Below are 41,896 nucleotides of genomic sequence, written 5' to 3'. Positions count from 1 at the left end.
CCCATGTGAGAGTAGGTCATCGTCAAGATTAAATTCCGAAACCCCTATCTGCTGATGCAGGTAGGGGTTTTGTTTTGTCCGCAGGAAAAACCTGCGAAAGCTCGAAATAAATTTGCACAGTTATTTTTGAGCTGGAGCACTAGAATAGCCCCACCTCAGTTGAGTCAGAGTTGTTTATGCCCGACCCGTTGGACACCCATCGGCTGTCAGAACTGCCTTTAGGCGAACTGGTAGCGTGCCATGAGTGCGACCTGTTGATGCGCAAGCCTCGACTGTCCCATGGCGAGAAAGCCGAATGCCCCCGTTGTGGATATGAGCTCTACGCCCACCGGCCCAATGTCGTCGAGCGTAGCCTTGCCTTGGTCATCGCTGCCCTGCTGTTGTATGTACCCGCGAACTTTCTACCCATCATGCAGCTCAACCTGCTCGGTCAATCTTCCCAGGACACCGTGTGGAGTGGCGTGGTCGGCCTGTTCGATAGCGGCATGCAAGGCATCGCGGTGGTGGTGTTCCTGTGCAGCATGGGTGTGCCGCTGCTCAAGCTCCTTTGTCAGTTGGCTGTATTGTTGACCATTCGCTGGAACGTCGGCCGCAGCTACGGCTTGTTGCTGTATCGCATTTATCACCACCTGCGAGATTGGGGAATGCTTGAGGTCTATCTCATGGGCGTGTTGGTGGCCATCGTCAAGTTGGCAGACATGGCCGCCATCACCGTGGGTCTGGGGTTGGTGTGTTTCATCAGTTTGCTGCTGGTTCAGGTCTGGTTGGAGGTGGTGATGTCGCCGCATCAGATCTGGCAAGCGTTATCAGGAGAGGATGCCCATGCGGGCGATTGATGCGGGCATTCTGATCTGTACCGAATGCCATGAATTGAATCGGCTGGATGCTGACGCCGACGCGCAAGCCTGTACCCGCTGCGGAGCGCGGATTCATCCCCGTCGCCCGAACAGCTTGATGCGTACCTGGGCGTTGTTGGTCACCGCCGCAATTCTTTACATCCCGGCCAACATGCTACCGATCATGACGATCAATTCCCTGGGCCATGGTGCCCCCAGCACCATCATGGCCGGTGTCATCGAGTTGGTGCAGCACGGCATGTTACCGATTGCCGCCGTGGTGTTCATCGCCAGTATCCTGGTGCCGACCTTCAAACTGGTGGGTATTGCCTTGCTGTTGTTTTCCGTGCAGCGGCATCAGCCCATGTCTGCAAGGCAACGCATCCTTATGTACCGTTTCATCGAATTCATTGGTCGCTGGTCGATGCTGGATATTTTCGTGATCGCGATTCTGGTGGCGGTGGTGAATTTTGGACGACTCGCCAGTGTCGAAGCCGGTCTCGGCGCGATTGCCTTTGCCAGCGTAGTGATTTTGACAATGATTGCCGCAGTAACCTTCGATCCCCGACTGATTTGGGATAACACGGAGTCGGATAACGACCATGACTGATTTGCCTACCGCTAAAACCCGACCGGCCTCTAACTGGTCGGCCATCTGGGTCCTGCCGTTGATTGCCTTGATCATCGGGGGATGGCTCGGCTGGCGGGCTTATAACGAGACCGGGATCGAGATCAGCGTGCGCTTCGAGAGCGGCGAGGGTATCCAGATCAACAAGACCGAGGTGGTCTACAAGGGTATGCCGGTCGGTAAAGTGAAAGCCCTTACTCTGGACGACGAAGGCAGCTCGAAGGGGGTGGTCGCGACCGTTGAGATGAACAAGGACGTGGAACAATACCTCAAGACCGGAACGCGTTTCTGGCTGGTCAAGCCAAGCGTGAGCCTGGCCGGGATCACGGGTCTGGAAACCCTGGTATCGGGCAACTACGTGGCAATCAGCCCGGGTGACGGAGAGTCCAGTCGCAAGTTCAAGGCCTTGTCCCAAGAGCCGCCACTGTCGGACGCCAAGCCGGGTTTACACCTGACCATCAAGGCTGACCGGTTGGGTTCGCTGGATCGGGGCAGCCCGGTATTCTACAAGCAGATCCAGGTCGGGCAGGTGAAGAGCTACCAGCTCTCTGAAGATCAGAACACGGTGGAGATCAAGGTTTTCATCGAACCGACCTACGCCAGCCTGGTGCGTAAACACACGCGTTTCTGGAATGCCAGCGGCATCAGCATCGATGCCAATCTCTCAGGAGTCAAAGTCCGCAGCGAGTCCCTGGCGAGCATCGTGGCCGGTGGTATTGCATTCGCCACGCCGGAAAGCCGCAAGGACAGTCCGCCGACGGACCCCAGCTTGCCGTTTCGTCTTTACGAAGACTTTGACGCCGCGGCTGCCGGTATTCGCGTGAAGGTCAAACTCAGCGACTTTGAAGGTTTGCAGGCCGGCCGTACACCGGTGATGTACAAGGGCATCCAGGTCGGCAGCCTGAAGAACCTCAAGATTGACTCTGACCTGTCCAGCGCTACGGCTGAACTGACCATGGACCCACTGGCCGAAGATTACCTGGTAACCGGCACTCAGTTCTGGGTCGTCAAGCCGTCGATTTCCCTGGCGGGGATCACCGGCCTGGAAGCGCTGGTCAAGGGCAACTACATTGCCGTGCGACCCGGCGACAAGGGCGCGGCCCCCCAGCGTGAGTTCGAAGCCAGGGCGAAGGCGCCGCCGCTGGACTTGCGTTCGCCCGGCCTGCATCTGGTGCTGTTGACTGAAAACCTCGGATCGCTGGAGGTCGGCAGCCCGATCCTCTACAAGCAGGTCAAGGTCGGCTCGGTGCAGAGCTACCAATTCTCCCGCAAGAAAAAGCAGTTGATCGTCGGTGTGCACATCGAGAAGGAATACGAAGGGCTGGTCAACGGTTCGACGCGGTTCTGGAACGCCAGCGGCATTACCCTCACGGGAGGTCTGACGGGGGGAATCCAGGTCAAGAGTGAATCGCTGCAAAGCCTGATGGCTGGCGGTATCGCCTTCGAAACGCCGGTGCCCAATGTACCGTTGAAGAGACGTGTCCCCCGCTTCCGCCTGTTCGAGAACCGCGAAGCCGCGCAACAGAACGGCACCGTGGTGACGATCAAGGTCGATCGTGCCGACGGTTTGCGCAGCGGGACACCGATTCGCTACAAAGGGTTGGATGTGGGCAAGGTCGAGGACGTTGATCTCAGCGCCGATCTACAGTCGGTGCTGCTCACTGCTCGCATCACTGAAGTACCGGAGCGTATCGCCCGGGTTGGCAGTCAGTTCTGGGTCGTCAAACCCGAACTGGGGCTGATCAAGACCTCGAACCTGGAAACACTGGTGACCGGTCAGTACCTCGAAGTGCAGCCCTCGGTGAAAAACCTCGGACCACAGAAGAACTTCGTGGCCCTTGCCAGTCCACCGGAAAGTGCCGTGCCCGAAGCCGGTTTGAGCCTGGTGTTGAGCGCTGCCCGCCGTGGTTCGTTGAAGACGGGCGTTCCGGTGACGTACCGAGAGATCACCGTGGGCAAGGTCACCGGTTATGAACTGGGCCAGACTGCGGACCGGGTGCTGATCCACATCCTGATCGAACCCAAATACGCGCCGCTGGTACGCAGTGGTACGCGATTCTGGAACACCAGCGGTTTCGACATGGACTTCGGCCTGTTCAAAGGCGCCACAGTGCGGACCGAGTCGTTGGAGACGTTGATCCAAGGGGGCGTCGCTTTCGCGACACCGGATGGCGAGAGCATGGGCAGCCCGGCGCGGCCGGAGCAGACCTTCCCGTTGTTCGATAAATTCGAGGATGAGTGGCTGACCTGGGCGCCGAAGATCAAGCTCGGTAAATAACGGGTCAAGTGATGGCCTGTTCCGACGTCATCGCGAGCAGGCTCGCTCCCACAATGATCCGTTGCAAACACAGCTCCTGTGCCTGACACGAATCCCCTGTGGGAGCGAGCCTGCTCGCGATGACGGCGGGACAGTCGATACAAGTGCTTCAAAAAAAAGGCCGCGATCCAATGGATCGCGGCCTTTTTCATTTTCCGAGAATTACCTCACACCGGATCCAGCTCCGGCTCATCGGTCTCTACATTCACCGTGGCTTTCACCACATCATGGCGGCGGATGTACTTCCAGTCCGCTTCGTCGATGTAGATACCGTTCGGGCCGCTGCCGCCTTCCAGGTCGATGGCGACACTGGCACAGACCTGCGGCTTCACACTCGCCAGGATCGGCACGAAGCCCAGTTGCAGACTGGTTTCCAGCAACGCTGCCTGGTTCTTTTCATCGATGTCCGCCGCCTCATCCAAGTAGTACGGCAGGCGCACGCGACCGGCCTGCTCGCGGTCCATCAAATGCAGCAACAGGTACATGTTGGTCAGCGCCTTGATGGTCATGGTGGTGCCGTTGGAGGCCGCGCCATCGATGTCAGTATGGATCACGGGCTGGCCGTTGACCTTGGTGATCTCGAAGGCCAGTTCGAACAGGTCCTTGAGGCCGAGCTGGTTGTGGTTCGCCGCCACCAGGCGCGCCAGGTATTCCTTGGCTTCTTCGTTCTTGTTGTCCTGCTCGGCGCTCTGGCTGAGGTCAAACACCGAGAGGGTCTCGCCTTCCTCGTATTGACCGGCGCTGTGGATGATCTGGTCGATGTGCTTGAGCGCTTCCTTGTTCGGCGCCAGGACGATGCGGAAGCTCTGCAGGTTGGACACCTGGCGCTTGTTGATCTCGCGGTTGAACAACGCCAGTTGGTGCTCGAGGCTGTCGTAGTCGCTGCGGATGTTGCGCAGGGTTCGGGCGATGTCAGTCACTGCCGCACGGCGAGCCTTGCCCAACGTCAGGGCTTCGTCGGTACGGTGGGCATAGGCGTTGATCAGCAGTTGCAGGCGGCGCTCCATGTCGTCTTCGCTGTCGAACTTGGCGACGCCCTTGAGGCGCACCTGGGCGTACAGTGCCTCGATCTGGCCGTCCACCCGCAGCAAGCCTTGCCAGCTGTCCTGATAGTCATTGAGCAGCGGCAGCAGGTTGTCCATGGAGTCGTCGACCGGGTCCATGAACGGCGTGCCGAACGGCAAGTCCGCCGGTAGCAGTTGACGGCGGCGCAAGGCGTCGTCGAGGGTGCGCTGCTTGGCTTCCATATCGGCAATCTGCCGGCCCACCAGTTGCAGTTTGGCGGAAAGCTGCTGGACACGCTCGGTGAAGGCGTCGCTGGAGCGCTTGAGTTCGTCCTGGGCGGCTTCCATCTGTGCCAGTTGCTCGAGCTTTTCGCCTTCTTCGGCGCTCAGGGTCTGGCTGCGACGGAAGTCTTCCAGGGCCTTTTGCGCGTCCAGTACCTGCTGGTACAGCGCTTCGGTCTGGGTCTTGCTCGCCGCACGGTCGGCGGCCACGGCCTGTTGGGTCTTGAGTTGCTTGAGTTCTTTCTCCAGGCGCTCTTTCTGGTCCCGCAACGCGGCGCGGTCGGCCAGGGCTTGCAGGGCCGGTGGCTCGATGTGGGACAGGTCGATGGACAGGCCCGGCACTTCGAAACGCTCGCCCTTGAAGCCGTCGAGGATCAACTCCATGGATTTGACCCATTCGCCGTTCTCGTCCAGCGCGATGCCATGCTCGCCCAGCGGTAGGCTGAACAGGGCGCTGTTGAACAGGCGCATCAGGCGCTCGACGTCCTGCTGCGAAAACTCCTCTCGCAGGCGGGCGTAGCTGTTGTTGTCGGCGTGATCGAGTTGCTGCTTGACCGACTTCAGGCGTTTTTCCAGATCCCGCAGACGCTCTTCCAGGTCTTCGGCGCTGAACTGCCGGGACTGGGCCAGGGCGCCGGCCAGTTCATCGTGGGCATCCTTGGCGGCGAGCAGTTGCTGCTCCAGGACCTTGACGTCATCCACCAGGGCGAAGCGATGCTTGAGCACCGACAGCTCACCGAGCCAGCGCTGGATCCCCGTGATTTCCCGCTCCAGGCGCATCAGCTCCTGGGTGCTGCCGCGCTGGTCGTTCTGCAGCGAATCCTGTTCGTTGCGGTAGTGCTCGGCCTGGATGGTCAGCTCTTCCTTGCGTGCACCGGCGTAGTCCGACCAGGTACCCAGCAACGAGTCGAGCAAGGGCGACAGGCGATGCAGTTTGCCGCGCAGGATATCGCGCTGCTTCACGCCATTGGCCAGGGCTTCCACCAACGGACCCGCGGCCACCAGGGAGTTGTAGTCCTGCTCCATGCGTCGCACGTCGCGGAAGGCTTCTTCGCACGCGGCGATGTAGTCCACGCTCCCGGAACGCAGGCTGTGCTCGAAGGCATCGAGAAACAGCTGCTTGAGCTTGGCCGCGGTGATTTCGCGCATGTGCAGCAGGTTGATGAACAGCGCCCGGAAAGTCTTGAGGCTTTGCTCGCTGGTGGAACGCAGCGGGATCAGCGTCAGGTCCAGGGGAATCGAGGTGTGACCACCCACCAGCAGGCGCCGCAGTTCATCGGGCTTGAGTTCGTAAGCCTTGAGGCCTTCGCGCTCCAGGTTGGTGAACAGCTCTTTCTGACGCAGGCAGGTGTCGTTTTTCTGATAGTGGGCCAGGTCCAGTTTGCCTGCGTAGGCAAAGAACTGGTGACCGAAACCGCCGCCGGGGCCGCGACCGACCACGCCGATCACATGAGGACCGTGGGGCAGGGCGACTTCCACCAGGATGTAGCTGGTGTCCGAGGCGAAGTAGAAACGCCGGGATTGCTCCAGGCTGTACTTGCCGAAGCTCATGTCCGACATACGCGCCAGGATCGGGAACTGCAAGGCGTTGATCGAGGCGGATTTACCGAGGTTGTTCGCGCCATACACCGACAGCGGTTCTTCCAGCGGGAACAGGCCGAGGCTGTAGCCGGCGGTGTTCAAAAGGGCAAAGCGGCGGATGCCGTAGCGTTCCTGGCTCATGCGTCGGTCTCCTGTCCTTCGGCAATGGCGCGGGCCAGTGCGTCTTCTTCGCTTTCGTCTTCAAACGGTGCCAGGTCGAGCGGATCGTCGGTTTGCAGCAGCTTCTCATCACTGTCTTCGTCGATCAGTACCGGCGCCGGCAACGGCAGCACGCTGTGCACGCTGGCCGCCAGGTCGCGGTCCTGCTGGACCGACAGGCAGACATCGAGGAAACGGTGCATCGGCGGCAGGAAGCGGTACACGCCGTTGTCTTCACTGGCGAAGCCCAGTTGGGTCATGCGGCGCATGATTTTTTCTTCCAGCTCTTCCTGGGTCTGCACCTCGGCCTGGATGAACAGGTCGCGGTACTTTTCCAGCAGCGAAGGCAGCTCATCGCGGCCCAGGCTGCCACCGTCGAGCACGGCAATCGGGTCGCGGCCCTGGTCGGCCAGGTGCTCGACGAGGATGAAGGTGAACAGCGCCAGGCGCTGGGCGGTCTTGTTCACCGCCGCAGCGGCCAGGTCCGGCACGAAGTAGTAGAAACCACGGGTATCGCACACCAGTTCAAAACCCAGGGCCTTGAACAGCGTGCGGTACTGGTCCTGGAAATTCGACAGTTGCGCGTACAGCTCCGGGTCGCGGCGGCTGACGTGGTAACCCTTGAACAGCTCGCGAAAGATCGGCGCCAGCTGGGACAGTTCGGATAGATCAAGATGCATGGGGGATGCTCGCAGAATCCTCGGCAGCGTCGCGGGCCGAGAGCAGGGCGAAGGAGCGCAGGCTGACCTGATGCTCGTGAGTGTGGTATTCGCGGCGTTCCAGGCGCTCGCGCTTGAAGCGTTTTTCCCGCGACAGGCGCGAGAACCAGTACAGCAATTCGTCGGTGGCGCCGTCCGGCTCCTGCTCCAGCAGCCAGACCATCAGATCCGGCAGCGGCAGGGCATCTTCGCAACGCTCGACCATCTCGCGCACGGTGCGCGGCGCCCGCGGGGCATCGCCGCCCTTGTGGGTTTTGTGAGACTTGGGGAAGCGCGCCGGTTTCGGCTCGAAACGGGCCAGGGCGTAGACATAGGCTTCAACCTGGCTGGCGCTGCCGAGGAAGGTGCTTTGCGGCCGGGTGAACAACGGCATGGCCGCCTGCGGCACGGCATCGATGCCTTTGCGACGGATGGCAGCCAGGGCCAGGGCTGCGCCACGGGTCACGGCGTTGTGACGACGGGCCTCTTCGCGCAGCGGCAGGAGCAATTCGCGGGCATGGCGCAGGGTCAGCTGGGCGCTGGTCTGCATCTCGAGAATGCGTGCGTGGGTACGCAGCAGCATGTCATCGTCCACCAGGTGGCCGAGGCGCTGTTGTTCGGTGAGCATGCGCAACAACACATTCTCGACCTTGCGCACGCCTTGCTCGAACGCTCCGTCGGCGTTAACCAACTGGATCATCGGTTCGACGTACTCGTCCCAGGTCGCCAGCACTTCAGCGTAACGTTGGCGCAGCGGGATCTGCCGGTCGCTGGTCTTGGCCCGTTCGGCCACGGCCACCAGGGCCTGCTCATCGTTGGCAAGTTTCTTCAGGACGTCCCGCACGCGCATGTCGAGCAGGCGCAACTGGCGGGCCAGGTCGTTGCCGTCGCGCACGTCGAAGGCGTCCTGGATATAGCCGGCCAGACGTTCGAGGTGGCGCAGGTAGGCTTCGATCTCCAGGCACAGGCCCAGGCGGTGTTCGCGGCGCAGGTAGGCGAGGAAGTCATGGATCTGGGCATTCAGCTCGAAACGGTTCGGGCTTTTTGCCACCGGCACGAGGATGTCCAGGCGGATCCACACGTCCAGCAGGTTGGTAATGTCCTGGGGCGTGCTGTCCAGCTGTTGGGCGGCCAGTTGTGAACGCAATTCGTTGAGGCTCAGGGTGCCCTGGTCGAAGTGCTCGCACAAAGGTTCCAGCAATGCCCAGTGTTCAGCGAGGGCGCGCAAGACGCGCTTGGGTTCGATCATCGCAATGGCCGTCGGGTTGGCAATTAAAAGGGGCGATTGTACTGCATCGGGCCGGTTGCGATTCACCCCCGAGACGGACTGTCGTCTGTATTGCCCAACTATTGACTCAACAAGGAAGCGATCCGCGTCGAAGGGCGGTAGAATCCCTTCCACTTTCAGTTATCCACAAGTGGCCGACCCTTGCTTATCGAGTCCCGTCGCCGCGCCTATCTGACCGCCATGCAGGTGGTCAATTGGCTGCCGCGCACCGAATTGCCGTTCGCCGCCCCGTCGCGGCCTGAGCTGTTGGAAATGCCCGAGCCGGCAGAGGTCGCGCCGGTGGTTGCGGCCCCCGTGGCCCGGACCGTGGCCGAGCCGGCAGCGCCTGTGGCCGAACGGCCGAAAATCGAAGTGCCACGGCCTAGCCTGGCCTCGACCCGCACCGGCGCCAAACCGGTGGAGGACGCGCCGGAGGTGCCGGCCCCTGCCAGGGTCGCCCCGGTCCCGCCACCGCGCTTCGCCCTGCAATTGCTGCGTGCCGGACGCTGCCTGCTGCTGGTGGAACTGCCCACCGGCGAGCCATTCCAGAGCCGCGATCCCGCGTACCTGCTACTCAAGGACATGTTGCGTGCCGCCGGTCTGCCAGACAGTCCACAGATCGTGGGTGAACCGGTGCGCTGGCCGCTGTTGTCTCGCGGGACGATGGACCAGGGGCCGGAAGCTGCACGGGAGTTCGTCCAGGGTTTTGTAGCGGCGCGGCTCGAAGACGCGCCCTGCGCGTGTTTGTGGTTGGTCGGCCTGCCGGCGGTGAAGTTTGCTGGCGAAGCGGACGCGCAAGCGTTCAATCGCGAGCTGCAGATCGAAGGGCTGGGGGTGGCCTGGGCATTACCGGGCCTGGAACTGTTAATGGAAACGCCACAGCACAAGGCTGAAGTCTGGCAAGCCATGCGCCGGCTGATGGCGCGCTGGAAAGAATCGAATGAGTGATGCTGTTTCGTTTCGCCCGATGACCGAGGCGGACCTCGACGCTGTACTGAAAATCGAATACGCGGCCTACAGCCACCCTTGGACCCGGGGGATATTTCTCGACGGTCTGGGCAAGTACCAGATCTGGCTGATGTTCGAAGGCCAGCAGCAAGTGGGGCACGGTGTGGTGCAGATCATTCTTGACGAGGCGCACCTGCTCAACATTACCGTCAAGCCGGAAAACCAGGGCCGGGGGCTGGGCTTGCGCCTGCTGGAACACCTCATGTCGATTGCCTACAAGGCCGAGGCCCGGGAGTGCTTCCTGGAGGTGCGCGACAGTAACCGCACGGCGTTCCGGTTGTACGAGCGCTATGGCTTCAATGAAATCGGCCGGCGGCGGGATTACTATCCGGCCGTGGGTGGACGTGAAGACGCAGTGGTCATGGCTTGTACGCTGGTGGATTGAAGCCAGCATAGAAGGCTCCTGTGGGAGCAAGGCTTGCCCGCGATAGCGATGGGTCAGTTGTCGAGCTATCGACTGTCCTGGCCTCATAACGGGCAAGCCATGCTCCCACAGGCGTATAGGCAGCCTGGAGGGCTGCGTTTCACTCAGCGCTTGCCATCCAGTGGGTCGATATCCGCCATCTCGGCCTCGTCCAATCCATCGCCCCCGCCAATGTCATTTTCATCCACCACGCTCAGGTCCCAATCGGCCTGCTCGTCGTCGCCGGCTTCGTGGGCATCCCGGGCACCGTCTTCCCGGATCAGTGTCTCGGGGCTCATGTCATCGTCGGTCGGTTGATGATCATCCGTCGAGGCGCCGGTCATGCCGGCCTCGCGGACGCGCTCACGGGGCATCAAATGTTCGCGTTCGTTTTCCGGCAACTCGTCACCAATCTTCGCGCTGGGCTCGTCTTCATCGAATTCCAGTTCATGCATCGAACCCATGCGGTCTTCGTTGTCATCGATGGGCTCCGGTTGCGCCGCATCGAAAGGACGTCGTGAATCATTCATGGCAACTCTCCTACTTTGGGCCTTACTGGATGGACCGGTAGCCGTGTCGAGAATTCCAACGGCATTGACGAAGTGACCTCGACAGCCGCTCCGTTGTCAAAGATGCGCACTGTTCTCGAGGGCAAGACAGCATGAACGAACTACAAGATCTGATTGATAACAACGCGCGCTGGGCCGATGCGATCAAGCAGGAGGATCCTGACTTCTTCGCCAAGCTGGCTCGTCAGCAAACCCCTGAATACCTGTGGATCGGCTGTTCCGATGCGCGGGTGCCGGCCAACGAGATCGTCGGCATGCTGCCGGGCGATCTGTTCGTGCACCGCAACGTGGCCAACGTGGTGCTGCACACCGACCTCAATTGCCTGTCGGTGATCCAGTATGCAGTGGACGTGCTCAAGGTCAAACACATCCTGGTCACCGGCCATTATGGCTGTGGTGGCGTGCGGGCCTCGATGCAGGATCGCCAGCTGGGTCTGATCGATGGCTGGCTGCGCTCCATTCGCGACCTGTATTACGAGCATCGCGAAGCGTTGGCGCAACTGCCGACCGAAGAGGAACGTGTGGATCGCCTGTGCGAACTCAACGTGATTCAACAGGTGGCCAACGTCGGCCACACCAGCATCGTGCAGAACGCCTGGCATCGCGGACAGAAGTTGTCGATCCATGGTTGCATCTATGGCATCAAGGACGGGCGTTGGAAAAGCCTGGACACCACGATCAGCGGTTTCGAGCAATTGCCGCCGCAGTATCGCTTGCGTCCGGTGGGCGCCCCCTGATCTGACTGGCGTCAGTCGCGGTGACAGCGGCGGCGCCAGTGCTTCAGGAACTTCATGCCCTGTTCGTTGGGCGGTTCGTCATAGCCAGTGATCCAACCATGGCAATTGGACGAACCGCACCGACAGGCAAACTGCCGGTAGAGCTTCTGTTCCGTGCTGGCGTGATCCATCGTCAGGCAGTCGCCTGCGTGGATGGGCGTCAGCGCCCATAACCACAGTTCGCTCATGTCGAGAAAGACATTCGGGTTGCAGGAATGCAGCAGCAATCCGGCGAAGTGCGGGTCATACATATGGATGTCCGGCAGGACCTGTACGGTATGCGGGCGGCGCCGCCCCACCAGCAGCCCCGATACCCTGCACATCCGCTCCATGGGGGCGAACCTTTTCCGGGCGATAACGGCATTGCCGCGGCCGTTGGGGGTGCGTAGCACTTCGAAATCGCGGGCAGACGGATAACCCAGGCGGAGGCTGAGTGCTTTTTCCGGGTAAATGCAGCCCCGGTCCTGTGAAAAGGCTTTATCTGCAACGAAGATGGTCATGACAGTCCTTGTCGGTACAGGCCGACTTGCTGCCGTTGGCGTCCTGCCAACGGTCGTGAGTGACCTGGGTAGCTTCCTCCAAGTCCGGTGGGACATCTACTGTCAACTCTGACAGGCGCCAAAGGCGCTTTCCTGTGTGAGCGAAGGCTTACAAAGGAAAGTGGACCCGTGGCGAGGGCATATGTCCCCTCACCACAAGGCCTTCAGGGGTTATACCGGCTCGGATGGCAGCGGCATGGGCACCTTCAACTGCGGAAGTTGCGACTTGATCGCCGGCGTTTCGCATTTTTTCGCCGCGTCTTCTGGCGACAGCTTGCGAATCGAGGTGTAGAACAACTCGCAGGTTTTTTCCTTTTGCGTGACCTGCCAGGTCTGCGTGCACTGGTTCAATTGAGTCGTCGGGTCGCTGCTCGGCTTGCTGCCCATGCCGGCTTGCCAGCAGGCAGCGCTCAGGTCCTGGCCCATGACTTTCAGGCCTGCCGCGTCCGCCTTGGCTTCGTCGCCGCCATAGCTTTCCGGGTCGGCGGCGTACCAGATGTAGCTTGGGTGGTTGGAGCCCAGGACTGGAACCTTGACGCCAGCGGCGGGAGAGATGGTCGCCAGGCCGAGCACCGCCACGGTCTGGCCGTATTGGGTCTTGATCCAGTTCCGCACGGGGGCACCAAAGGCCACCATTGGCAGCGCGGTTCCGCTGGCGCTCTGGCTGACTTGCTTGACCATGGTGGTCTGGTAGTCGTTGAAGTAATCGTAGACACCCTCCAGCGTCGCGCCGGCAGTGGACGGAGCCGCGATGGGGGCGATGTCGATGATGGTCTGGTAAGCCGGCGTCTGGTCGGCGGCAATGCCGTTGGCCGTCAGCAGGGTGGCCCAGCGATCGGTGGTGGCTGATTCCAGGTAGTCCTGGGCCTGGGTCAGGGAATAATCAGGCGGGAAGTGCAGCAGTTCGACACTCTTGCGGTTTTCCAGGGCCATGCCCAGCGGCAGGAACAGGTACCAGTTGTAGGCCCATTTCTTGTCGTCGTTAAGCTTCGTGGCTCCCTTGTACGCCAGGTCACCGGCATCGAGCAGTTTGCTCAAGGGTTGGCCGTAGGCTTTCGGCACGCCGCTGATGTGGGCGTAGACCTTGCCGTTGTCGCGTTTGACGCTGACCTTGGCCGCGCCGTAGCCGTCACGTTGAACGCTCTGGGTCAGGTAGTGCTCGACGGTCTGTTCCAGCGTCCAGTTGCGGAAGCAGATGACGTTGCAGTTGTTGGGGTAAGCGAAGAGGCGAGTGACGCGTTCGGTACTGCCAAGCTGTACATCGATGTCGGCCCCGTGAACGGTGGCACTCAGGGCCAGGGCGGCAAGGGGAAATACTGCGAGTTTAGACATGCTCAGATCCTTTTCAGCGTTTGAGCCCTTCGAACAGGGCGCCCCCATACTGAAACAGACCGAGCCGAAGAAGAAGTGGGCCGACGTAAATATCGGCCCTTTTTTATGGCTTTATGGCATCACTGGCGGCAAATAGGCCAATGTTGTCCCGAGCGCCCATAGCAGCACCAACACCAAGGGGGTGTGCACCAACAGTTGCACGAAGGAAAAGCCGATCAAGTCCCTGGCTTTCAGCCCCAATACACCCAGCAGCGGCAGCATGTAGAAGGGGTTGATGAGGTTCGGCAACGCTTCGGCGGCGTTGTAGATCTGCACCGCCCAACCGAGGTGGTAATTCAGGTCATTGGCCACCTGCATCACGTAAGGGGCTTCAATGATCCACTTGCCTCCACCGGAAGGAATGAAGAACCCCAGGATCGCCGAGTAGACCCCCATCAACAAGGCGTAGGTGTCGTGGGAAGCGATCTGTACGAAAAAGGTCGAGATATGGTGGGCGAGTGTCTGGGCATCGCTGCCCTTGACCGTGGTCAGCAGCGCGGCGATGGAGCCGTATAGCGGGAACTGGATCAGTACGCCGGTAGTGGTCGGTACTGCGCGGGCCACCGCATCGAGAAAACTGCGCGGGCGCCAGTGCAGCAAGGCGCCGAGCATCAGGAACAGGAAGTTATAGGTGTTGAGCCCCGAAATCGCGCTGATCGCCGGCTTGGTCGAAAACTCGTGGAACAGCCAGCCGGCGGCCAGCAGCACCAGCGCGATGGTCAGCAGCGGGCTGTGCTCCAGCCATTCCCCAGGACGGGTACGGGGTTGCAGGGCCGGCATGCTGAAGCTGGGATCGATCCCGCAAGCGGCGGCGTCACGGGCGCTGTTTGGCCCTGGGGCGGTCGCATAGGCAACCAGCAGTGAAATGACGATCAGCGCCAGCAACATCACGCCGGACTGCCAGAGGAAGATGGTCTGGGTGAATGGAATGACGCCGGTGATCGACAGGATCGACGGCGGTAGGCTGGCCGGGTTGGCTTGCAATTGCGCGGCCGACGACGATAACCCCAAGGCCCACACCGCGCCGAGGCCCAGGTAAGCGGCGGCGCCAGCGGCGCGATAGTCCATTTTCAGATCGGTGCGGCGGGCGAGGGCGCGTACCAGCAGGCCGCCGAAGACCAGCGACAGACCCCAATTGAGTAACGAGGCGACCATGGAGATCAACGCCACCCAGGCCACTGCGGAACGCCCATTCCTTGGGATGCGCGCCAGGCGATCGATCAACCTGACGGCGGGTGGCGAGCTGGCGACCACGTAGCCACCGATCACGACGAAGGCCATTTGCATGGTGAACGGGATCAGGCTCCAGAAGCCATCGCCGAACGCCATGGCGGCGGCCGTAGGCGTGGCGCCGATGAACTGCGTCGCCAGGGCGACCACCAGCACTGCCAGCGCGGCAAAGACCCAGGAGTCGGGAAACCAGCGTTCGGCAAAACTGGAACAGCGCAAGGCAAAGCGGGCGGAGCGGCTGTCTTGGATGTCGGTGGTCACGGCGATTACCTCGATTCTTATGATTGCTTTTATGGGGACGGGTATCTGGAGCGGAGAGGCCCCGACAACGGTAGAACAATCCACTGACCATGAAAGACGGGCCTGGGTTCGCGAGCCTCTTGGAAAACGCCAGGGCGACCAATGGCACTCTTCAGAAAAAAGTCGCCGCGCCGATGGCATGAGAACAGCTTGTCAATTCTCCTGCCACCCGGAGCATGCTTATGTTCAATCAACGCTTGAAGCAGGAGCTGACGGCCCTGCGCCAAGAACTGTCCAGCCTCATGCAAGTGAAGGAAAGCCTGGACCGTGAAATGCTGGCGCTCACCCTCGATGCCGAGGGGAGGGTGCAGACGGTCAATCAGAGGTTTCTCGATGAAATGCACTACAAGAGCCAGGACCTCATTGGCCGGGGTGTGGAAGACCTGGTGCCGTCCTATCTGAAGTCCAATGAGTTCCAGCTTCGCTTCAAGACGGCATTGACCCGTGGTGAGCATTTTTCCGGTGCCGTGCGCCTGCTGCGGGGCAATGGCAAGGAAGCCTGGCTGCGCTCGATCCTTCAGCCTGTAAAAGGAGTTGATGGGCGAGTTCGTTATTTTTCGATGTATTCCAATGACCTGACCCGTACCATCGAAGGTTCTCGCGAGCATGAAAACCTCATTGGTGCGTTGGTGCGTTCAACGGCGGTGATCGAGTTTGATCTGGACGGTCACGTACTGACAGCCAATGACCGTTTTCTCAACGCCATGGGTTATAGCCTGGCGCAGGTCAAGGGCAAGCATCACCGCACCTTCTGCGATCCGGAGGAATACAACAGTCCCGCCTACCAGCAGTTCTGGAAACGCCTGAACAGCGGCGAGTTCGTCGCCGGCCGCTTCAAGCGCCTCGACAGCAATGGTCGTGAAGTGTGGCTGGAGGCTTCCTACAACCCGGTGGTCGACGCCAACGACCGACTGTACAAAGTGGTCAAGTTCGCCACCAACATCACCGACCAGGTCAACCAGGAAAAAGCCGTCGCCGAGGCCGCCAACATCGCCTACAGCACGTCCCTGCAAACCGACAGCAGCGCTCAGCGGGGGACTACTGTGGTGACCCAGGCCGTGGACGTGATGCGCGACCTGGCCCGGCACATGCAAACCGCCGGCGAAGGTATCGAGGCGCTGAACGAGCAATCCATGGTGATCGGCACCATCGTCAAGACCATCAGCGGTATTGCCGAGCAGACCAACCTGCTGGCGCTCAACGCTGCTATCGAAGCCGCCCGTGCCGGCGAACAGGGCCGAGGCTTTGCGGTGGTGGCCGATGAAGTGCGGCAACTGGCGTCGCGTACCAGCCAGGCCACCGATGAAATTGTCGGCGTGGTTCGCCAGAACCAGGACATGGCGCGTAATGCCGTCTCGCTGATGACGGACGGTCAACACCAGGCCGAACAGGGCCTGGCCCTGGCAGCCGAGGCGGGGACGGTGATCGTCGAGATCCAGGATGGGGCAAAGAAAGTGGTCGATGCCGTGAGCCAGTTTGCCAATCAGCTGTCGAGCTGAGGCAGGCGTTATTGTTTTTTACATATTAATTATTGTTTTACGATAATTTCGTAATTATGTTTGGCGCTCCCATACTCTGTTGGAGCCCTGACATGTGTTCGAATCGTCTCGCCCTGTACAGCCAGCGCATGGCTGCCATCACGCTTGTTTTCATTGTCGCGATGATGGTCGTCAACGCTGCTGCCTGGCTGTTTCCTGATGTTGCGTCAAAATACGGGTTGGGCTTTTCCCTGACCGAGCGGCAATTGTTCAGTCTGCCGGCAGGAGGGGCGGTAGGGTTGACGGGCTGGCAGCGTCTGGGGGGCATTCTTTTGTCCAGCGTGCCTCTGCTCGCGCTCGCGGTCGGACTGGTCAACCTGCGGCAGCTCTTCAGGCGCTATGCCCAGGGGCAATATTTTTCCAGTGAAGCCGCGGTTTATCTTGGAAACGCAGGTCGCGCGGTCGCACTATGGGTGTTGCTGGATTTCCTGTGCGAGCCGTTCCTCAGCCTGCTGGTCACGATCAATGCGCCGGTGGGCGAGCGATTACTGACTATCAGCATCACCGCTCCGTCCTTCGTCGCTTTGTTCCTTGCCGCCTGTATCGCCATCATTGCTCGGATATTGTCCCAGGCCAGTGAAGTCGACTCAGAAAACAGAACTTTCGTTTGAGAAACTCATGCCTATCGTGATTCAACTGGATGTGATGCTGGCAACGCGCAAGGTCAAATCCAAGGACCTGGCCGCCGCCATAGGCATTACGGAAGCCAACCTCTCCCTGTTGAAGCAGGGAAAGGTCAAGGGCATACGCCTGGCGACGCTCGAGGCTATTTGCAGTTACCTGCAGTGTCAGCCCGCCGATCTGCTGATTTATCAACCAGAGCGCGAGCTGTCATGAGTGAGTCGGATATTCGCTCAGTCCCCCAGGGCCTCCCCTTCACGCCGAGGATCGGCGCCCCCGGCCAGTGATGTTTTGCCTTGCGCATCGCGCACCCGGACGATGGCCTGGGTGCCGCTGGTCATGTCGATCTCGCTCACCGTGTGGCCTTTATCTTTCAGCGCCTGGATCAACGCAGGGCTGAATTGTCCTTGTTCCAGCTCAGTGGGGCCATTGCGGCTGCCGAAGTTGGGCAGGTTGATGGCGGTTTGTGGGTCCAGGTTCCAGTCCAACAGACCGATCACCGATTTGGCCACGTATTCGATGATCTGCGAGCCCCCCGGCGATCCGACAGCGGCCAGCAGCTCACCGTTCTGACGGTCGAAAATCAGCGTCGGTGCCATCGATGAACGTGGGCGCTTGCCGGGTTCGACGCGGTTGGCGACTTTCTGTCCGTTTTCTTCGGGGATGAACGAGAAGTCGGTCATCTGGTTGTTGAGCATGAAGCCCTGGACCATCACATGTGAGCCGAATGCCGATTCCACCGTGGTGGTCATGGACACGGCGCCGCCCTGGTCATCCACTGCCACCACTTGCGAGGTGGAAATACGCAGTGGCGAACGGTCCGGGGCGTAGGCCACCTGGATGCCCGGCGGCGTACCGGGTTTAGCGGTACCCATGCTGCGCGGGCCGATCAGGTTGGCGCGGCTGGCCAGGTAGCCAGGGTCGACCAGGCCCTGGATCGGTACAGGGACGAAGTCCGAATCGGCGACATACTGGGCGCGGTCGGCGTAGGCCAGGCGTTCGGCCTCGGCGATCAGATGCACAGCTTCCGGCGCGGGTTCGAGGCCGGCGGGTTTATCGCTCTTGATGGGTTTCAAGGGCGCGAGGGCGGAGTGGCTGTCGCGCTGTTCCAAAGCCTGCAAAGTCCCGAGAATCTGCGCGACGGCGATTGTGCCGGAGGAGGGTGGGGCCATGCCGCAGAGCTGCCAGCGCTTGTAGTCGGTGCACAGCGGCGCACGCTCCCGGGCGGCGTAGCCTTTCAGGTCGTTCAGCGAAAGGCTGCCGGGGTTGGCGTGGCCCTGCACCTTGGCGACGATTTCCCGGGCCACCGGGCCCTCGTACAACGCGTCGGGGCCTTCGTTGGCGATGCGCTTGAGCACACCGGCCAAGGCTGGATTTTTCAGCAGCGTGCCGACGGCTTTCGGGCTGCCATCGCTATTCAGGAAATAAGCAGCCATGTCCGGTGAACCTGGCAGGGACGGATCGCTGGCAATGATTGAGTGCAACCGAGGCGAGATCGGAAAACCTTGTTCCGCCAGCTTGATGGCCGGTTCGAACAGCGTTGCCCATTTCAAGCGTCCGTGTTTTTGGTGGGCCAGCTCCAGCGCACGCAACACACCCGGCGTGCCGACCGAACGGCCACCGATCTGTGCAGCGGTAAACGGCATGGGCTTGCCATCGGCCTGCAGGAAGAGTCGCTCGGTAGCACCGGCCGGTGCCGTTTCGCGGCCATCATATGTACGCACGGCCTTGCCATCCCACAGCACAATGAATGCACCGCCGCCAATGCCCGATGACTGCGGTTCCACCAGGGTCAACACCGCTTGCATGGCAATCGCCGCGTCGATGGCCGAGCCTCCACGCCGCAACATCTCCCGCCCGGCCTGGGCTGCCAGAGGGTTGGCTGCGGCGGCCATATGCTTGTCGGCGTGGCGGGACTGCAGATCCGCGCGGTAACCGGAGGTGATTTCCGGTGCGGTGGGTAATGCGGGCGTGGAGGAGGAGGGTGGAGCCTTGCAGGCAATGAGGGTGAGGGCGACAGCCAGCAATGAAGCAGCTGACAGGCGATGAAGGTTCGGTTTGAGGTCTGTAAGCACGTGTTGCTCCATCCGTGGCATGGGATATACAGTCGGACTGTAGCGATGCGAGACGCAGGGTGCAAACCGACAGGGACCCGCTTCTCGGCAGTAGCCGGAACTAGGATTGATCCGCATCACGGAGGAAAGACCTGATGAAACTGATTGGCATGCTGGATTCCCCCTATGTCCGTCGCGTGGCGATCTCGCTTGATCTGATGGGTGTCTCGTTCGAACACGTCGCACTGTCGGTCTTCGGTTCGTTCGAGGCGTTTCGCGCGATCAACCCGGTGGTAAAGGCCCCCAGCCTGGTATTGGATGACGGTAGCGTGTTGATGGATTCGACACTGATCATCGACTACTTCGAGGCGCAAAGTCCCGCTGACAAGAAGTTGATGCCGCAGCAGGCCATGTCCCTGGTCACTTCGCTGCAAATCCTGGGATTGGCGCTGGCTGCTTGCGACAAGGCGGTGCAGATTGTCTATGAGCGCCAGTTACGCCCTGAGGAAAAACGTCATCAGCCTTGGCTGGACCGGGTGGTCGGGCAGTTGCTGGCGGCCTGCCGCGAATGGGAAACCCAACTGGCGTGCCTTCCGCCGGCTGTCCAAGAGAGGCCGGATCAGGCCACCCTCACCAGTGCCGTCGCCTGGTCTTTCATTCAACTGATGGTCGCCGATATCGTCAGGGCAGATGATTTTCCCGTGTTGCATGCTCATGCGGCCCGGTTGGAAGAAACCGAATCGTTCAAGCGCTATCCCCAGGCTTGAGGGCGGCGCATTTCATCAGGCACGATTGTCGGTCGGGCAACTTGCTTAAACCCGATTTGCCATAGTGCTTGAATGTGAGTGCTTTCACAGTGCTCTGATTCCGATCTGCACATGCCGCTGCCACTTCGCTCCCCCGTGACATGGCCACAGGGAAGCTTTGCGTTCAATTGCATTGACTGAATGAGCGCCGTGAACACTCAGGCTTTCGGTTGATAGCGCTCAGCGGCGTGGGCTTGGCGAATCTCTGACAGCAAACCCTGCCGCGCTTGATCCAGCGTCGTCCAGCGTGCCTCGGTGTGTAACGGTGGGATGGTGACCAGCTCGCGGCGATCAAAGCCGATCAGTGCGGCATCGACCAACTCTTCGACGTCCATCACTTCACTCAGTGAATTGACGTCTATCCCTGCGCGCTCCCAGATTTCGGTGCGGGTGGCGGCTGGTAATACTGCCTGGACATAGACGCCCTTGGGCGACAACTCCAGGTGCATCCCTTGGGACAGGAACAGCACGAACGCTTTCGAAGCGCCATACACCGACATACCGAATTCAGGCGCCAAGCCCACCACCGACCCCAGGTTGACGATAGAACCCGCACCGGACTGTGCAAAGCGGGGAGCTACCGCAGCGGCGAGCCGCGTCACGGCTACGACGTTGAGCGAGACAAGCCGATCGATCGCCTCGGCGTTCTGTTGGACGAAAGCACCGGATTGAGCCAACCCTGCGTTGTTGATCAGTACGCCAATGCGCGAGTCGTCACGCAGGCGGGTTTCGACCGCACTGAGATCGGCAGGGTCGGTCAAGTCGGCTTGCATAACATCAACAGCAATGCCGTGTTCCGCATGAAGGCGGGTGGCCAGGGCATCCAGGCGTTCTTTGTCACGGGCGACAAGGACAAGATCATGGCCGCGTTTGGCAAAGCGTTTGGCATAGGTGGCGCCGATGCCGGTAGAGGCACCTGTGATCAGAACAGTGGCAAGCGTTGTCATGTTGGAATTCCTGAGGGCGTGTTGTGCAAGAAGATGAGTGGGGAAACTTCAACCAGCGAGTGTCGGGTAGTCGGTATAACCTTCGGCGCCGCCACCGTAGAGCGTCGCACCGTCGAGCGGTGTCAACGGCGCAGCGGTTTTCAAGCGTTCAACCAGGTCCGGGTTGCTGATGAACGGACGGCCGAAGGCAATCAGATCGGCCTTGTCCTCGTTGAGAGCAGCGGTAGCCAATTGCAGGTCGTAACCGTTGTTGGCCAGGTAGGTCTGCTTGAATCGCTGACGTAATGCGTCGTAGTTGAACGGTGCTACATCGCGTGGGCCGCCAGTGGCGCCTTCCACTACGTGCAGCAAAACAATCCCCAGCGCATTGAGCTGCTCGACGATGTATTCGTACTGGGCTTGCGGGGCGCTGCTGGAGACGCCGTTGGCCGGCGAGACCGGCGAGATCCGCACGCCGGTGCGCTCGGCACCGATTTCGTCGACCACTGCCGCGACGACTTCGATCAGCAGACGCGCGCGATTTTCTATCGAGCCGCCGTAGGCATCCGTGCGCTGGTTGGCGTTGTCTTTGATGAACTGATCAAGCAAATAGCCGTTTGCCCCATGGATCTCGACGCCGTCGAAGCCCGCGGCAATGGCGTTCGCCGCCGCTTGGCGAAAGTCGTTGACGATGCCTGGCAGCTCGCTCAATTGCAGGGCACGAGGCTCCGAGACGTCGGCGAAATGGTTGTTGACGAAAGTCTTCGTCTGCGCCCGGATCGCCGACGGTGCCACGGGGGCTGCGCCATCCGGTTGCAGGTCGACGTGCGAAACACGGCCAACGTGCCAGAGCTGCACAAAAATGTGCCCACCCGCAGCATGCACAGCGTCCGTCACTGTCCGCCAGCCGGCGATCTGCGCGGGCGTATACAGCCCCGGGGTGTCTTGGTATCCCTGCGCCTGCGCTGATACCTGGGTGGCTTCGGTGATGATCAGGCCGGCCGTGGCGCGTTGGGCGTAATAGGTTGCGCTCAATGCGCTCGGGACCAGGCCGGCGCCCGCACGGTTACGGGTCAGGGGTGCCATGACGATGCGATTAGAGAGCGTCAGGTCTCCCAGGAGATAGGGTTCGAAAAGCGATTTCTCAGACATGATTTCCAGCTTCTGGTGTGGGAATGGTTCTAATGATTGCGATCGAACTCTAAAATGTCAATCTTTTGATGTTGATTGACATCAATGTAACTGGAGGCTGGGTGGGGGGCGCCTGGATGGACGATGAAAGCCATGAGGAAAGAAGCGCAGATTTCCCACGTGCGATGGGCAATGTGAGAGGTTGTGTTGGAAGAGGGCGGGGTCTTGCAGGCAACGACAGTGAGAGTGGCAGTCAGCGGCGAAACGGCTGACAGGCGATGAAGGATCCACCACGATGGTTCAGGCAATCATGGCGGTTTTTTTCAGGGCATAAAAAAACGGCTTATCTTTCGATAAGCCGTTTTTAGTACTTGGTGGCTACACAGGGACTTGAACCCCGGACCCCAGCATTATGAATGCTATGCTCTAACCAACTGAGCTATGTAGCCAAGTGGCGCGCATTATTCGCCGGTAGCGAGGATGTGTCAAGCGTAAATCTGAAATATTTCTCTGCGCTTTCAACCGCTTATCCTTCCTCGCTACAAATGCCCCTCAACCGAGTTGAAATCTCCCGGTATTCGCGCTCAGCGCCTGGCTTCCCTGGCTCAGGGTATCCGCTGCCAGGTTCACTGCTCGTGCACCGTCCAGCAAGCGCATGGCGGCTTGATCGACCTGCTGGATATTGCCGCTGACCTCGTCGGCCGTGCTGGCCTGTTCGTCCACTGCGGTGGCGATCTGCGCCAGGGTATCGGTCACGCTTTGCACGGCGCTGGCGATTTCCCCCAGGCGTTCGCCCAGGCTGGTGACGGCTTGGGCATCGGTCTGTGCCTGCTCGCAGGCAGCTTCCATCAGGCTGACTGCTTCATTCACCGTAGCGCGCAGGCTGTCGACCGTGCCTGCAATCTGCTGGGTGGAGGACTGGGTACGCTGCGACAGGCTGCGGACCTCATCAGCCACCACCGCGAAACCGCGCCCCTGTTCCCCGGCACGCGCGGCTTCGATGGCGGCGTTGAGGGCCAGCAGGTTGGTCTGCTCGGCCACGCCACGGATGGTGTCGACCACCAGTTGGATCTGCTGTCCCTGTTCGCTCACGCGGCCCAGGGCGGCGGCGGTGTCGTTGAGGCGCTGGTTGAGCTGCTGGATGCTCGCGGTCGTGCGTTGGCTGTCGCGACTGCTATCGGTAGCGATGCGTCGGGTCTGTTGGGCGCTGTCGGACGCCTGTTCACAGCTTTTTGCCACGCCTTGAGAGGTCGCGGCCAGTTGCGTTGCCGCAGCGGCGATCTGGCTGATCTGCATCTGTTGGGCTTCGACTTCTCCCAGGGCGCCGCTGGAATGGGTATTGAGGGTGCGCACGGCATTGCTCACCTGCGACGTCTCGTGGTCGACCCCCAGCAGGCTGTTGCGCAATTGCACCACGGCGACGTTGAGGGCGGTGCTGATCGCCGCCAATTCATCGCGGCCTTGCACCGGTACTTGCAGGCTGAGGTTGCCGTCACGCAGGGCTTCGGCCAGCAAGGTGATGCCGCTGGCGCTGCGGCGGATGGACGCTTGCAGGCAGACAAACAGGTAGAGAGCCGCCAACAGCAGGCAGCCCAGCACTGTCGCCACCAGCGTGAACTGGCGGATCGCCGTGGCGTGATAATGGTTCAGCCGCGTATCCAGAGCCACCAGGGATTGCTGGCGCAAGGCGGCCAGATCGGACAGCAGGGCGTCCAGGTGTTTCTCGAAGTCTTCCGGCTTGAGGCTGATGGAGCCGCCGAACACGCCGTCATCCAGCACTTTCAGTTCGGCATCCAGATGCTTGAGGCTGCCTTGGTATTGACCCGCCCAGGTTTGCAGTTCGCTGGGCAAGCGTGCTTCCAGGAGCCCACCGGTCTTGAGCAATTGATCCCGGGCGTCGCCGATGCGACTGCGCAGGTCCCGCAGTTGCAGGCGGCTCTGCAGAGTGAACTGGCCCGACACCACCGAGGCTTGTCCGACGCTGGCCAGGCGCCCGACCCGCTCGATCAGCTCGGGGGTCTGCTGGGTCGAGATCTGGGTCAGCAAATAGGTTTCGAGCCAGGAGGCGAGGGTCAGGCGATTGTCCATCACGATCTGCTCGCGCAGAGCTTGCAGCGCACTGAGGGCGGCGGTGAAGCGGTCATAGCCGTCTGGCCACCAACCCACGGCGCCCAGGCTTTTCGAATCCAGGCCCTTGAGGCTGGTCTGCAAAGCTTGGTAGCGGGCGAGGATATCGGCTTCGGCGCCTTCGGCCTGCAAGGTGGCGTTCAGGTCATCGGCGGCCTGGTTGAGGGCCGGTTGTACGGCATCGAAAGCCGCCATCGCGGCAAGCGTGGCAGGCGTAGGTTGCCGATTGGTTTCCGTGGCGCGCCAACGGGCAGCGCGGTTGCGCTGGGCGGTGAGCAGGTTGTCCAGGTTGTCCAGGGCCAGTAACTGGCGGACCCCGGCACGTTCCCCGGAAATCAGGCTGAGCTGATCGCGATAGTCCTGGCCGATGATCCACAGACTGCCCATGAGTGGCAGGATGAAGAGCAAGAACAACAATTGGAATTTACCGGCGAAGCCGAAACGTCCCAATAATCCGATGCCCGGTGATAGAAAAGCCTGCATGCCCATACTCCCCTGAACACCCTTGCACTCTTTTTGTGCGTTTCTACACAAATGCTGAAACAGGTGTTCTTTTAAAAGGCCTCGAAAATTCGCTCTGATCGCTCTGTACGCGGGCTCTGTAGCGAAACTTCCCATTCTCGGTTCCCTTTGTAAGGGACCGCGTTATAACGAAAAATAAGGCAAGATTCAGACCATGGCGTTGAGCTATCACCTTGGCGGCGGGGATTTTTTAGGTCGATAGCATGCTAATTAAAAACGTGCCGCACTAAAATGGCGCATTGCGGGGCCTGTCAGCGTGCGCTCCCCGTTCGCTGAGTTGAAACGATACGAACGTTGGGTCGCCGAGTGTGCTCTCGTCACGACTAAAGTACTGATTTGTATAAGTCCTAAGTTGATGTTGTAGAAATATTGCCCGTGTTAATTTGCTGCTGTGGTTGTTGGTTTGAATGGATTCTGCGGCTTTATTCAAGGGTGATCCTGGGTGATAGCAGAAGCAGGCTTTACATTCTTTCCGCCTATCGCCCTTGCCTTCCTGGAAATAAGCCTCCGGTTTCTGATTCGAACGCCTCTTCCGCTACCGAGTGGATAGAGCGATGAATGCTTTCCCCCCACTTGCCACGTTTCAATGCTGGTAAACAGCTGTATCGCCGTGTCCTTGAAGGCGTTCGTTCGAGGCGGCGTAAGCAGCGGTGATCGATTGTTATTCGCCACGTCGTGCACACGTTGAAATGCCGCCGTCGTTGTTGACGGTAGCAATAAATAGAATCAGGCAGGGGTCAATATGAAGTTCAAGTCGTTGCAGGCACGTATTTGTGTCACGGCGGGCGTATGCCTGTTTGTCTCATCGGTCAGCCTGGTTGCCTACGGGCTCTTCACCGCTCGCGCCAATGAGCATTATGTTTCGACGGAAGTGACGGCACTGGTTGAAAAATCGACGATTCGGGAAATTCAGAACCTGGCCGAGTCCCGCGCCAACGCCATTCAGGCCAGGCTGCAAAACGCGCTGGATGCAGCCCGCACCATGGCCAATACCTTTGCCGCCGGCAAGGCCGTGCAGAGCCCGCTGGCATTGGGCAGGGATCAGATCAACAGTGTATTGCTCAGTGTCCTCAAGGATAATCCTGACTTCAATGGCACGTATTCCTGCTGGGAGCCGGATGCATTGGATGGGCAGGATCGCGCTTTTCGAAATGCCCAGGATGGCAACAATCCGCTGACCGGACGTTTCACGCCCTATTGGACCCGCAGCGCGGACGGCCATGTCGCGGTGCAACCGCTGGTGGAGTATGACTCCCCTGACCGTCACCCCAATGGTGTGCCGAAGGGCGGTTGGTACAGCGGCCCGCGCGACACCCTGAAGGAAAGTGTGTTGGACCCCATTCCCTATGTGGTCCAGGGCAAGAATGTCTGGCTGACCACCTTGTCGGTGCCGATTGTGTCCGGCGGCAAGTTCTACGGGGTGGTCGGGGCTGACTTCGATATCGCTTTCATCCAGAAACTCAGCGAGCAGATGTCTGCCGATCTTTACGATGGCAAGGGGTCTGTTTCGATCATGAGTAACCAGGGACTGGTGGTCGCGGACAGCAAGCGTACTGATCTGATCGGGCAACCCATCAAGGCCTTGTTGCCCGATTCCTGGGAAAAGGTGCTGAGTGATATCCAGCGTGGTCGTGGCGATGGCCTGCTCAATCCGCAAACGCAGAATATTGAAGTGCTGATGCCCATTGAACTGGGACGCACGGGTAAACCGTGGGCAGTACTCATTCGCTTGCCCAAGGCGGTGGTCATGAGCCAAGCGATTGCCCTGGAGCAGGAGTTGCAATCGCGCAGTATCAGTAACAGCGTCTGGCAAGTGTCCGTAGGGCTGGGCATTTCACTGTTGGCTCTCGTTGGCCTTTGGCTGGCCGCGGCAAAAATCGTCGGGCCGATTCGCGAGGCTGCTGCCCTGGCGGCTCAGATCAGCCTGGGGGATTTCTCTCGTCGCTTGGTGCAGAAGTCCGAGGACGAAGTCGGGCAGTTGTCCATCGCGCTCAACGACATGTCCGAGAGTCTGCAGCGACAGGTCAGGGTGGCCGAGCGCATTTCCGAAGGCGATCTGGACCTGGAGGTCCGGCTGTCTTCACCTCACGATACCCTGGGCAAGTCGCTGGAAAAAATGGTCACCAACTTGAACCAGTTGATTTCCGAGGTCCAAGTCAGTGCCACCCGAATCAGTGGCAGTTCGGCGCAGGTCACCGATCTGAGTCAGTCCTTGTCCGATGGGGCGGCCAACTCGGCCTCGTCCATCACCGAGATCAGCGCGGTGATGACCCAGATGGCTGCCCAGACCCGGGACAATGCCGCCAATGCCAAGAAGGCCGATGAGCAATCCCAGTCATCACGGGCCGATGCAGGCGAGAGCGACAAGTTGATGAGCGAGCTGATTGCCGCGATGGCCGAAATCGATAATTCGGGCAAGGACATCACCGCGATCATTACCACCATCGATAACATTGCCGCACAAACCAACCTTCTGGCACTGAACGCCGCCATCGAGGCTGCCCGGGCCGGTGAGCTCGGGCGCGGTTTTGCCGTGGTCGCGGATGAGGTTCGCACCTTGGCAGCCCGTAGCGCCGAGGCCGCGCAGCAGACGGCCGCGTTGATTGCCGATTCCTCGAACAAGACCCAGCGCGGCATGATCATCGCCGGACGAACCGCCGAGTCTCTCAAGAATATCGTCAGTGGCACCAGCGCGGTGTCCAGCCTGGTTTCGCTGATCTACCAGGCTTCCAGCGAGCAGGCTTCAGGCTTGCAACAGGCCAGTGTCGGGTTGGAACAGATCGATGAGGTGACGCAGAAAAACCAGTCGAGCTCGCAGGAATGCGCGGTGGCGGCCAAGGATCTGTCGGAGCGGGCGTCGCTGATGCAACGGGTGTTGAGCCGTTTTAAAGTCAAAGGGGGCTAGTACCCGTTCCCAGGCGTATGGCCAAGCATGTCAAATCAGCACAAGAAGCCCTGCATCGGTGATGGATGCAGGGTTTTTTGTCAGATTCTGTAATAATTCGCCTCGCATGAAGCGTCCTGAAACTCTGTAGGATTTTTATCCCCAATTACTTCAGGTCGATATGAACACCTCCATGGAGCCCCCCAGTCGCTTTTCTCCTCTCGTTCGCTGCACCCCTCTGACAAACTCTTTCCGAGGGAGCGAATAATTCCATGGAATGGATCGTTGACCCCACGGCCTGGCTTGGCCTTTTGACGCTGATCGTGCTGGAGCTGGTGCTCGGCATCGACAACCTTGTCTTCATCGCCATCCTGGCCGACAAACTTCCTCCAGAGCAGCGGGATCGCGCCCGCATCATCGGGCTGTCCCTGGCGCTGTTGATGCGTCTTGGCTTGCTGGCCAGCATCTCGTGGATGGTGACCCTGACCGAACCGTTGTTCGAGGTCTTTGACAAGACGTTCTCGGGTCGAGACTTGATCATGTTGTTCGGGGGTGTGTTCCTGTTGTTCAAGGCAACCATGGAGTTGCATGAGCGACTCGAAGGCCATGTGGCCCAGCGCTCGGGTAACGCGGCCTATGCGATGTTCTGGCCAATCGTTGCGCAGATCGTGGTGCTGGATGCAGTGTTTTCGCTGGATGCCGTGATCACTGCCGTGGGCATGGTGGAGCACCTGTCGGTCATGATGATCGCGGTGATTTTCTCCATTGGCCTGATGATCGTCGCAAGCAAGCCGCTGACGAATTTCGTCAACGGGCACCCCACGGTCATCATGCTCTGCCTGGGCTTCCTGATGATGATCGGTTTCAGTCTCACCGCGGAGGGCCTGGGTTTCCACATTCCGAAAGGGTATCTCTACGCCGCGATAGGCTTCTCGATCCTGATCGAACTGTTCAACCAGTTGGCTCGCTCGCGTCGCAAGAAGAGCCTGCAGGGTCGTCGCCCCATGCGCCAACGTACCGCCCATGCGGTGATGCGTTTGTTGGGTGGCCACCCATTGGACGCCGACGAGGTGGGTGAAGAGATTGCCGACATGCTCTCAAGCGATGAGGCCGAGCCGGCGTTCGACCGACGTGAACGGGTCATGATCAGCGGTGTACTTCAGTTGGCGGAGCGCCCGATACGCGGTGTCATGACCCCCCGCGCGGAAATCGATCACCTCGATCTGGCCGACGCCCCAGACGTGATCCGCACGCGGCTGATGCATTCGTCGTATTCCAGGCTGCCGTTGATTCGCAATGGTCAGGTCGATGAGCCGTTGGGCTTCGTGCACAAGAAAGAACTGCTCAAGGAACTGTTGGCGGGGCACGAGCCCGATCTGGAAGCCATGGCTCGCAAGGCAATCAACTTGCTGGACAGTTTCACGATTCTCAACGCGCTGGAACAGATGCGTAAGGAGTCGACGCATATCGCTTTTGTGGTGAACGAGTTTGGTGATTTCGTGGGACTGCTCACCATGACCGACATCCTCGAATCCATCGCCGGTGAGCTGCCCGATGCCAGTGAAATCGAAGGTCCGAATATCCTGCCCCAGGAGGGCGGTTTCCTCATCAACGGTGCGCTGAATCTCAGTCAGATTCGCGAGCAAACGGGCTTCCAGGCACAAGCCACCGAGGACTATCAGACACTCGCAGGATTGGTCATGAGTTTGCTGGATCGCTTGCCGGTCATTGGCGATGAACTCCATTGGCAGGCGTGGCGCATGACGGTGGTTGAGGTCCAGGAGCGTCGGGTGACGAGGGTGTTGTTGCGTCCTGACGGATATGAGACAGCATCCAGTCGATAAACACCTGGGTTTCAGCCGCTGCGTCCTGGGAGACGCCGTAGTAATAACGGATCAACGGCAGGCGCAAGGAGGGAAACGGGCAGGTCAGTCGCCCTGTGGATAAGTCCCTGCCCAGCAATGACGCCGGACACAGGGCCACTCCCAGGCCATCGACGGCGGCTTGCAACACCAGATGCATATGGTCCAATTGCAGGGTCGGTTGGGTTCGCAACTGAGCGATACCCGCCTGCCTGGCCCAGTCCTGCCAGTCGCTGCTGCGGGTTTTACCGGTCAGCAGCGTGTGCTGGAACAGATCATTCGGGCTGTCCAGCGGCTGGCGTTGCAGCAGCGACGGGGCGGCGACCAGTATCAGGTGGTCTTCCAGTAACGCGTGGGGTTGAACGTTGGCGGACCATCCGGACTGTCCACGGCGAACCACGACGTCAAACAGCTCGCGCGATTGATCCGGCGGCAGGGTGCTGGTAACCACTTCAGGGTAGATATCCGGATACAGTGCCATGAAGTTGGGCAATCGCGGAATCAGCCAGCGCACCGCGAAGGATGGACGCACATTGATCGTCACCTTGCGACGCGAAGCACTCCGGGTCAGGGCGGTCGCGGCATTGGCAATCTGTGCAAGGGCCATGCTGACCTGTTCATAAAACGTCTGGCCGGCCGGCGTGAGCACGGATTGGCGGGTGCGACGTTCGAAAAGCAGCACCCCCAGGTGTTCTTCGAGCAGCTTGATATGACGGCTGACAGCGCTGTGGCTGACATGCAGTTCTTCGGCCGCACGGCTGAAACTCTGGTGGCGAGCGGCAGCGGCGAAGGCACGCACGGCGTTCAAGGGCGGGAGGTCGGCAATCATGCGTCTAATTTAGTCACATCAGGGGCGCAATTAAAGCGTTTGTCAGCGATGTCCCTTCATACCACTCTGAGCGTCACTGCTTTGGAGTGATTCATGGTTAATTACGGACTGTTTCTGATTCTGGCTACCCTGACCGTGCTCAGCCCCGGCCCGGGGGTGGTGCTGACGATTTCCAACGCTTTGCGCCATGGTTGGACCGGTTCGTTGCCCGGCATCTTTGGTATCGCGCTGGGGGCATTTGTCGTGGCGGGTATCTCCGCCACCAGTGTCGGGCTGATCCTCGCCACGTCAGCCACCGCGTTCACCGTTCTCAAATATGTCGGTGCGCTGTACCTGTTGTACCTTGGGGTCAAGATGTGGCGGGTGAGGGGGTTCATCCCGGCGCTCAATGTCACGTCGTCGCGTCCGTGGCGACGATTCGCCGGAGCGCTGTCGATTCAGCTATTGAATCCCAAGGCAGGCTTCTTCTTTCTCGCGGTATTCCCGCAGTTCATCAAGTCGGGGGACAACTACTACAGTCAATTTTTCCTGCTGGTGTCTTCCTATGGCTTGCTTGTCGTACTGGTTCATACCGGATATGCGCTCATGGCCAACCGTGCTAGGGGTTGGCTCTCCACAACCAGGGGCGCAGGCATTGTTGGCAAGCTGTCGGGCATCACCTTTTTCTGTTTTGGCGTACTGATGGCTTCCGCCAGCAAATGAGCGGACTCGGATAAAGCTTCTTGCTATCCTGACGCCCCTCTTTCATGGACGAATACTGAGCCCCTCCATGGCTAACCACGCTTCCTCCTCCACCGGGAAGATATTGCTGGGCTTGCTGTTTGCCCTGATAGGTATCGGACTGTTGGTCATTGCTGTCAATCTCACCCTTGATCGCCGCGAGTTTCTCTCCCGCGCGCAGGCTGCCGATGGCGTCGTCAGCCGCCTGAATGCCGGCGGTTCGCATCCTGAAATCGCCTTTACCAGCGTCGGCGGTGAAGCAATCTCCTATCCCCAGGGCGGGATGATCTTCGGCTATCAGCCAGGGCAGTCGGTACGCGTGTACTACTTGCCCGAACAGCCCGTCGGCAGCGCTGTCATCGACGACCCGGGTGCGCTCTGGGGACCGTCCGGGCTGCTGGGATGCCTCGGTCTGATGTTCGCGTTTGCTGGCTTGTCCAAAACCATTTTCCAGTATGGTCGGCGCGTTTCATTCAAATAAAAGGATTTTGAACCTATGAGCTACAACATCCCAATTCCGCTCAACGAGAGTCGTTGGGTGTACCAGACCGCCAGCGGTGGCGGACTGACCGTGGCCGTGGTTGCCGGCAGTGGTGGTTCGATCATTCTGCGCTCGCCCCAAGGTGAAGACGTCAGCTACCGCTACGGTGGTGTCGGGGTAGGAGCCGGCTTTGGTGCCCGGCTGCCGCGCTTTGGCAAGGTCAATATCCAGATAAAAGGCAAGAGTGTAGGAGCGGCCGGCGCAGCCGAGGCGTTTCCCAGCTTCGGCAAGGTATTTGTCAGCGATGCCTTGGCCGGACGCGACCTGACGAGTGATGACATCACCGGCCCCTGCCTATACACCGAAGTGGCAGGCGGACTGGTCGTCGGTGGTTCTGCCACGGCGCTGTTGTTCGGGCTCGATCCCAAGTTGCTGGCGTTGTCGGTGGCCTTGAGTGCCAGCCCGGCCACATCGATCATTGCTTCCAGCACGGTCAACCGGCAGCTGATGCAATCAGCCAAGGGCGCCCTGGTCATGGCGGGCATGAACGCCGGTGTACAGGCCGGTGGTGGGGCGGCGATCTATATTGGCTATCTGTTCTAACCCGCCATAAAAAACTGTGGGAGCGAGCCTGCTCGCGATGGCGGTGTTTATTCAGCTGGCATTGATGCCGACTGTTGCGCCGCTATCGCGAGCGGGCTCGCTCCCACAGAGTTCGTGCTCATGTCGAGCCACTGCAGCGTCCATGAGCCCATGAAAAAGCCGCGAATCAACGCGGCTTTTTCATGACTTCAAAAAGCCGCCCGTCGAGCGCTGCTGGCACCGACTTGTCGCTCTACTAGAGTGACGGGTCCACCCCCCTTAAAGGATTAAGACATGGCAACTACTGATAGCACGACGGTCAGTACCCATTCCGTGAGAAGTGGTCCAGGCACCGTCCAAGTCGATCTCACCGGCCAGCTCGACGATAACCAGAGCATCATTATCCAGCCGGACGGCAAGATACTGGTCGGGGGGTATACCGAATACCTGGCATGGGGTTACCCCGGGGCGCCCGGCGAAGAGAGTTACGGCTACGAACAGAACCATTCCGTTATCCGCCTCAACGCGGATGGTAGCCTGGACACCAGCTTCCATGATGGCGGCGTCGATATCGTACCTGCCGAGGTAGCCCCGGCGTCGCGCTATGAGCTGACTGCGGTGCAGTCCGATGGCAAGGTGCTCATTGCCATTGCGCAGGACACCAGCGTACAGGTGCAGCGCTTCAACAGCGACGGGACGCGCGATACTTCCTTTGGTCAGAACGGCGCCATTACCGTCGACATCAGTCATGCGTTCAAAGACATCGACCTGACGGCCAATGTGGATGGCACTTTCCAGATCAGCGCCCGTGGGCTTGATCAGGCCACCGTGTCCTGGATCGGCAATGACGGCGCTTTCGTCGAGGGCTTTGGCGACAATGGCGTGCTGACCGTCAGTATTCCGGAAGACGCCTTCTACAACGGCGGGATTTCCACTGCAGTGCAGGCTGACGGAGGTGTTGTGGTCGGGGCTGCATACAATGCCGCCGGTGCAGGGGATCCGACATACGCCCTGCAACGCTTCAATCCCGACGGTCAGCTGGATACCCATTTCGGTGACAACGGTGTCCTCTACCTGAGCCCTGCCATGGGGTTTGGCGAAGACTCGGTGATCACCCTGCAAACGGACGGCAAGATCGTCGTGATGGGCCATGGCGAAGGTGACACCTTGGCGACCGTGGTGCGGCTAAACCCTGACGGCTCCTTCGACACTGGCTTTGGCACCAACGGCACGGTGACCTTCGAGGCCGGCACGCCTGCGGCTTTGACGGTACAAGCCGATGGCAAGATCGTGGCCGCCGGCACGAACAACGGCGATTTCAGCGTCATCCGCTTGAACGCGGATGGCAGTGTAGACACCAGTTTCGGCAGCCAGGACGGCAAGCTCCATGTGGACGGATACGCCGGTGAGGAAATCCTGCAAGGCACCGATGCCGCCGAAATCATCCATGGCCTGGCCGGTGATGACGTGCTCCAGGGCAACGGCGGGCGCGACGTTCTGCAGGGTGGTGCTGGCGCCGACATCTTCCGCTTCGCCGAGCTGAGCGACAGCTACCGCACCGGCACGCAAAACGGTAGCGACCGAATCCAGGACTTCGACGCCTCCCAGGACCGCATCGACCTGATTGCCCTGGGCTTCACCGGAATCGGTGACGGCCATGACGGCACGTTGGCCATCCAGGCCAGCGCAGATGGCACCCGCACTTACCTCAAGAGCTACGACGATGCCTCCGGGCAACGCTTCGAACTGGCCCTGGACGGCGATTGGGTGGCTCAGTTGAACAGCACCAACCTGGTGTTCACCGCGCCTACGGTCGAGGGTACGTCCGGCAAAGATACGATCACCGGTACTGCCCTGTCGGAAATCATCCATGGCCTGGACGGCAACGACCGCATCAACGGCGGCGCTGGAGCGGATGTCATCACCGGTGGCAGGGGCGCCGACCGTCTTAACGGCGGGGACAGAACCGATATCTCGTTGTGGACCGATAACCATCAGAACGATGACGTGTTTCGCTATACCTCAACCGAGGACAGCTATCGTACTGACAGTCAGAGTTTTGCCGACCTGATCGAAGGCTTCACGGTTGACGACCGGATCGATGTGTCGGCCCTGGGTTATACCGGCTTTGGGGAGGGTACGGATAACACGCTGAAGGTGGTCTACAACCAGGCCCTGGACCGCACGTACCTGACCGGCGCGGAAGCGGACGCACAGGGGCACTTATTCCAGATCGGGCTTGCGGGGGACTGGCGGGAAAGCCTTGACGAGGATCAAATGATCTTTGCTTCCGATGCCGGGATAGGGTTGGTCGGGGTAGCGCCAGAAGTCGATCCAGGACATCTGTTGTCCTGATGCCTGTGGGGGAGGTCGCGTGGCAGTGCGAAGCTGCCACGCGACAAACCGTCAGACGTTGAAGCGGAAGTGCATCACGTCGCCGTCCTTGACGACGTATTCCTTGCCTTCCAGACGCCATTTACCGGCTTCCTTGGCACCGGCTTCGCCCTTGTACTGGATGAAGTCGTTGTAGGCGATCACCTCGGCACGGATGAAGCCTTTTTCGAAGTCGGTGTGGATCACGCCAGCGGCTTGCGGTGCGGTGGCACCGACGCGCACGGTCCAGGCGCGGACTTCTTCGACACCGGCGGTGAAGTAGGTCTGCAGGTGAAGCATTTCATAGCCAGCGCGGATCACACGATTCAGGCCAGGCTCTTCCAGGCCCAGGGCCTCGAGGAACATGTCTTTCTCTTCGCCATCGTCCAGCTCGGCGATTTCCGCTTCGATCTTGTTGCAGACCGGAACCACCACGGCGCCTTCTTCTTCGGCGATGGCCTTGACCACGTCCAGGTGCGGGTTGTTCTCGAAACCGTCTTCGGCGACGTTGGCGATGTACATGACCGGCTTGGTGGTCAGCAGGTGGAAGCCCTTGATCACCAGTTTCTCATCGGTGCTCATGTTCTTCATCAGGCTGCGTGCAGGCTTGCCTTCGGTGAAGTGAGCGATCAATTGCTCCAGCAGGCCTTTCTGGACCACTGCGTCCTTGTCGCCACCCTTGGCGTTGCGGGCGACTTTCTGCAGTTGCTTCTCGCAGCTGTCGAGGTCGGCGAAGATCAGTTCCAGGTCGATGATCTCGATGTCGCGCTTCGGGTCGACGCTGTTGGAGACGTGAATCACGTTCTCGTCTTCAAAGCAGCGCACCACATGGGCGATGGCGTCGGTTTCACGGATGTTGGCCAGGAACTTGTTGCCCAGGCCTTCACCTTTGGAGGCACCGGCCACGAGGCCCGCGATGTCGACGAACTCCATGGTGGTCGGCAGGATGCGCTTGGGGTTGACGATGGCCGCCAGTGCGTCCAGGCGCGAATCCGGCATCGGCACGATACCGCTGTTCGGCTCGATGGTGCAGAAGGGGAAGTTCTCGGCCGCGATGCCGGATTTGGTCAGGGCGTTGAACAGGGTGGACTTGCCGACGTTAGGCAGGCCGACGATGCCGCAATTGAATCCCATGGTGTTTCCCCTCGGTAAGAGTCAGGCCTTCTGGCTGTGCAGGTTTTTCATCGCGCGGTTCCATTCACCGGCGAGGATATCCGGCAGCACGCCGAGGGCAAAGTCGATGCTGGCATCGAGTTTTTCCTGTTCGGCGCGAGGCGCGCGACCCAGGACAAAATTTGAAACCATGCTGGCTACGCCCGGGTGGCCGATGCCAAGCCGCAGGCGGTAAAAGGTATTCTGATTACCCAGCTGCGCGATGATGTCGCGCAACCCATTGTGACCGCCATGGCCGCCGCCCTGCTTGAGCTTGGCGACGCCCGGAGGCAGATCGAGTTCGTCGTGGGCCACCAGGATTTCTTCAGGCTTGATGCGGAAGAAGCCAGCCAATGCCGCTACGGCCTGGCCGCTACGGTTCATGTAGGTGGTGGGAATCAACAGGCGAACATCCTGACCTTGATGCGAGAAGCGTCCGGTCAGGCCGAAATACTTGCGATCGGCCGCCAGGCTGACGCCTTGTGCGTGCGCGATGCGCTCAACAAAAAGGGCCCCTGCGTTATGCCGGGTCTGTTCGTATTCGGTGCCTGGATTTCCCAGGCCAACGATCAGTTTGATGGCAGTCACGATAGGGGCCCTTCCTGGAGTGTGGATAACGTCGCGGTCAGATGTAGCGACAGTGGACGAACAATGCGGATCTACCGTTAAGTAAACTTCGCGTTACCGCCCGCTGTCTCGCTACGTTCCAGTCCGCGATGTTTTCCGGTCACTCCGGCGACAGAGTGAAATTACTCTGCAGCGCCTTCTTCGGTAGCTTCTGGAGCAACACGTGGAGCGTGGACGTTGGCAACAGCCTTGTCATCACCGTGTGCCAGGGCAACGAACTCAACGCCTTTAGGGGCCTTGAGGTCAGACAGGTGAATGATCGTGCCGACTTCGGCGTCAGCCAGGTCGACTTCGATGAATTCAGGCAGGTCTTTCGGCAGGCAGGACACTTCCAGCTCGGAAGTCACGTGCGAGATTTCGCCGCCTTTCTTGACCGGGGCAGCTTCGTTGATGAAGTGCACTGGAACGGTAGCGGTCAGTTTCTGGCCAGCCACGACGCGAATGAAGTCAGCGTGCATGATGAACTGCTTGGCCGGGTGACGCTGCATCGCTTTAACGATGACGTTCTGCTTCTTGCCATCAACGTTCAGCTCGATCACGTGGCTGAAAGCAGCCTCGTCTTCGAACAGCTTGGCCACTTCTTTGGCCAGCATGGTGATGGACTCAGGGGCCTTGTCACCACCGTATACAACGGCAGGAACCTGGCTGGCGAGACGACGCAGGCGGCGGCTCGCACCTTTCCCCAGGTCGGTACGCGCTTGGGCGTTCAGGATGAAATCAGTCATTTTGTATCTCCAAAATAGCCATTCCGGGTGACGTCTGCGACCGACGTCAAAGCGGATGGGCAAAAAAGCCCCGCCCCAACATGAGTGTTGGGGCGGGGCGCTTTTCGTCAACGGGATGTCATGTAAGGGCAGGGCCCTTAGCGGAACATCGCGCTGATCGATTCTTCATTGCTGATGCGGCGAACCGCCTCGGCAACTACCGGTGCGATATCCAGTTGACGGATACGTACACAGGCTTGTGCGGCAGCGGACAGCGGGATGGTGTTGGTCACCACCAGCTCGTCCAGCACGGAATTTTCAATGTTCTCGATTGCCCGACCCGACAGCACAGGGTGTGTGCAGTAGGCAAAGACCTTGGCTGCGCCATGCTCTTTCAAGGCCTTGGCCGCGTGGCACAGGGTGCCGGCGGTATCGACCATGTCGTCGACCAGGATACAGGTACGCCCTTCGACGTCACCAATGATATGCATCACTTCGGAGTGATTGGCTTTCTCACGGCGTTTGTCGATGATACCCAGATCCACGCCCAGGGATTTGGCAACTGCCCGTGCACGCACGACGCCACCAATGTCCGGGGACACGATCATCAGGTTCTCGAAGCGCTGATCTTCAATGTCATCCACCAGGACTGGGGAGCCGTAGATGTTGTCTACGGGAATATCGAAGAAACCCTGGATCTGGTCAGCATGCAGGTCAACCGTGAGCACACGATCGATGCCGACGACGGTGAGCATGTCAGCCACGACTTTCGCGCTGATTGCTACACGCGCGGAACGCGGACGGCGATCCTGGCGGGCATAACCAAAGTAAGGAATAACAGCAGTGATACGAGTAGCCGAGGAACGGCGGAAGGCATCAGCCATCACGACGAGTTCCATCAGGTTATCGTTGGTCGGAGCGCAAGTCGGCTGAATAATGAAGACGTCTTTACCGCGGACGTTTTCATTGATCTCGGCAGTGATTTCGCCGTCGGAGAACTTACCGACAGAAATGTCACCGAGAGGGATATGCAGCTGACGTACGACACGCCGAGCCAGATCGGGGTTAGCGTTCCCCGTAAAGACCATCATCTTGGACACGCGCAGTACCTGAAGGCTGAGGGTATACCTGGATGAGTATAGGAAAATGGCAGGGGCGGCTGGATTCGAACCAACGCATGGCAGGATCAAAACCTGCTGCCTTACCGCTTGGCGACGCCCCTGTATCTGTTGCTGCGAGTGCCCAGCACTCGATTCCTTTTAGAGCAGACTTTGCAGCTTGCGATGCAACATCGAAACGTTGCTTCCTTTCGCTACAAACCCTGTAAGGGTCTCTGTCAGAAGGGCCGAGACTTTATCAGCTTCAGCTTTGCTTGGGAAGCCCCCAAACACACAACTTCCAGTTCCGGTGAGTTTTGCTTCGGTAAATTTACCTAACAAATTCAAAGCGTTACGAACATCTGGATAACGCCTTGCTACCACCGGTAAGCAGTCATTTCGACTGTTTCCCTTGGGAACGGGGCGCACTTTAATGGGAGGAGAGTTACGTGTCAACAGTGGATCTGAAAAAATTTCTGCTGTACTTACAGAGACTTGCGGCACGAGTACCAGGTACCAGGGTTCCTCGGGCTCTACGGGCGTGAGTTTCTCCCCTACGCCTTCGGCAAAAGCCGCGTGGCCACGCACGAAAACCGGCACGTCGGCCCCTAGCGTCAGGCCCAGCGCCGCCAGGCGGTCGACGTCCCAATCGAGCTGCCACAGGTGATTGAGCCCGAGCAGGGTCGTTGCCGCGTTCGAGCTGCCGCCACCGATACCGCCGCCCATGGGCAGGATTTTTTCGATCCATATGTCGATGCCCAGCGAACAACCGGATTGCTCCTGGAGTTTTCTTGCAGCCTTGACGATCAGGTTGCTGTCGTGGGGAACGCCTTCGAACTCGGTGTGAAGGCGGATGACACCATCCTCGCGCACTGCGAAGGTGATTTCATCGCCGTAGTCCAGGAACTGGAAAATCGTCTGCAGCTCGTGGTAGCCGTCCGGACGACGACCCAGGATGTGCAACATCAGGTTGAGCTTGGCCGGAGAGGGCAGGGTCAGGCGCGCAGCGGTCATGTCATTGCCCCAGCTTGCGTGGCTGCCATTGCTTGATCACCAGCGTGACATCCAGGTCGCTGCCGTGCAGCTTGATTCGCTCGGGCAGCCAGTAGCCGTTCTGCTGGGCATAGCTGAGGTATTCGATCTGCCAGTCATCCTGTTCCAGGTTGGACAGGCGGCTGTCGGCGTCGAGGGTCAACCGGCTCTTGCTGTCTGGCGCCGGCAGCCCGCGCACCCACCAGGTCAGGTGGGAAACCGGCAATTTCCAGCCCAGTTGCTCTTCCAGCAGGGCTTCGGGCGTGGGAGCCTCGTAGCGGCCCTGGTTGGCGACTTCCAGCGAAACCTGCCCCGGCCGGCCGGTCAGGCGCGCCGCGCCACGTCCCAGCGGCCCGGACAGGCGGATGTCGTAGTAGTCCTGGCGTTGCAGCCAGAACAGCGTGCCGCTGCCCGAGTCCTTCGGCGCGCGGATGCCGATCTTGCCGTCGATCTGCCAGCCGTCGAGGCCACTCAGTTGTGCCTTGTGTTCGCGCCACTGGGCCGGGTTGCCGTGGCCCTGGACGGATTCGCGGGCGCCGAAGCCCGCACAGCCGGCGAGCAGGGCGATGAAGCTGAAAACGATGATGTGGCGCAAAAGCATGATCTTAAAGGGTCTCTGATCCGGTCAGGCGTTTGATGGTACCGCGCAGGATGGGGCTGTCGGGCTGGTCCTTGAGGAATTTGCTCCAGATCTGCCGGGCCTCGCGTTGTTTGCCGGCGGCCCACAGGACTTCGCCCAGGTGAGCGGCGACTTCCTGGTCGGGAAAGCGCTCCAGGGCCTGGCGCAGCAGGCGCTCGGCTTCGTCGAGGTTGCCCAGACGGAAATTCACCCAGCCGAGGCTGTCGAGCACCGCCGGGTCTTCCGGGTTGAGCTGGTGGGCCTGCTCGATCAATACCTTGGCTTCGGCGTAGCGGGTGGTGCGGTCCGACAGGGTATAGCCGAGGGCGTTCAGGGCCATGGCGTTGTCAGGGTCACGCTGGATGATCAGGCGCAGGTCTTTTTCCATCTGGGCCAGATCGTTGCGTTTTTCCGCCAGCATGGCGCGGGTGTACAACAGGTTCAGATCGTCCGGGTATTGCTTCAAGGCCTGTTGCAGCACGTTCCAGGCCTTGTCGCTCTGATTGTTGGCCGACAGCGTCTCGGCTTCGATCAGGTACAGCTGAATGCCGTAGTCCGGCTGGGCGTCGCGCTGTACGGCCAGGCGACTCTGGGCTTCGGCCGTCTTGCCGTTGCCGATCAGGATATCGGCCTGGCGCAACTGCGCCGGCAGGTAGTCGTTGCCCGGGCCGACTTGGGCGTACTCGATCAGCGCGCTTTCCGGGTCGTTGCGTTCTTCGGCGATGCGACCCAGGTTCAGGTGGGCCGAGTCGACATGGCTTTCCCGGGCGATCAGGTCTTCCAGATAGCCCTTGGCCTCATCCCAGGCTTTGGCTTCCAGGCAGACCAGTGCCAGGGAGTAGCGCAATTCGTCGTCTTCGGGGTATTGCTGGACGAGGCTGGAGAACTCCACCTTGGCATCGTCCATGCGGTTGTTTTCCACCAGCATGCGGGCGTAGGTGAGGCGCAGGCGCTTGTCGTCCGGATACTTCTTGATGCTTTTTTCCAGCAGAGGCAGTGCTTCGTCGCCGCGGTTCAAGCCTTGCAGCAGGCGAGCGCGCAGCAGGATCGGCGCCACTTCGCCGGCTTCCGGCGGGTTGTCTTCCAGCAGGGTGAGGGCGCCCTGGGCGTCGCCATCCTGTTGCAGCAGCAGGGCCTTGCCAAAAATCAACTGACCGTTGTTCGGATGGCGTTCCAACAGGCGGTCGAAGCTCTTCATCAGGCCGCTGCGGGTTTCCTGGTCGGTATCGGCAGCCGATAGCGCGAGGAAATCGAAGTGGGTATCCCCCTTGCCCTGCAGGACTTTCTCCATGTAGGTCATGGCGTCGTCGTAGCGCCCGGCGCGTGCCAGTTGCACGGCGGCGGCGCGTTGCGCTTCGAGGTCGTCCGGGGCATTGCGGGCCCAGATCATCGCGGTATCCAGCGCAGCCTGGTCGGCCCCCAGGTACTCGGCGATGCGAAACGCCCGCTCGGAGATGCCCGGGTCCTGGGTATTGATGGCCTGGGTCACGTAGTTGTCCAGCGCAATGTCGAAGCGATTGCGCTGGCCTGCCAGTTCGGCGCTCAACAGGCTGAAGATGGTTTCTTCGCTGAACGAGCCGTAGACCTTGGGTTTTTCAGGTGCCTGCGTGCTGTCTTCGACCGGCGGCGTACCGTCCGTCGAAACGGGGGCCATGGATTGGCAGCCGCTGAGCAAGGCAAGAGCGAGGAGCAACGCGGAAGATCTATTCATATAGGAAGAGGACGACTAACCTGCGGTCGGATCATCATGACACAAGCCTTCGGTCAAACATAACCGCCCCGTCGATTTACGAAGCGAGGGAGGGCGATAGAGATGCAGTGGTTGTTCTGGATCTGGCGAAGTAGGACAATTGCCGGCTTCACGTCACCATCAGCGACCTTGAATGGCCTTCCTTGCACTTGGTATCAACCACAAGACTGCTTCAGTAGACGTCCGCGAGCGCGTGGCCTTTACGCCTGAGCAGCTGGTGGAGGCCCTGCAGCAGCTCTGCCGGCTCACCGAGAGCCGTGAGGCTGCGATCCTCTCCACCTGCAATCGCAGTGAGCTTTATATAGAACAGGATCATGTTTCGGTCGATGCCGTGCTGCGCTGGCTGGCCGAATACCACGACCTGAGCCTCGAGGAGCTGCGTGCCAGTGCCTATGTGCATGAGGACGATGCGGCCGTTCGTCACATGATGCGTGTCGCCTCCGGGCTCGATTCTCTGGTGCTGGGCGAGCCGCAGATCCTCGGCCAGATGA

At 60.1% G+C, this 41,896-nt stretch carries 36 protein-coding genes, 2 tRNA genes and 2 pseudogenes (1 of these 40 running past the window's edge); 19 read left to right on the top strand and 21 right to left on the bottom strand.

Annotated elements, in window-relative coordinates; all coding sequences use genetic code 11:
• The first annotated feature begins 176 nt into the window (after positions 1–176).
• The 3 genes from ACODTO_RS17835 to ACODTO_RS17825 are packed head-to-tail and all read left to right on the top strand — an operon-like array spanning position 177 to position 3,742.
• On the top strand, positions 177–836 hold the full coding sequence (locus ACODTO_RS17835) for a paraquat-inducible protein A (RefSeq protein ID WP_139644705.1): 660 nt from the start codon (positions 177–179) through the stop codon (positions 834–836).
• Positions 823–1,446 (top strand): paraquat-inducible protein A, encoded by a 624-nt coding sequence (locus tag ACODTO_RS17830; RefSeq protein ID WP_139644706.1) that lies wholly within the window; start codon positions 823–825, stop codon positions 1,444–1,446. The genes ACODTO_RS17835 and ACODTO_RS17830 overlap by 14 nt, the downstream gene beginning before the upstream one ends.
• Entirely contained in the window at positions 1,439–3,742 is a 2,304-nt protein-coding gene (locus ACODTO_RS17825) for a PqiB family protein (protein ID WP_139644708.1), read from the top strand. The genes ACODTO_RS17830 and ACODTO_RS17825 overlap by 8 nt, the downstream gene beginning before the upstream one ends.
• A 206-nt stretch (positions 3,743–3,948) precedes the next feature.
• On the opposite strand, the gene mksF is transcribed toward ACODTO_RS17825, so the two are convergent.
• Genes mksF through mksB form a run of 3 tightly spaced genes read right to left on the bottom strand, consistent with a single transcriptional unit; the run spans position 3,949 to position 8,754 of the window.
• Positions 3,949–6,789 (bottom strand): Mks condensin complex protein MksF, encoded by a 2,841-nt coding sequence (gene mksF, locus ACODTO_RS17820; protein WP_489106813.1) that lies wholly within the window; start codon positions 6,787–6,789, stop codon positions 3,949–3,951.
• A complete protein-coding gene (gene mksE / locus ACODTO_RS17815) occupies positions 6,786–7,487 on the bottom strand; it encodes an Mks condensin complex protein MksE (RefSeq protein WP_489106812.1) in 702 nt (233 codons plus the stop codon). The genes mksF and mksE overlap by 4 nt, the downstream gene beginning before the upstream one ends.
• A complete protein-coding gene (mksB, locus tag ACODTO_RS17810) occupies positions 7,477–8,754 on the bottom strand; it encodes an Mks condensin complex protein MksB (protein WP_139644713.1) in 1,278 nt (425 codons plus the stop codon). Before mksB ends, mksE begins: the two co-directional genes overlap by 11 nt.
• 180 nt (positions 8,755–8,934) lie before the next feature.
• Between mksB and ACODTO_RS17805 the strand changes: the two genes are divergently transcribed.
• A complete protein-coding gene (locus ACODTO_RS17805; protein WP_489106811.1) occupies positions 8,935–9,720 on the top strand; it encodes an energy transducer TonB in 786 nt (261 codons plus the stop codon).
• Complete coding sequence (gene rimI / locus ACODTO_RS17800) at positions 9,713–10,165, top strand: ribosomal protein S18-alanine N-acetyltransferase (protein WP_003205585.1); 453 nt, start codon at positions 9,713–9,715, stop codon at positions 10,163–10,165. Before ACODTO_RS17805 ends, rimI begins: the two co-directional genes overlap by 8 nt.
• 143 nt (positions 10,166–10,308) lie before the next feature.
• On the opposite strand, the gene ACODTO_RS17795 is transcribed toward rimI, so the two are convergent.
• Complete coding sequence (locus ACODTO_RS17795; RefSeq protein ID WP_139644717.1) at positions 10,309–10,713, bottom strand: serine kinase/phosphatase; 405 nt, start codon at positions 10,711–10,713, stop codon at positions 10,309–10,311.
• Between the two features lie 131 nt (positions 10,714–10,844).
• Here ACODTO_RS17795 and can point away from each other — a divergent pair, with 131 nt between their 5' ends.
• Complete coding sequence (gene can / locus ACODTO_RS17790; protein ID WP_041023284.1) at positions 10,845–11,489, top strand: carbonate dehydratase; 645 nt, start codon at positions 10,845–10,847, stop codon at positions 11,487–11,489.
• Between the two features lie 11 nt (positions 11,490–11,500).
• On the opposite strand, the gene ACODTO_RS17785 is transcribed toward can, so the two are convergent.
• From ACODTO_RS17785 to ACODTO_RS17775, 3 genes are all read right to left on the bottom strand, one after another.
• On the bottom strand, positions 11,501–12,028 hold the full coding sequence (locus ACODTO_RS17785) for an SET domain-containing protein (RefSeq protein WP_139644719.1): 528 nt from the start codon (positions 12,026–12,028) through the stop codon (positions 11,501–11,503).
• A 210-nt stretch (positions 12,029–12,238) separates the two neighbouring features.
• On the bottom strand, positions 12,239–13,399 hold the full coding sequence (locus ACODTO_RS17780) for a hypothetical protein (protein WP_489106810.1): 1,161 nt from the start codon (positions 13,397–13,399) through the stop codon (positions 12,239–12,241).
• A gap of 111 nt (positions 13,400–13,510) precedes the next feature.
• Positions 13,511–14,929: a short-chain fatty acid transporter gene (locus tag ACODTO_RS17775; protein ID WP_175363502.1), complete on the bottom strand. Its 1,419-nt coding sequence runs from the start codon at positions 14,927–14,929 to the stop codon at positions 13,511–13,513.
• 215 nt (positions 14,930–15,144) lie between these two features.
• On the opposite strand from ACODTO_RS17775, the pseudogene ACODTO_RS17770 reads away from it, so the two are divergent.
• From ACODTO_RS17770 to ACODTO_RS17755, 4 genes and pseudogenes are all read left to right on the top strand, one after another.
• Positions 15,145–15,927: pseudogene (locus tag ACODTO_RS17770) on the top strand (PAS domain-containing protein); the annotation flags it as partial.
• A gap of 108 nt (positions 15,928–16,035) precedes the next feature.
• Positions 16,036–16,467 (top strand): methyl-accepting chemotaxis protein, encoded by a 432-nt coding sequence (locus ACODTO_RS17765; protein ID WP_434007084.1) that lies wholly within the window; start codon positions 16,036–16,038, stop codon positions 16,465–16,467.
• Positions 16,468–16,559: 92 nt separating this feature from the next.
• Positions 16,560–17,117, top strand: a complete 558-nt coding sequence (locus tag ACODTO_RS17760) for a DUF2975 domain-containing protein (RefSeq protein ID WP_175363501.1) — start codon at positions 16,560–16,562, stop codon at positions 17,115–17,117.
• Positions 17,118–17,124: 7 nt separating this feature from the next.
• Complete coding sequence (locus tag ACODTO_RS17755; RefSeq protein WP_139644729.1) at positions 17,125–17,343, top strand: helix-turn-helix domain-containing protein; 219 nt, start codon at positions 17,125–17,127, stop codon at positions 17,341–17,343.
• 17 nt (positions 17,344–17,360) lie between these two features.
• Here the strand turns inward: ACODTO_RS17755 and ggt are convergent, their stop codons facing one another.
• Positions 17,361–19,214, bottom strand: coding sequence for a gamma-glutamyltransferase (gene ggt, locus ACODTO_RS17750; RefSeq protein WP_489106814.1), 1,854 nt, complete (start codon positions 19,212–19,214; stop codon positions 17,361–17,363).
• A gap of 122 nt (positions 19,215–19,336) precedes the next feature.
• Here ggt and ACODTO_RS17745 point away from each other — a divergent pair, with 122 nt between their 5' ends.
• Positions 19,337–19,948: a glutathione S-transferase gene (locus tag ACODTO_RS17745; RefSeq protein ID WP_175363499.1), complete on the top strand. Its 612-nt coding sequence runs from the start codon at positions 19,337–19,339 to the stop codon at positions 19,946–19,948.
• A gap of 197 nt (positions 19,949–20,145) precedes the next feature.
• Here ACODTO_RS17745 and ACODTO_RS17740 read toward each other — a convergent pair whose 3' ends face one another.
• The 4 genes from ACODTO_RS17740 to ACODTO_RS17725 all read right to left on the bottom strand — a co-directional run bounded on the left by ACODTO_RS17740 (position 20,146) and on the right by ACODTO_RS17725 (position 24,654).
• A complete protein-coding gene (locus ACODTO_RS17740) occupies positions 20,146–20,934 on the bottom strand; it encodes an SDR family NAD(P)-dependent oxidoreductase (protein WP_175386933.1) in 789 nt (262 codons plus the stop codon).
• Between the two features lie 48 nt (positions 20,935–20,982).
• On the bottom strand, positions 20,983–22,065 hold the full coding sequence (locus ACODTO_RS17735) for an alkene reductase (RefSeq protein WP_139644735.1): 1,083 nt from the start codon (positions 22,063–22,065) through the stop codon (positions 20,983–20,985).
• 351 nt (positions 22,066–22,416) lie between these two features.
• Positions 22,417–22,493: transfer RNA gene (locus tag ACODTO_RS17730), tRNA-Met, on the bottom strand.
• A gap of 103 nt (positions 22,494–22,596) precedes the next feature.
• Complete coding sequence (locus tag ACODTO_RS17725; protein ID WP_489106809.1) at positions 22,597–24,654, bottom strand: methyl-accepting chemotaxis protein; 2,058 nt, start codon at positions 24,652–24,654, stop codon at positions 22,597–22,599.
• A gap of 781 nt (positions 24,655–25,435) precedes the next feature.
• Here ACODTO_RS17725 and ACODTO_RS17720 point away from each other — a divergent pair.
• The 3 genes and pseudogenes from ACODTO_RS17720 to ACODTO_RS17710 all read left to right on the top strand — a co-directional run.
• Positions 25,436–26,698: pseudogene (locus ACODTO_RS17720) on the top strand (PDC sensor domain-containing protein); the annotation flags it as partial.
• Positions 26,693–27,598 carry a methyl-accepting chemotaxis protein gene (locus ACODTO_RS17715; RefSeq protein ID WP_434010954.1) on the top strand — a complete coding sequence of 302 codons (906 nt, stop codon included), beginning with the start codon at positions 26,693–26,695 and terminating at the stop codon, positions 27,596–27,598. The pseudogene ACODTO_RS17720 and the gene ACODTO_RS17715, both read left to right, overlap by 6 nt.
• A 251-nt stretch (positions 27,599–27,849) precedes the next feature.
• Positions 27,850–29,421: a TerC family protein gene (locus tag ACODTO_RS17710; RefSeq protein ID WP_139644787.1), complete on the top strand. Its 1,572-nt coding sequence runs from the start codon at positions 27,850–27,852 to the stop codon at positions 29,419–29,421.
• On the opposite strand, the gene gcvA is transcribed toward ACODTO_RS17710, so the two are convergent.
• Positions 29,303–30,268: a transcriptional regulator GcvA gene (gene gcvA, locus ACODTO_RS17705; RefSeq protein WP_464709677.1), complete on the bottom strand. Its 966-nt coding sequence runs from the start codon at positions 30,266–30,268 to the stop codon at positions 29,303–29,305. The genes ACODTO_RS17710 and gcvA overlap by 119 nt on opposite strands.
• 93 nt (positions 30,269–30,361) lie before the next feature.
• Between gcvA and ACODTO_RS17700 the strand changes: the two genes are divergently transcribed.
• From ACODTO_RS17700 to ACODTO_RS17685, 4 genes are all read left to right on the top strand, one after another.
• The gene (locus ACODTO_RS17700) at positions 30,362–30,970 is read left to right on the top strand and encodes a LysE family translocator (protein ID WP_464709676.1); all 609 of its coding nucleotides are present in this window, start codon (positions 30,362–30,364) and stop codon (positions 30,968–30,970) included.
• Between the two features lie 67 nt (positions 30,971–31,037).
• Positions 31,038–31,469, top strand: a complete 432-nt coding sequence (locus tag ACODTO_RS17695) for a DUF3592 domain-containing protein (protein WP_139644793.1) — start codon at positions 31,038–31,040, stop codon at positions 31,467–31,469.
• 15 nt (positions 31,470–31,484) lie between these two features.
• Entirely contained in the window at positions 31,485–32,072 is a 588-nt protein-coding gene (locus ACODTO_RS17690; protein ID WP_139644795.1) for a hypothetical protein, read from the top strand.
• 273 nt (positions 32,073–32,345) lie between these two features.
• Entirely contained in the window at positions 32,346–34,406 is a 2,061-nt protein-coding gene (locus tag ACODTO_RS17685; RefSeq protein WP_489106808.1) for a calcium-binding protein, read from the top strand.
• Between the two features lie 51 nt (positions 34,407–34,457).
• On the opposite strand, the gene ychF is transcribed toward ACODTO_RS17685, so the two are convergent.
• The 8 genes from ychF to ACODTO_RS17645 all read right to left on the bottom strand — a co-directional run bounded on the left by ychF (position 34,458) and on the right by ACODTO_RS17645 (position 41,366).
• A complete protein-coding gene (gene ychF / locus ACODTO_RS17680) occupies positions 34,458–35,558 on the bottom strand; it encodes a redox-regulated ATPase YchF (RefSeq protein WP_139644806.1) in 1,101 nt (366 codons plus the stop codon).
• Positions 35,559–35,579: 21 nt separating this feature from the next.
• On the bottom strand, positions 35,580–36,164 hold the full coding sequence (gene pth, locus ACODTO_RS17675; RefSeq protein ID WP_024778155.1) for an aminoacyl-tRNA hydrolase: 585 nt from the start codon (positions 36,162–36,164) through the stop codon (positions 35,580–35,582).
• Between the two features lie 161 nt (positions 36,165–36,325).
• A complete protein-coding gene (locus ACODTO_RS17670; protein WP_024778154.1) occupies positions 36,326–36,928 on the bottom strand; it encodes a 50S ribosomal protein L25/general stress protein Ctc in 603 nt (200 codons plus the stop codon).
• A gap of 137 nt (positions 36,929–37,065) precedes the next feature.
• A complete protein-coding gene (locus ACODTO_RS17665) occupies positions 37,066–38,007 on the bottom strand; it encodes a ribose-phosphate pyrophosphokinase (RefSeq protein WP_003205529.1) in 942 nt (313 codons plus the stop codon).
• A 47-nt stretch (positions 38,008–38,054) separates the two neighbouring features.
• Positions 38,055–38,129, bottom strand: a tRNA-Gln gene (locus ACODTO_RS17660).
• Between the two features lie 37 nt (positions 38,130–38,166).
• On the bottom strand, positions 38,167–39,018 hold the full coding sequence (ispE, locus tag ACODTO_RS17655) for a 4-(cytidine 5'-diphospho)-2-C-methyl-D-erythritol kinase (protein ID WP_175363489.1): 852 nt from the start codon (positions 39,016–39,018) through the stop codon (positions 38,167–38,169).
• 1 nt (position 39,019) lies between these two features.
• Positions 39,020–39,637, bottom strand: a complete 618-nt coding sequence (gene lolB, locus ACODTO_RS17650) for a lipoprotein insertase outer membrane protein LolB (protein WP_489106807.1) — start codon at positions 39,635–39,637, stop codon at positions 39,020–39,022.
• 4 nt (positions 39,638–39,641) lie between these two features.
• Positions 39,642–41,366, bottom strand: coding sequence for a tetratricopeptide repeat protein (locus ACODTO_RS17645; RefSeq protein WP_139644812.1), 1,725 nt, complete (start codon positions 41,364–41,366; stop codon positions 39,642–39,644).
• A gap of 172 nt (positions 41,367–41,538) precedes the next feature.
• On the opposite strand from ACODTO_RS17645, the gene hemA reads away from it, so the two are divergent.
• On the top strand, positions 41,539–41,896 hold the 5' end (the start) of the coding sequence (hemA, locus tag ACODTO_RS17640) for a glutamyl-tRNA reductase (protein ID WP_175386176.1). It continues 932 nt past the right edge of the window; only the first 358 of its 1,290 coding nucleotides appear in the window; the start codon lies at positions 41,539–41,541; the stop codon falls past the right edge of the window.

The organism is Pseudomonas sp. FG13 (genome assembly GCF_057809755.1).
This window is presented reverse-complemented; position numbering and strand designations above follow the sequence as displayed.

What these genes read in the sequence shown, in the direction of transcription:
- ACODTO_RS17835 (WP_139644705.1), top strand. Translation starts at nt 177, where the DNA reads ATGCCCGACCCGTTGGACACCCATCGGCTGTCAGAACTGCCTTTAGGC.
- ACODTO_RS17825 (WP_139644708.1), top strand. Translation starts at nt 1,439, where the DNA reads ATGACTGATTTGCCTACCGCTAAAACCCGACCGGCCTCTAACTGGTCG.
- ACODTO_RS17725 (WP_489106809.1), bottom strand. Translation starts at nt 24,654, where the DNA reads ATGCAGGCTTTTCTATCACCGGGCATCGGATTATTGGGACGTTTCGGC.
- ACODTO_RS17760 (WP_175363501.1), top strand. Translation starts at nt 16,560, where the DNA reads ATGTGTTCGAATCGTCTCGCCCTGTACAGCCAGCGCATGGCTGCCATC.
- ACODTO_RS17715 (WP_434010954.1), top strand. Translation starts at nt 26,693, where the DNA reads ATGTCCGAGAGTCTGCAGCGACAGGTCAGGGTGGCCGAGCGCATTTCC.
- mksE (WP_489106812.1), bottom strand. Translation starts at nt 7,487, where the DNA reads ATGCATCTTGATCTATCCGAACTGTCCCAGCTGGCGCCGATCTTTCGC.
- mksB (WP_139644713.1), bottom strand. Translation starts at nt 8,754, where the DNA reads ATGATCGAACCCAAGCGCGTCTTGCGCGCCCTCGCTGAACACTGGGCA.
- ACODTO_RS17755 (WP_139644729.1), top strand. Translation starts at nt 17,125, where the DNA reads ATGCCTATCGTGATTCAACTGGATGTGATGCTGGCAACGCGCAAGGTC.
- lolB (WP_489106807.1), bottom strand. Translation starts at nt 39,637, where the DNA reads ATGCTTTTGCGCCACATCATCGTTTTCAGCTTCATCGCCCTGCTCGCC.
- can (WP_041023284.1), top strand. Translation starts at nt 10,845, where the DNA reads ATGAACGAACTACAAGATCTGATTGATAACAACGCGCGCTGGGCCGAT.
- ACODTO_RS17645 (WP_139644812.1), bottom strand. Translation starts at nt 41,366, where the DNA reads ATGAATAGATCTTCCGCGTTGCTCCTCGCTCTTGCCTTGCTCAGCGGC.
- ACODTO_RS17780 (WP_489106810.1), bottom strand. Translation starts at nt 13,399, where the DNA reads ATGTCTAAACTCGCAGTATTTCCCCTTGCCGCCCTGGCCCTGAGTGCC.
- ACODTO_RS17735 (WP_139644735.1), bottom strand. Translation starts at nt 22,065, where the DNA reads ATGTCTGAGAAATCGCTTTTCGAACCCTATCTCCTGGGAGACCTGACG.
- ACODTO_RS17670 (WP_024778154.1), bottom strand. Translation starts at nt 36,928, where the DNA reads ATGACTGATTTCATCCTGAACGCCCAAGCGCGTACCGACCTGGGGAAA.
- ACODTO_RS17765 (WP_434007084.1), top strand. Translation starts at nt 16,036, where the DNA reads ATGCGCGACCTGGCCCGGCACATGCAAACCGCCGGCGAAGGTATCGAG.
- ACODTO_RS17690 (WP_139644795.1), top strand. Translation starts at nt 31,485, where the DNA reads ATGAGCTACAACATCCCAATTCCGCTCAACGAGAGTCGTTGGGTGTAC.
- ACODTO_RS17830 (WP_139644706.1), top strand. Translation starts at nt 823, where the DNA reads ATGCGGGCGATTGATGCGGGCATTCTGATCTGTACCGAATGCCATGAA.
- ggt (WP_489106814.1), bottom strand. Translation starts at nt 19,214, where the DNA reads ATGGAGCAACACGTGCTTACAGACCTCAAACCGAACCTTCATCGCCTG.
- ispE (WP_175363489.1), bottom strand. Translation starts at nt 39,018, where the DNA reads ATGACCGCTGCGCGCCTGACCCTGCCCTCTCCGGCCAAGCTCAACCTG.
- mksF (WP_489106813.1), bottom strand. Translation starts at nt 6,789, where the DNA reads ATGAGCCAGGAACGCTACGGCATCCGCCGCTTTGCCCTTTTGAACACC.
- gcvA (WP_464709677.1), bottom strand. Translation starts at nt 30,268, where the DNA reads ATGATTGCCGACCTCCCGCCCTTGAACGCCGTGCGTGCCTTCGCCGCT.
- ACODTO_RS17785 (WP_139644719.1), bottom strand. Translation starts at nt 12,028, where the DNA reads ATGACCATCTTCGTTGCAGATAAAGCCTTTTCACAGGACCGGGGCTGC.
- ACODTO_RS17740 (WP_175386933.1), bottom strand. Translation starts at nt 20,934, where the DNA reads ATGACAACGCTTGCCACTGTTCTGATCACAGGTGCCTCTACCGGCATC.
- rimI (WP_003205585.1), top strand. Translation starts at nt 9,713, where the DNA reads ATGAGTGATGCTGTTTCGTTTCGCCCGATGACCGAGGCGGACCTCGAC.
- ACODTO_RS17710 (WP_139644787.1), top strand. Translation starts at nt 27,850, where the DNA reads ATGGAATGGATCGTTGACCCCACGGCCTGGCTTGGCCTTTTGACGCTG.
- ACODTO_RS17685 (WP_489106808.1), top strand. Translation starts at nt 32,346, where the DNA reads ATGGCAACTACTGATAGCACGACGGTCAGTACCCATTCCGTGAGAAGT.
- ychF (WP_139644806.1), bottom strand. Translation starts at nt 35,558, where the DNA reads ATGGGATTCAATTGCGGCATCGTCGGCCTGCCTAACGTCGGCAAGTCC.
- ACODTO_RS17695 (WP_139644793.1), top strand. Translation starts at nt 31,038, where the DNA reads ATGGCTAACCACGCTTCCTCCTCCACCGGGAAGATATTGCTGGGCTTG.
- ACODTO_RS17795 (WP_139644717.1), bottom strand. Translation starts at nt 10,713, where the DNA reads ATGAATGATTCACGACGTCCTTTCGATGCGGCGCAACCGGAGCCCATC.
- ACODTO_RS17700 (WP_464709676.1), top strand. Translation starts at nt 30,362, where the DNA reads ATGGTTAATTACGGACTGTTTCTGATTCTGGCTACCCTGACCGTGCTC.
- ACODTO_RS17745 (WP_175363499.1), top strand. Translation starts at nt 19,337, where the DNA reads ATGAAACTGATTGGCATGCTGGATTCCCCCTATGTCCGTCGCGTGGCG.